44 protein-coding genes (1 of these 44 running past the window's edge) are annotated in these 41,016 nt (G+C 59.4%); 19 read left to right on the top strand and 25 right to left on the bottom strand.

Annotated features, from left to right (window positions below; all coding sequences use genetic code 11):
- Window positions 1–481 precede the first annotated feature (481 nt).
- The 3 genes from ABMA59_RS27965 to ABMA59_RS27955 are packed head-to-tail and all read right to left on the bottom strand — an operon-like array spanning window position 482 to window position 4,124.
- Entirely contained in the window at window positions 482–1,603 is a 1,122-nt protein-coding gene (locus tag ABMA59_RS27965) for a nucleotide kinase domain-containing protein (RefSeq protein ID WP_349008653.1), read from the bottom strand.
- Window positions 1,600–2,544 carry a TylF/MycF/NovP-related O-methyltransferase gene (locus ABMA59_RS27960; RefSeq protein ID WP_349008652.1) on the bottom strand — a complete coding sequence of 315 codons (945 nt, stop codon included), beginning with the start codon at window positions 2,542–2,544 and terminating at the stop codon, window positions 1,600–1,602. The genes ABMA59_RS27965 and ABMA59_RS27960 overlap by 4 nt, the downstream gene beginning before the upstream one ends.
- Complete coding sequence (locus tag ABMA59_RS27955) at window positions 2,541–4,124, bottom strand: thymidylate synthase (protein WP_349008651.1); 1,584 nt, start codon at window positions 4,122–4,124, stop codon at window positions 2,541–2,543. Before ABMA59_RS27955 ends, ABMA59_RS27960 begins: the two co-directional genes overlap by 4 nt.
- 89 nt (window positions 4,125–4,213) lie before the next feature.
- Between ABMA59_RS27955 and ABMA59_RS27950 the strand changes: the two genes are divergently transcribed.
- The 3 genes from ABMA59_RS27950 (at window position 4,214) to ABMA59_RS27940 (ending at window position 7,044) form a co-directional block, all read left to right on the top strand.
- Window positions 4,214–4,645 carry a hypothetical protein gene (locus tag ABMA59_RS27950; RefSeq protein ID WP_349008650.1) on the top strand — a complete coding sequence of 144 codons (432 nt, stop codon included), beginning with the start codon at window positions 4,214–4,216 and terminating at the stop codon, window positions 4,643–4,645.
- Window positions 4,646–4,649: 4 nt separating this feature from the next.
- Window positions 4,650–5,249, top strand: a complete 600-nt coding sequence (locus tag ABMA59_RS27945; protein WP_349008649.1) for an Nmad2 family putative nucleotide modification protein — start codon at window positions 4,650–4,652, stop codon at window positions 5,247–5,249.
- 994 nt (window positions 5,250–6,243) lie between these two features.
- A complete protein-coding gene (locus tag ABMA59_RS27940; RefSeq protein ID WP_349008648.1) occupies window positions 6,244–7,044 on the top strand; it encodes a class I SAM-dependent methyltransferase in 801 nt (266 codons plus the stop codon).
- 232 nt (window positions 7,045–7,276) lie between these two features.
- On the opposite strand, the gene ABMA59_RS27935 is transcribed toward ABMA59_RS27940, so the two are convergent.
- A complete protein-coding gene (locus tag ABMA59_RS27935) occupies window positions 7,277–8,296 on the bottom strand; it encodes an AraC family transcriptional regulator (RefSeq protein WP_349008647.1) in 1,020 nt (339 codons plus the stop codon).
- Window positions 8,297–8,695: 399 nt separating this feature from the next.
- Between ABMA59_RS27935 and ABMA59_RS27930 the strand changes: the two genes are divergently transcribed.
- Both ABMA59_RS27930 and ABMA59_RS27925 read left to right on the top strand, forming a co-directional pair.
- Window positions 8,696–10,960, top strand: coding sequence for a calcium-binding protein (locus tag ABMA59_RS27930; RefSeq protein WP_349008646.1), 2,265 nt, complete (start codon window positions 8,696–8,698; stop codon window positions 10,958–10,960).
- A gap of 238 nt (window positions 10,961–11,198) precedes the next feature.
- Window positions 11,199–11,540: a VOC family protein gene (locus tag ABMA59_RS27925; protein ID WP_349008645.1), complete on the top strand. Its 342-nt coding sequence runs from the start codon at window positions 11,199–11,201 to the stop codon at window positions 11,538–11,540.
- 109 nt (window positions 11,541–11,649) lie between these two features.
- Here the strand turns inward: ABMA59_RS27925 and ABMA59_RS27920 are convergent, their stop codons facing one another.
- Entirely contained in the window at window positions 11,650–12,228 is a 579-nt protein-coding gene (locus ABMA59_RS27920) for a hypothetical protein (protein WP_349008644.1), read from the bottom strand.
- Here ABMA59_RS27920 and ABMA59_RS27915 point away from each other — a divergent pair.
- Window positions 12,227–12,379 (top strand): hypothetical protein, encoded by a 153-nt coding sequence (locus tag ABMA59_RS27915; RefSeq protein WP_349008643.1) that lies wholly within the window; start codon window positions 12,227–12,229, stop codon window positions 12,377–12,379. The two genes, ABMA59_RS27920 and ABMA59_RS27915, sit on opposite strands and share 2 nt — an antisense overlap.
- Before the next feature lie 18 nt (window positions 12,380–12,397).
- On the opposite strand, the gene ABMA59_RS27910 is transcribed toward ABMA59_RS27915, so the two are convergent.
- The 4 genes from ABMA59_RS27910 to ABMA59_RS27895 all read right to left on the bottom strand — a co-directional run bounded on the left by ABMA59_RS27910 (window position 12,398) and on the right by ABMA59_RS27895 (window position 17,748).
- The gene (locus ABMA59_RS27910; protein WP_349008642.1) at window positions 12,398–12,637 is read right to left on the bottom strand and encodes a YodC family protein; all 240 of its coding nucleotides are present in this window, start codon (window positions 12,635–12,637) and stop codon (window positions 12,398–12,400) included.
- Window positions 12,638–13,061: 424 nt separating this feature from the next.
- Window positions 13,062–14,000, bottom strand: coding sequence for an IS1595 family transposase (locus ABMA59_RS27905; RefSeq protein WP_349008641.1), 939 nt, complete (start codon window positions 13,998–14,000; stop codon window positions 13,062–13,064).
- Between the two features lie 367 nt (window positions 14,001–14,367).
- The gene (locus ABMA59_RS27900; RefSeq protein ID WP_349008640.1) at window positions 14,368–16,857 is read right to left on the bottom strand and encodes a calcium-binding protein; all 2,490 of its coding nucleotides are present in this window, start codon (window positions 16,855–16,857) and stop codon (window positions 14,368–14,370) included.
- 297 nt (window positions 16,858–17,154) lie between these two features.
- Complete coding sequence (locus ABMA59_RS27895) at window positions 17,155–17,748, bottom strand: YybH family protein (RefSeq protein ID WP_349008639.1); 594 nt, start codon at window positions 17,746–17,748, stop codon at window positions 17,155–17,157.
- A 100-nt stretch (window positions 17,749–17,848) separates the two neighbouring features.
- On the opposite strand from ABMA59_RS27895, the gene ABMA59_RS27890 reads away from it, so the two are divergent.
- Window positions 17,849–18,811 (top strand): LysR family transcriptional regulator, encoded by a 963-nt coding sequence (locus tag ABMA59_RS27890; protein ID WP_349008638.1) that lies wholly within the window; start codon window positions 17,849–17,851, stop codon window positions 18,809–18,811.
- 51 nt (window positions 18,812–18,862) lie between these two features.
- On the opposite strand, the gene ABMA59_RS27885 is transcribed toward ABMA59_RS27890, so the two are convergent.
- Window positions 18,863–19,855, bottom strand: coding sequence for an AraC family transcriptional regulator (locus ABMA59_RS27885; protein WP_349008637.1), 993 nt, complete (start codon window positions 19,853–19,855; stop codon window positions 18,863–18,865).
- Window positions 19,856–20,089: 234 nt separating this feature from the next.
- On the opposite strand from ABMA59_RS27885, the gene ABMA59_RS27880 reads away from it, so the two are divergent.
- Window positions 20,090–22,318, top strand: a complete 2,229-nt coding sequence (locus ABMA59_RS27880; RefSeq protein ID WP_349008636.1) for a calcium-binding protein — start codon at window positions 20,090–20,092, stop codon at window positions 22,316–22,318.
- Between the two features lie 318 nt (window positions 22,319–22,636).
- Here the strand turns inward: ABMA59_RS27880 and ABMA59_RS27875 are convergent, their stop codons facing one another.
- Both ABMA59_RS27875 and ABMA59_RS27870 read right to left on the bottom strand, forming a co-directional pair.
- A complete protein-coding gene (locus ABMA59_RS27875; protein ID WP_349008657.1) occupies window positions 22,637–23,107 on the bottom strand; it encodes an NmrA family NAD(P)-binding protein in 471 nt (156 codons plus the stop codon).
- Window positions 23,108–23,112: 5 nt separating this feature from the next.
- On the bottom strand, window positions 23,113–23,544 hold the full coding sequence (locus ABMA59_RS27870; RefSeq protein WP_349008635.1) for an NmrA family NAD(P)-binding protein: 432 nt from the start codon (window positions 23,542–23,544) through the stop codon (window positions 23,113–23,115).
- Between the two features lie 116 nt (window positions 23,545–23,660).
- Here ABMA59_RS27870 and ABMA59_RS27865 point away from each other — a divergent pair, with 116 nt between their 5' ends.
- Entirely contained in the window at window positions 23,661–24,278 is a 618-nt protein-coding gene (locus tag ABMA59_RS27865) for a TetR/AcrR family transcriptional regulator (RefSeq protein ID WP_349008634.1), read from the top strand.
- Between the two features lie 748 nt (window positions 24,279–25,026).
- Here ABMA59_RS27865 and ABMA59_RS27860 read toward each other — a convergent pair.
- A complete protein-coding gene (locus ABMA59_RS27860; protein WP_349008633.1) occupies window positions 25,027–25,479 on the bottom strand; it encodes a Ros/MucR family transcriptional regulator in 453 nt (150 codons plus the stop codon).
- Window positions 25,480–25,970: 491 nt separating this feature from the next.
- On the opposite strand from ABMA59_RS27860, the gene ABMA59_RS27855 reads away from it, so the two are divergent.
- Window positions 25,971–26,180: a hypothetical protein gene (locus ABMA59_RS27855; RefSeq protein WP_349008632.1), complete on the top strand. Its 210-nt coding sequence runs from the start codon at window positions 25,971–25,973 to the stop codon at window positions 26,178–26,180.
- A gap of 378 nt (window positions 26,181–26,558) precedes the next feature.
- Here ABMA59_RS27855 and ABMA59_RS27850 read toward each other — a convergent pair whose 3' ends face one another.
- Window positions 26,559–26,864, bottom strand: coding sequence for a DUF1236 domain-containing protein (locus ABMA59_RS27850; RefSeq protein ID WP_349008631.1), 306 nt, complete (start codon window positions 26,862–26,864; stop codon window positions 26,559–26,561).
- 567 nt (window positions 26,865–27,431) lie between these two features.
- Here ABMA59_RS27850 and ABMA59_RS27845 point away from each other — a divergent pair.
- A complete protein-coding gene (locus ABMA59_RS27845; protein WP_349008630.1) occupies window positions 27,432–27,614 on the top strand; it encodes a hypothetical protein in 183 nt (60 codons plus the stop codon).
- Between the two features lie 240 nt (window positions 27,615–27,854).
- Here ABMA59_RS27845 and ABMA59_RS27840 read toward each other — a convergent pair whose 3' ends face one another.
- The 4 genes from ABMA59_RS27840 to ABMA59_RS27825 form a co-directional block, all read right to left on the bottom strand.
- Window positions 27,855–28,100 carry a DUF6894 family protein gene (locus ABMA59_RS27840; RefSeq protein ID WP_349008629.1) on the bottom strand — a complete coding sequence of 82 codons (246 nt, stop codon included), beginning with the start codon at window positions 28,098–28,100 and terminating at the stop codon, window positions 27,855–27,857.
- Window positions 28,101–28,219: 119 nt separating this feature from the next.
- A complete protein-coding gene (locus tag ABMA59_RS27835) occupies window positions 28,220–28,513 on the bottom strand; it encodes a hypothetical protein (protein WP_349008628.1) in 294 nt (97 codons plus the stop codon).
- Window positions 28,510–28,695 carry a DUF3606 domain-containing protein gene (locus ABMA59_RS27830; RefSeq protein ID WP_349008627.1) on the bottom strand — a complete coding sequence of 62 codons (186 nt, stop codon included), beginning with the start codon at window positions 28,693–28,695 and terminating at the stop codon, window positions 28,510–28,512. The genes ABMA59_RS27835 and ABMA59_RS27830 overlap by 4 nt, the downstream gene beginning before the upstream one ends.
- Window positions 28,696–28,711: 16 nt before the next feature.
- Complete coding sequence (locus ABMA59_RS27825; protein WP_349008626.1) at window positions 28,712–28,879, bottom strand: hypothetical protein; 168 nt, start codon at window positions 28,877–28,879, stop codon at window positions 28,712–28,714.
- A gap of 194 nt (window positions 28,880–29,073) precedes the next feature.
- Here ABMA59_RS27825 and ABMA59_RS27820 point away from each other — a divergent pair, with 194 nt between their 5' ends.
- The gene (locus ABMA59_RS27820) at window positions 29,074–29,253 is read left to right on the top strand and encodes a hypothetical protein (protein ID WP_349008625.1); all 180 of its coding nucleotides are present in this window, start codon (window positions 29,074–29,076) and stop codon (window positions 29,251–29,253) included.
- A 122-nt stretch (window positions 29,254–29,375) separates the two neighbouring features.
- On the opposite strand, the gene ABMA59_RS27815 is transcribed toward ABMA59_RS27820, so the two are convergent.
- A complete protein-coding gene (locus ABMA59_RS27815) occupies window positions 29,376–29,651 on the bottom strand; it encodes a DUF6894 family protein (RefSeq protein WP_349008624.1) in 276 nt (91 codons plus the stop codon).
- Between the two features lie 437 nt (window positions 29,652–30,088).
- On the opposite strand from ABMA59_RS27815, the gene ABMA59_RS27810 reads away from it, so the two are divergent.
- Window positions 30,089–30,391: a hypothetical protein gene (locus ABMA59_RS27810; protein WP_349008623.1), complete on the top strand. Its 303-nt coding sequence runs from the start codon at window positions 30,089–30,091 to the stop codon at window positions 30,389–30,391.
- A gap of 381 nt (window positions 30,392–30,772) precedes the next feature.
- Here the strand turns inward: ABMA59_RS27810 and ABMA59_RS27805 are convergent, their stop codons facing one another.
- On the bottom strand, window positions 30,773–32,536 hold the full coding sequence (locus tag ABMA59_RS27805) for a calcium-binding protein (protein ID WP_349008622.1): 1,764 nt from the start codon (window positions 32,534–32,536) through the stop codon (window positions 30,773–30,775).
- Window positions 32,537–32,658: 122 nt separating this feature from the next.
- The gene (locus ABMA59_RS27800; RefSeq protein WP_349008621.1) at window positions 32,659–33,120 is read right to left on the bottom strand and encodes a toxin-activating lysine-acyltransferase; all 462 of its coding nucleotides are present in this window, start codon (window positions 33,118–33,120) and stop codon (window positions 32,659–32,661) included.
- A 479-nt stretch (window positions 33,121–33,599) separates the two neighbouring features.
- Here ABMA59_RS27800 and ABMA59_RS27795 point away from each other — a divergent pair, with 479 nt between their 5' ends.
- The 3 genes from ABMA59_RS27795 to ABMA59_RS27785 all read left to right on the top strand — a co-directional run bounded on the left by ABMA59_RS27795 (window position 33,600) and on the right by ABMA59_RS27785 (window position 35,528).
- Window positions 33,600–34,121 (top strand): hypothetical protein, encoded by a 522-nt coding sequence (locus tag ABMA59_RS27795; RefSeq protein WP_349008620.1) that lies wholly within the window; start codon window positions 33,600–33,602, stop codon window positions 34,119–34,121.
- A gap of 14 nt (window positions 34,122–34,135) precedes the next feature.
- Window positions 34,136–34,888 (top strand): calcium-binding protein, encoded by a 753-nt coding sequence (locus ABMA59_RS27790; RefSeq protein ID WP_349008619.1) that lies wholly within the window; start codon window positions 34,136–34,138, stop codon window positions 34,886–34,888.
- Between the two features lie 421 nt (window positions 34,889–35,309).
- Window positions 35,310–35,528: a hypothetical protein gene (locus tag ABMA59_RS27785; RefSeq protein ID WP_349008618.1), complete on the top strand. Its 219-nt coding sequence runs from the start codon at window positions 35,310–35,312 to the stop codon at window positions 35,526–35,528.
- Between the two features lie 77 nt (window positions 35,529–35,605).
- Here ABMA59_RS27785 and ABMA59_RS27780 read toward each other — a convergent pair whose 3' ends face one another.
- From ABMA59_RS27780 to ABMA59_RS27770, 3 genes are read right to left on the bottom strand one after another with little or no spacing between them, the layout of a single operon-like run.
- A complete protein-coding gene (locus ABMA59_RS27780) occupies window positions 35,606–36,535 on the bottom strand; it encodes a hypothetical protein (RefSeq protein WP_349008617.1) in 930 nt (309 codons plus the stop codon).
- Window positions 36,532–36,927, bottom strand: coding sequence for a phage holin family protein (locus tag ABMA59_RS27775; RefSeq protein WP_349008616.1), 396 nt, complete (start codon window positions 36,925–36,927; stop codon window positions 36,532–36,534). The genes ABMA59_RS27780 and ABMA59_RS27775 overlap by 4 nt, the downstream gene beginning before the upstream one ends.
- Complete coding sequence (locus ABMA59_RS27770; RefSeq protein WP_349008615.1) at window positions 36,924–37,517, bottom strand: hypothetical protein; 594 nt, start codon at window positions 37,515–37,517, stop codon at window positions 36,924–36,926. Before ABMA59_RS27770 ends, ABMA59_RS27775 begins: the two co-directional genes overlap by 4 nt.
- Window positions 37,518–38,448: 931 nt before the next feature.
- Between ABMA59_RS27770 and ABMA59_RS27765 the strand changes: the two genes are divergently transcribed.
- From ABMA59_RS27765 to ABMA59_RS27755, 3 genes are all read left to right on the top strand, one after another.
- Window positions 38,449–38,754 (top strand): DUF1236 domain-containing protein, encoded by a 306-nt coding sequence (locus ABMA59_RS27765; protein ID WP_349008614.1) that lies wholly within the window; start codon window positions 38,449–38,451, stop codon window positions 38,752–38,754.
- 736 nt (window positions 38,755–39,490) lie between these two features.
- Window positions 39,491–40,108, top strand: coding sequence for a BA14K family protein (locus ABMA59_RS27760; protein ID WP_349008613.1), 618 nt, complete (start codon window positions 39,491–39,493; stop codon window positions 40,106–40,108).
- Window positions 40,109–40,204: 96 nt separating this feature from the next.
- Window positions 40,205–40,723, top strand: a complete 519-nt coding sequence (locus ABMA59_RS27755; protein ID WP_349008612.1) for a hypothetical protein — start codon at window positions 40,205–40,207, stop codon at window positions 40,721–40,723.
- Here ABMA59_RS27755 and ABMA59_RS27750 read toward each other — a convergent pair.
- A protein-coding gene (locus ABMA59_RS27750; protein WP_349008611.1) for a LuxR C-terminal-related transcriptional regulator crosses the window boundary here: on the bottom strand, window positions 40,671–41,016 show its 3' end. The gene runs 374 nt beyond the window's last position; only the last 346 of its 720 coding nucleotides appear in the window; the start codon falls outside the window, past its right edge; its stop codon occupies window positions 40,671–40,673. The two genes, ABMA59_RS27755 and ABMA59_RS27750, sit on opposite strands and share 53 nt — an antisense overlap.

Genomic DNA, 41,016 nt, shown 5'->3' with positions numbered 1-41,016 from the left:
TGCTTCTCTTCGAGGGTATAGGACTTGCGCCGGCGTGCGGGCGCTGTCTCGCCCCGAAGATCCCCGCCAATCATTCCGTCCAACGGGATCGTGTCCATTAAGCCCCACTCATGGACACCATCTTCAGCATCCCGAGCCCGATCGTTAGCCGATCCGAACACCACTACGGAAGGCGGTCATGACCGGGCGCTTACCTCTGCCGTGCCATTCGCGCAAGATGTGCGGTGAACCGCCGGAAAGGCAAGCTGTGTTTCGTAAGACGAAACCACCATGGCAGAGGGGTGCCACGCACTCCGTCTGCACTCCCCTGGCCCGACCGGTAACGAGCATTGTCGTAAACGGCACTCTGTGGGAGTCATCCTAACGGCGTCGGAAGCCCTCACGTATCATCGTCGCAATTAACAGCGCTATCGACGCCGTCTCCACGAAATGCAAGGTAGGATCAATCGCAACGTGATCGTCGCGATGGAAGCCCCCGACGCTAGACGGCAAACAGGTCCCTTATCGCTTCAGTCTGTTGCTTCGTTGGACGGCCAGCCATACGCTTTTCGCGCGGCCTCTGAAGAACTGCGTCAAATTCGAGGTCAAGCTGAGCGGCGCGAACGGGCATCGCAGCTGGCATCATACTCACCTGCGGTCTGAGCCGCCACTTGATAGGAAACTGTAGTGCGACAGGCTCGCTTGAAGGTGTGTAGCGCGCCTTGATGCGCGAACGATCGCTTTGAAGTTCCGGCGCGGCTTCGCGACAATACTTATCGAGCTCGCAGAACAATCCCTGGCAATCGATCGCATGCAGAGGGCGGCCAAAGAGGCCGTTGAAAGGAAGGTCAAGACGTGCGAACTCGCGTTCCTGCTGCTCCGTCATCCACAAGATGACGTCCTGGGGCGAGTAGTCGCCAATATCGAGAAACGCCTTTTTGATGCCTCGCAGGGCGCCGGGTCCAGCCTGCGTGTAGTCGTTTTCGCTGAAGCTTAAAAGGTCCGAGTAGTTGAGGTCCACGGCCGTCTGATAGGCCATGAACGGCCCCATCAGCGGGTAGGATTGCAGGAGTTCGACGACTGACCTGAGCGAGGGGGCGTGAAGGAGCCTTTCAGCGAGTTCGTCCTCAACGAACATGCGCTTAAATAGCGCCACGTGATTGCGATGCTTTTCGTCGAATCCAAAGGCCTTATTGGCGCAAAGGATAAACGCGCCGGTATATAGGCCGCCCTGCTCGGCCTTGATCATATCGAGAGCGCGCTCGAACGAGCCGTCGCGCAGGTGCTCGATCCGCGGCGCGCCCAAGGTCTCTCGAAGTCGGCGCCAAGTCGCGATTTTGCTGAACGTACGAAAAGCGACGATGCGAAAAAGCCTATCTGCGTCAGCAGAGCGCTCCCCATCGCATGCCACGCTTGCGATCATGTACTGGGAAACGCGGTCGGCAGCGCGAAAGACGTTACAGAACTTATACGTCTTAAGAATCGGATCGTCGGTCCACGGCTGCGCGCGTCCGGAGAGGCGCGCTTCAAACATCGCGTGGCGCCGCGACGCGAACGTCCAATACAGTTCGTAGATGCCCTCACGCGGCGTGGGAGCGATACGTCGCGTTGTATAATTGGTCATGGCATCCTCAAGAACACGCCGGTATCGTGCAGGTTGAAGTAGCGCTTATCCTCCGCAAGCCGCTTGGCGGCGATGCGTTCCCCAATCGTGAACAAATGACGATCACGACCGGTCCAGTGATCAAAGACGATGGCACCGCCTTCAACGACGCGATCCGCGATCACGGAGACAATGGCGTTGGCCGACGTGAAGTTGTCGGTGTCTACGAATGCCAAAACGATATCCTCGGTTCGCAGCCGATCGACGGTCTCGACGACGTTGCCCACGACCACCTCGACGTTGCGCCCTTCGAAAACCCGTTTGATCATTGCTTCGTCCAGATAGACGCAATCGGGATGATGATACAAATCCAACGCGCTGCGCGGGTCGGGAAATCCACTGAAAGTGTCGAACCCGTAGACTTTCCAGTGGGCGCCCAGCCCTTCGATGAAGCGCGACATCAACATCGTCGTGCCGCCCTTGAACATACCGAACTCGGCCACGACGCCTTGCAGCTTCCGCGAGGCTGCAAACTTCAAGCACTGATAAATGTGAACGAGCGAATGGGGATAACCGTTAGCGAATGACGGGATGAACAAGTCTCGCTTCACCTGGTCGAACAGTTCGTCCCGGAACGCGAAATGGCCACTGCCCGCGATCAAGAGCCGAACCGTGGGTTCGACGACCGCCGCCACCGCCTCAAGCAGCAGCTCTTTACCGTCGTCCGACGCGATGACCACGATATCCGGCTTCGCCGCGGCAAGCGCGCTGATCGGCTTGTCTCGGATGTCATTGGCAAAAATGCCGAGATACGTCACTTCTTGGCCTAGCGAGTTCACAACTGCTTCAAGATCAAACGCAACGGACGTCCGGCCCGAAAGTGCCACACGAGCCCCGCGTGGACGCGCCGCTACCTCCTCTTTGAGAAGTGAGACGAGCTTTGAAAAGTCTTCCGGTTTCATGATGCGGTCTCCTGCCCGATGAAGCGGACGACGAGCGGTGGATGGGTGATGAACAGCGTCGCCAAGAGCGCCTCGGCCTCTTTCAGTAGCGCATCCAGAATCGATATCCGCGGACGTGGCTCGCTGCTGCTTTCGGTTGCCTTCCAAAGCGCCTCAAACAGCTGCGCGATCGAGGCGATCTGCGCTTTCGAATCGCCAGCGTTGTCGAGTTTGAGGCGATCAACGAGTGCGTCGAAGTTTGCGTCAAAGTCACTCAGCGGCGTCGGCGCTCCTGATGCTAGGAGCTTGCCAGGCTCGTCTCGCTCGGCGAGCCACAGCCGGTATTTCAAGGTGTACACGTAAAAGTCGACTGCGGTGTCGAGCGCGCTCTCGTCGGAGAGGCCTTTTACTCCCCTCGCGTACTCCTCCAGCCGATCGACCTTGCGGGCTACATTCGGCAGGATACTGATCCGTTCGCCGCGTTTTTTCCAAGCGCGGCCATATACTCGATCTTTGGTCGCATGGAGCGCCTTGATGGCGGCGCGAAACCGATCGGCGAGACCACCACCCTGCAGGCACGCCGCAAAGAACGCCGCTATCCCCTGTTGCGGGATGCCATCGCGCAGCCCGGGCCGTAGGCGCCCGAAATGCTGATAGGCGGCTGCAGTGTGGTCTTCATCCGGAAGTGCTTCAAGTTCCGCGCGCAGTCGCGCGTCGCTCCAACCGCTCTTAACGCCCCACTTGAGGCGCACAAGGTCAAGCCCGCTGTCGAGGAAGGCATCCCCCACAGACCGGCGCTCCTCCGGGTTTTCGCGCAGTCGTCCCTCCGCCGCAAACCAATCCGAGAGCCGCTGGTCGAACTGTTCAAAGCTCGTGGAGAACGGCGCACTGCGCACATGGTCATATGCCGTGACGCCGTCGAAGCGCTCAACGATCTGCACGGCGGTGTCAAAAAAGGGCTGATATAGATGGAACGAGCTTGCGAGGTAGGTCACCGGGCCGACCGCAGCCCCTACCCAATTCGCGACGCACTCCTGGAGCACGCTCCATTCAAACGCGTTGATTCCCGAGAAGCCCCACAAGGCGTCGTTGCTCCGCACAGCAACGTTCATCGAAAGCACGTCGCCACGCACCATAAGGCTTAGCCAGTTGTTGCAGGGAATGTCCTTGCTCTCAATAAAATCGATCGCCGGATCGAAGAGGCTTATGACGGCACGGCGTGATTGCCGACTCTCAATCAGAAGCCGCCGGGCCTGCCCCAACTGATCAACGCCGCCCGGCCAGTTGCGTAGCCTCGGCCCGTAGCCCGCGCGCCAAACCCGTCCGTCGTCGGAGTACTGGGGCGCCTTAGGGCTGTAGCGTTCGAGCCACTCGACGTCGTTGCGGCCCGCTAGCACCCACATCGTCTCCGCGAACTGCAAGATCGGGCTAACGTCACGCTCCGGTAGGAACAGGTACCGCTCCGCGGGCCGCGACAGCACGGTGACCCGGCTCAAGAGCTCTTTCGTGGGATCGCCGCGGCCATCGACCAGGTCGCCATTTGACAGCAGATCGGAAAAACTCTGCGCGGTAGCAAAACTTATGTTTCGGTATACAGGCATCGCGACGCTCGGAAAGTGTGCGCAGGACTAGACGGCGTGTAGTAGGCGACCAATATCTGGTATATTCGAATCGAATTCGAGGAGCATTCATGCCAACGCAGCCGCCCCGTGTCTACGTCTGTCCGGTACCTGAACATCCCGGCGCCATTGCAACAATAAAAAATGCCGTGCTCGCTGCAAGCGGTGTGCTCGTTGGAGAAACCGACACGGACCTCGGCCCATATAAGGCCCGCGTGGCCGCCTGTGACATCGTGGTTATTTTGATCTGCCCCGAGACTATCGGCAGTGCCGATATCGCGGCGGTGGTGGCGGAGGCCACGCGGCTGGGCAAGCGCATTATCGGCGTGTGGCTGGATGAGACGGTCAAGGGGGAGCCCGACTGGCTGGCGCGCGAAGGTGACGGGGCGGTGCCACTTGATCAGGGCAAGATTGAAACGGTGATCAAGGGGGAGCGGCACTTTGACGACCCCAGAGGCAAGCCCCTCCCGCAGAAACCCACGCCGCGCCACAAAGGCCACTGAGGCCATGACCCTCTATTCCTACGTCGTGCGCTGGGATCACGGCTCCGCGCCGAACCCCTTCTACGGGGTGTGCTCGCTCGCGACGTGCAAGCCCGGCATACGCAAACATGCCAAGCTTGGTGACTGGGTACTTGGGACTGGCTCAGCCGAGCGGAAGATGGCGGACCATGCAGTCTTCCTCATGCGTGTCGAATCAGACACGACCTTTGACGAGTACTGGACGGGCTTCCCGCTTAAGCGGGCCGTGCTCAACGGCGGAATGAAGGTGCGATTTGGCGACAACATCTACCACCGGAACAAGAAGACGGGTGCGTGGATACAGGAAGATTCTCGCCACAGCCAGCACGGTGCCGTGGTCAATGAGACCAATCTAAAGCGGGATACGGGGACGACGGATCGTGTGCTGCTGAGCACTGAATTCGTGTATTGGGGTGATCAAGCACCGAAGATGCCCGCCGGCTTGGCGAAGTTCCATATCGGGCAGCCGTCGTATAAAAAGTTTACCGACGCCGACGCCGCGCCGCTCCTTACGTGGGTCGGAACGTTGAACCAATCGGGACGCGTCGGAGACCCAATCGACTGGATCGACGCGCACAAGTGGTAAGTTGCGAACTCCTGCCACCTGACGACATCATCGACCCAACCACAGCCTGAGCCATCGGCACAATGTCCTGAAAGCGGACGGTTGCGCTTCGTGGCCGAAGCTGTTCGTCGAGTGGCCGGATAGCAAGCTTCAGCGGCATCTGGCCCGCGATCCCGCTGAAATTGCACGTCCCTGTGTGTGAATCGGCACCGAACTTTGACCCCCGTGCGCCGGCCGCATAAGGCTTTGATTTGCCTGTAGGAATCAGGAAACCGGCGGGGTCACGATCGGCGCCGATGGTGACCCCAACGGCAGGACGAATTAAACAGACAAGTCATGTACTTGTTGGCGTTCAGAACGGGGTCAAATTTCGGTGCTGATTCACACTAGGGCAAATTCGTTGGCTCCCGTCCTCGCGACCAGGACTGCCCCGGTTCCCTGAGCCTGCGCCCGGTCTCCCTTCACGATTAGCCACAGTCCGGGCTGCGTCGAGAACTGCCGTTCGACGCCGACGGCGAACGACTGGCGGTTCAGACACCCGGTCGCAGCGTCGAAGTTGAGTAGCGGCAGTCCTTGCCCAGGGTCTCGCGCGAGCCATATCCCGTCAAGCGCTTGGGGGACAAGTGGATGAGCGCTTTCATCGCCACCCCTTGGCGCCCGCCTGCGCCGAATTGGTTAATTTGTCGATTTTCCTTCCGGTGATCTTGCGACAGGTGCGCGCGCGACTTTAGTGCGCTCCGAGATGAGACGTCGCTCCTTTTCGGCCAGTGCCGCAAAGAGGTGCAGCATGAAAGGGTCGGCATAGGCTCGGCGACGAGCAATGCATAGGTCCGGCAATGAAGGCAGCGTCGCGAGACAGTCGATCAAGCTTGGTAACAAATGACCGGACACTTTGTTTGTCGCGCCTCGATATTTTTCGTGGCGGCGTCTTCGGGTTGGGAGCTACTATCTAAGAAACCGCCCTTCCAATAATCTTTGCGTGACCAAGACCCACTCAATACGCTTGGAGGTTTCCTTGACGTCCACATTCAATGTCGGAAAAGCCGGTGGCTATGAGCAGTTGATGGGCCGGTGGAGCAAAAAACTGGCACCGCTATTTATCAATTTCGCCGGATTGTCTGACGGCGAACGGATTCTGGACGTTGGATGTGGGACGGGCAGCCTGACCTTTGCGCTTCCGAAAGCGGCTAACGTTCAAGAAGTTGCTGCAATAGATTTCTCGCCAGTTTTCGTCGACGAGGCTACCCGGCTTAATACCGACCCGCGTATCCACATTCAGCAGGGGGACGCGACCTCGTTATCGTTTCCCGACGCATACTTCGATCGAGCCCTAGCGCTGCTTGTTTTGCATTTCGTTCCCGAAGCAGGTCAGGCGATCGGAGAGATGCGACGGGTCGTCCGGCCAGGGGGCGTTGTGGCTGCAGCAGTGTGGGACCATCTGGGCGGCATGCCGGTTATGCGCATGATGTTGGACACGCTCGCGGTTATCGATGAGAACGCACGGGCACTCCGAAGCCGGTATTGTTTCCAACCCATGATCCAGCCGAATGAAATGAAGCAAAGCTTCATCAGCCAGGGACTCCACGACGTGGAGGAAACCCAGCTTTTGATCCGGATGGATTATTCTTCGTTCGATGACTATTGGGGTCCGATCACTTCGGGGGAGGGGCCGCTAGGGAAGTATGCAGCGGGTCTGGATCCGGCGATGCGAGCCAAAGCAGATGCGGCCGTTCGTGATGCCTACGAAGCAGGTCGCCCCGATGGTCCCCGTTCGTTCGTTTCGGTTGCATGGGCTTGCCGCGGGACCGTCGAGTAAGGCATAGGCTTCATTTTACGGTGCCTGTAGAATAAGCATGCCGCGTCTCGGATGCGGCGCTAGCGAAGCCAACGACCGCCCCGTCCGCTATTACGTGCGAAAGTCGGAAGCTGCACGTCCGCATCTGGCCCCAAATATGACATCGGACGATGAGGTGAGGGCAAGGCGCTGTGGCGCAAACGAAACGTGGCTTGATGACCGCATTCAATGTCCCTTCGCGGTCGTTTGCCAGTCATTGTCGGTGGGGCCGACGCGTACCTGGCGCGTCAGGGGCGGGCCAATCCCTGACAGCGGCCGCTTCGCGAATTTCCGAAGGCACCGCGCCGAAGCGGCGGCGGAACACCTTGTTGAAATAAGACAGATCACCGAAGCCGGCATCGAAAGCCACGGTGCTTATGTTCTGACGAGCCCGCCGCGGGTCGCAGAGCATGCGGTGTGCGCGCGCAAGCTTCTGGCCCAGCACATAATCCGTGAATGTCGTCCCTTCCGCCTCGAACACTATCTGGACCGAGCGCGGAGACACTGCATGGCGTCCAGCGACGGCGGCGATTGATAAGTCGCCATCGAGATTGGCTGCGATGTCCTCCTTGATCACTCGCAGCCTCGCCGCCCGCACGCCACGAACGCGCGCCTGCTCTTCCCCGTCACGTGTCGCGCCGAGTGCCAGCACCGTGAGGTCGGAAAGGTGCGTGACGAGGGTTTGTTGCAGTTCAGGTTGGTCGAGGGAGTGGCGGTCGCGCAGAACATTGCTATAGGCCATGAGCAGTTGCATAGCACCTGTGTCCGTCGGGACACGGCGAAACAGCACAGCGTCAAGATCGGCGACTTTGGAAGCAATCGCCTTATAGGGCACGCGAAAGGCCAATGACCGAGCGCCAGGCGGAATGCTGGTCACTCCTATGTCCTCGGTCGCCATCAGAACTGCATCGCCTGTGCCAAGGGTGACCTCGCGTCCGCGCTGGGATGCGACGCCGCCCTGCGCAAGGCTTACCCAAAGACACAAATCGTCGCTGTCGATGAGAGCGCGCGTGCGCCGATAATGCGCGCCGGAACACGCGACTTCGGCAATGCCGAAGCCGGGCAGAGCGGTTAGTTTGGCTTCCGACCGATAGCCTTCCTTCTGCAGCGGATCGATGTCGAGCTGAAACATGGTGCGGCCGTAGAGCTCGCGCCAATCGTCCAGCCGATTCCGAATGGGGATCGTCTCCGTGGAAAATTGAAGGGATGTGAAGCCGTTGGTTGGTGAAGCCACGCGTGACGTCCGCACCTTGCCGCCTGATTTCCATAGGGCACTTTTACCGCGAAGTCCGCAAAAAAATCCGGATTAGGTTCGCTCCAGCCCTACCTCCTTCGCGATAGCCCAAGAACCGGAGGACAAGATCTGATAAAAAGCAGCGTCCGAATTAGACTGTAAACATATTTACGTATCCCTGATTTATACATAGAAATATTTTACATTTGAAACAATAAATGCTGCATCGCAGCATTGTTTGGAAACACGCCAGTCCTATTCCTCCGCCCCGTCGGACGAGACGGCTCGGGTTTTGAAAACACGGCGCTCACAATCGTCCAACACCCGTTCACCACAAACAACCCAAGCCCGGGTGTCCCACACTCGGCATATGGGCGCTTGCGCCCGATGGAGAGAACTATGCCTGCGATCGTTTCCTTCGACTATGTGACCAACACCCCTGACCTGGACGTCTTCGACGACCAGTTGCTTGTTGCCAACGACGCCTCGTCGGCCACCCTGGCGAACGGCAATTTCATTAGCGTCTACAATGACGGCGACGGCGTTGTCATGGAGGCTCACGTCTTCACCGCCGGCGGCAAGGAAGTTGCCAACGAGACCGTGATCAACCTCGCAATCGCGACCTTCGATCAGTTCCGTTCGTTCGATACCGACGTTGCCGCCCTCAAGAACGGCAACGCGATTGTCACCTATACCGACGCAAGCGGGCCGACATCGGTCATTCGTGGGCAGTTCGTCGATGCGACAGGCAAGCCGGTTGGCGATGGCTTCGTGGTCAACCCTGGCCTTGCCGACACCAGCAGTTCCAAGGTTGCGGTCCTGGCCGACGGCGGCTTCGTCGTGACCTACCAGAACCGCTTCAACGGTTCGGCGACCGACAACGATATTCATTCCACTGTCTACAATGCCAACGGCTCAGTGCGTGTCGCCGACATCAACGTTGCCGGCAGCTTTGCAAACGATCAGGAGCCAGACGTCGTTGCCCTTGCGAAGGGCGGTTTCGTTGCGACCTGGACACGGGTCGGCGCCAACGGGGCAGGCGATACGCTCATGAAGGTCTTCGACGCCAACGGTGTCGCGAAGAGCGGCGAGCTTTCGATCGATGGCGGAACAGGCAACAGCAGAGATATGACGGCGACGGCACTTGCCGACGGCGGCTTTGCGGTTGCCTACACCGACAACGCGTTTGGAAGCGGCACCGACGATATCGGCGTGAAGATCTTTAATGCGGACGGCACAAGCCGCAGTGGCTTTATCCTTGCCAATGCCGGAGATACCAGCGGAACGCAGTCGCAGGCGGCGATCACCCAGCTTTCGAACGGCTTCATCATGGTGTCGTGGACGGACGTGGCTTCTCAGACGAGCCGCTTCACCGTCCTGGACTCGACCGGCAAGGTGATCCTTGCCCCTCAGGACCTTTTCTCAGCGTTTGAGAACATCACCGAGACGACGCTGACGGCGCTAGCCGGCGGCCAGATCGCGACGCTGGGCACCGGCCATGATCAGGACGGCAGCACCTCGATATCGGGACAAGTCGGCTCGGTCATTCGCCAGACCATCGGCGACGGCACGAACGAGACATTGTCCGGCGACGACCTGACCGACATCATGGTCGGCAACGGCGGCAACGATACGCTCAAAGGCCTCGGCGGCAACGATACGCTGAATGGCGGCATCGGCAACGACACGCTCGATGGCGGAAAAGGGCTCGACAAAATGATCGGCGGGACCGGCGACGACACCTACATCGTCGACAACGCCGCGGATAAGACTGTCGAAGCCGACAATGGTGGAACGGATACCGTTCTTGCCTCGGTCAGTTATGTTCTGTCCAATTTCGACAAGGTCGAAAACCTGTCGACCACCAACGCCGCCGGCACAGCCTCCATCAACCTGTTCGGCAACTTCCTCGACAATGTCGTCACCGGCAATGCCGGAAACAATCAGCTCGAGGGTGGATTTGGCAACGATACACTGAAGGGTGAAGCGGGTGCAGACAATCTGATCGGCGATGCTGGCAATGACACGCTGTTCGTCGACAACGCTGGCGATACCATCAATGAGTCCGTAGGTCAGGGTGAGGACATAGTTGCTTCCAGCGTGACCTACGTGCTCACCGCAAGTGCGGAAATTGAGACGCTGCGCACCACCTCCAACGCCGGCACCGCTGCAATCGATCTTACCGGCAACGAGTTTGCCCAGACGGTGCTCGGCAATGCTGGCGCCAACACGCTGCGCGGCCTTGGCGGCAACGACTTCGTCCAGGGGCTTGCCGGCAACGACAAGCTGCTAGGCGGCGATGGAGACGACAAGCTGTCGGGCGGGCTGGGTTTCGACAAGATGGGCGGCGGAGCAGGCAAGGATGTGTTCCTGTTCGCGGCACTCAACGAGTCGGGCATCGGCGCGGCCAAGGCCGATCAGATCACCGACTTTGCCACAGGCGACAAGATCGATATCTCCAAAATCGACGCAATCGTGGGCGGCGGCGACAACGCCTTCAAACTCGATGCCGGCGGCGCGTTTGTCGCCGGTGAGATTCATCAGAGCCTGTCCGGAGGCAATTTGGTGCTCGACTTCAACGTCGACGATGACGCCACAGCCGAAATGTCGATAGTTCTGATCGGCCAGACCACATTGATCTCAGCAAACGATTTCATTCTCTGATCGTTCTCGGGCAAAAACGAAAGGCGCGCGGCATAGTCTGTCGCGCGCCAAACCTTTGGTTCCCCGCGATATTGCTTAGCTAAGCGGGTTCGCGACCCCGGATTGTACCAATGTGGCGATCGCCGTTGCCTACCCTGAGGATGGCTGGCCAAGAGCCGGCCATCCGCTCCTTGAGCCAGGTTGGCCGGAACCATGCCTCGCTCGGTGCGTCATTGTTTCCAAACAGACAGGAGCATCCATGTCGATTAATGCGATCTTCGCCAATCTCAGCTGCTACAACCTAGAGACTAGTTCCGAATGGTATCGCACCTTATTCGATCGCGAGCCTGACGTCCGCCCCATGAAAGGCCTGTGCGAATGGCATCTCGGAGAGACGGCGGGATTCCAGCTGTTCGAAAATCCAGACAAAGCGGGGCGCGGAACACTCACCCTTATTGTTTCTGACCTTCAGCAGGAGCGCAAACGCCTCGCCCACGCCGGGATCGATGTTGGCGATATCGAAGAGGCGGATTATACGGTCATCACCCGCTTGTCAGACCCGGATGGCAACCTTATCGTGCTGGCCCGTCACAAACATTGACCCTTCTGTGGGCGCATATCGGCTTGACGTACCAAACTTTAGAAGGCACTAATGCAATCCGACAGGCCGGCACTTTGCGAAGATGGATTTGAGATCACGGCGGAGATGATCAAGGCGGGCGTCCGTGTTTTGCACGCCTCTGGGCGGCTTCAGTTCGAAGCCGAAGGAGCAGATCAGGAACTGGCCGTGCAGATCCTCCAAGAGGCATTGTGCGCCGTTCCATCTGATCAGTGATCCACCACAGCGTTGTCGCCAGCTCGCGAAATCTGACGCTTCTATCTTTGATTTCTGCTGTTGATATTTTCTCTCGCTCTTTGGTGAGATTGAAGAACGGTTCCAGCACCACTTCCTTTCCATCAACGTTAAGGGCGGTCGCGTGCGCGACTTGGTTTCGAAGCTGAGACATGCTGGTGCAGTAGTTGTAGAGCAGCTTCCAGTCTGTACGGATCGTGTCCGCTTCGTCGGTGTAGCTGTTCACCACGGCCATATGGAGCATTTGAAGCCGGGCTTCGAAGGAGCGAATGGCTCCGAACACTCCATGACTAACGGGCGGGTTGCCGCCGATAAGGGTGTGGAACATCAAGGCGAGGTGGAATTCCACCACGGCCCACTCTAATATGCATTCTCCGACCGCTGTTCTGAGGTTTTGGAACATCTCTTCGATCGGTTCACTCGGAGATTGAGCCATGCCGGAAACTCCCAAATACGAAGACCAGGCCGAATCCGACCGACGGCGCGACGAACTGGCAAGGCGGGTGCTGAAGATGCCGCCAAAGCCCCACGTTAAGCCGAAAGGCAAGGCGGAGTCGAAGCCGAACAAAGAGAAGCCCGCCGAGTAGGCGGGCCTCTGCGTATGATCAAATACGTCCCTTGGCGGAAGCGTATCCAACGTTGGCGAAAGCGGGTGGTGGTGCCTTCGCAGGAACCAGTTTGAGCGCTTCCGGTCGAAACGTGTCGTTGAACTTCTTCATCTTGTCGAACCACACGCACCACACGTGAGGGTCGCCATATCTTTCGCCGACCATTTCCACGGTCATCAACGGGCCGCCGGATTTGAGTTGGACAACCTGTCCTGCGGCGAATGTATCTTGGTCCATTACCATGTTCCTTTTGTTTGAACGTGGCAGAGCCGATGCCGATGAATACCCAATTACCGCTTCGCGACGGCTCACCCGGTTAGGTCGCGGACGGTGGCGGGAGCGAGTTGTGATAGGCTTCGCTCCCGCATCTACGTCTGTAATATCAGGAAGACCGTAAAGAGTCGATGGAGACACCAGATATGGGGAAACCTGTGGAAGATAACAGGAACACCGCTATATTTAGTGCCGCCTCCAAAGTGCAGATTGGGGACCGAGTTATGCTAAATAGCGGCGGTCCTGTCCTGCTTGTCGTGGACTACGAGGCGTTCAAGGTCGTGTGCGCAGAATCAAACGGTACGGAACATAAATTCCGCACCGAATGCGTTCGCCCAGTCACTTCGGTTTTCGACGCCTAAGGCGCGCAAGCTTCCTAGCCTTTTGCTTAAGCGTGACCGGCTTCGTTAGTCCGCCGATAGGTGAGGCGCTTGCCGACCATGCCCTTGATGGCCTTTTCGGCGCGGGCGGTGTCGTCGATGCCAAGGCCGATGCGATTGTTATAGCGGAAATCGAACTCGGCGAGGTAGCGGTGCAGATGCGCCTCGCTGACTTGGTGATACACGCCGTTGATGCCGCGCTTAAGGATGCTGAAAAAGTTCTCGGCGGTGTTGATGTGGATGAAGCCGCCGAGGCGAGCATATTCTTCCGCCGAATGGTTGACGGTGCCGTGGTTGGCGAACTCTTTGCCGATCTTCGGATAGACGGTGGCTTCGTCGGTCATCAACATGCTGGCGCGGCTGGCGTTCTTCACGATGATCGGGCGGAGTTCGGTGGCGGTTACGTTGGCGACATGGAATGAAGCGACGTGTCCGCTGCGCTCGATAAGCGACAGAACGGCTTTCTTCGGAGCGGGCTTACGATAGGCGCGGTTCTTAGCCTTGCCGCCGACGAAGCTTTCGTCCGCCTCGACAACTTTGTTCGCGCCGCCAAGACCGCCTGTCGCCTTGTGGCTATCGTCGCGCATGGCTTCACGAAGGCGGTGGCAAAGGAACCAAGCGCTTTCGTAGGTGATGCCGAGCATACGGTGCATCTGGTGAGCGGACATGCCCTTCTTGCTGGCGGTCATCAAATGCATAGCGGCAAGCCAGACGTTGATCTTGATATGGCTGCGCTCCATCACGGTGCCGACCGTCACAGAGAACGGCTTGCGGCATTCCTTGCACTTGTAAACGCCCGGACGGGTGGACTTGCCCATAAGCTTTGTGATGCGCGTCGGATCGGCATTGCCGCAATGCGGGCAATTAGGACCGAGCGGCCAATGAAGGCTTTCCAGATGCTCGCGAGCCTTGTTTTCGTCGGTGTAGATCGGGTCGGTGAGTTTCATAGGATTGCCTCTGACTTGAAGCCATCCTACGAAATAATCCGTGGTACGTCAAGCCGATAATTGCCCTTCTGTGTCAGGGCCTGGGGCGGCGAACGTTTCGTAAACTTCAACCTTGCATTTCCGCTCGCGGCATTGGCGCATAGGTATTGCCGAGGGGCTGGACACTGACGAATGCGAATCGGCACCGAACACGATTGTTCACAGTTCGCGCTCGTCCTCATTAGCGGACGGCTTGAGACGAACGGTGGCGGATCGATTTGCAGACCTTGAAAGATGGGCGGCGCAAGAAACAATCGTAAGACCGATGTGGTGGAAGCCCGGCATGCGAACTCCCACCCGAACGTCGGATGGGAGTTCGTCATCTATGCTACGCCACCGAGAAATCGGCGTTGGTCAACGCCAGGCCGATGGTCAGTGTGGCGAAGTGGATCCCGGCCGAGCCGCCGAGGCCGTCGGCGTCGTAAAACAGTTTTCCGCTGTGGCGGTCGTAGATGATGTGGTCGGAAGCGTCCTGCGCCAGGCCGGTGTTGTTGGCGCGGAACGCCGCCGCTGACAGCGTGCCGGTGTCGAGCGCGGTGAAGATCGCGTCGGACAGCAGCATGCGGTCGGCCGGCACGCTGAAGTCGAGGATCTTGTCGACATGGGCGGCCCCTAGCGTCGAAGCAAACACGAAGGTATCCGCCCCGCTACCGCCGCGCAGCGTGTCGATCCCGCCCTTGCCTTCGAGGCGGTTGGCGCCGGCATTGCCGGTGATCTGCTGGCCGAATTCGTTGCCGGTGAGATCGATAGCCGAGGTGCCGGTCGAACCGTTAGTTTGCAGCGTCTCGACATGAACGCCCGTGCCAAGCTTGTAGTCCACCGTAGCGATCACCGCGTCATTGCCGTTGCCGGCGGTTTCGACGACGACGTCGCCGGAGTTGAACACGCGGTAGATGTCGTTGCCGCCCAAACCTTTCATGACATCGGCGCCGCCGCCGCCGGTGTGCAGCAAATTGTCACCGGCGTTGCCAAGGATTTCCTGCGTGAGCTTGTTGCCGGTTAGGTTGATGTCGGAAAAGCCCTTCGTGTCGGTCGTCGAAAGGATCTCGATATTGTCGCTATCGCCCAGGGTGAAGCTTTCGGTGGCCGCAGCGCGATCGGCCGTGCCCTCGCCGACGACCTCGCTGATATTGTCGGTGCGCGTCACGATGTAGAGGTCGTTGCCGGAGCCTCCCACCAGAATGTCACTGCCAGCTCCGCCGTCCAGTGTGTCACCGCCACCACCGCCTTTGAGGAGGTCGCCTCCGTCGCCGCCGAGCAGTTTATTTGCGACGACATCGCCCTCGATGTCGTCGCTGAAAGCACTGCCGATCACCTGTTCGATATCATCGAGAACGTCGCCTTCCGCGTCGCCGCCACTGGCGCCCACCGCGCCGGCTGCGTTGGCGCGCAAGGTGGTTGTCGAGTCGGATGATAGCGAGAGAATGATGGCTGCCGACGAGGCTGAATAATCGGCGATGTCGATGCCCTCGCCGCCGTCCAGGCGGTCGGCGCCAGCGCCCCCGATCAGGACGTCGTTGTCGCCGTCGCCGGACAACGCGTCATCGCCAAGGCCGCCCTCCAGCCGATCGTTCCCGCCCAGGCCGCCGAGTTCGTCGCCACCGTTCAGGCCGCGCAGGCGATTGTCGCCGAGGTCGCCGGTGATCGTGTCAGCGAAGTTCGATCCGTCGAGATTTTCGACATCGACAAAGCTGTCCCCAGCCGCATCACCACCTTGGGCGATGGCGAACGCCAGGACGATGTTAACGCCGACCTCGGAGTCGATGTAGGTCGCGGTATCGACGCCGGCGCCGCCATCAATCGCGTCGCCGGATGCGCCGCCGACGAGGATATCGGCTCCTTCGCCGCCGAAGAGGATGTCGGAATCCGCTCCGCCGTCCAGATGATCCGCAGCGCCACCGCCGAAGATCGTGTCTGTGCCGGCGCCTCCGAAAAATTGCTCGCTCGCATCCGTCCCGAGAAAGCCGTCGTCGAAAGCGGAGCCGATGATCTTTTCGATGGAGGTATATGTGTCGCCCTGGGCGTCACCACCTTCTCCTACCGAGTTGGCAAGATCGATGAACACGGACGAACCCGAGGTGGAATAGTCGGCGGCGTCAAATCCTGCGTCGCCATTCAGGATGTCCGCACCGGCACCACCTATCAGGACGTCGTCCTGATCGCCACCGGACAGGGTGTCGATACCCGCGCCGCCATCAATCGTATCTTTGCCGCCCAGACCCGACAGGATGTCGTCGCCATTGCCGCCCTGGAAGCCATTTTCGGTGTTGTCGCCGGTGAGCGTGTCTCCGAAGGACGATCCCCTGAGGCTCTCGAACCCGCTCAGGATGTCGCCATTGGCATTGCCTCCGCCGATAGTCCCGTTCAGCAGGTTGATGATAACCCCGACCGTCGCGTCTTCATAACTTGCGATATCGATGCCTTCTCCGCCGGACATGTTGTCCGCACCGGCGCCGCCAATGAGCACGTCGTTGCCACCATTGCCGAGAAGAAAGTCATCACCGGCACCACCAATGATGGCATTGCCGCCGCTGTCACCCAAGATTCCGTCGTCGAAGCTGGATCCGACGAAGTTCTCAATCGACAATAAGACGTCGCCTTCGGCATCGCCGCCGGTTGCAGTGTTATTGGCCCGGTCGATGAAAACCGCCGCCGTCGAGGCACTGTAGTCGACGAAGTCGAAGCCGCTGCTGCCGTCGAGAAAGTCGCCGCCGCCAAGCCCGTGCAGAACATCGTTCCCGCCAAAGCCATTGATGATGTCGGCGAAGTCCGACCCCTTGAGAACGTTTCCGTTTCCGTCGCCATTTACTACAGTCATGATAGTCATTCCTTTTAAGAAGTTGATCTGCCGCGATGCGCGGCGGGTTGCTGCCGGCATGCGGCAGGGTTCGCCGTCCGGCACTTCGAACGGCGGCAAAATCCAGTTGGACGGGGGTGGCTATAGGTCGTGCGACTTAGGCCCGAAGTCGTGGTCAACGGTGACTAGGGCAAGCGCGCATCGCCGTGGCCTTAATCGTATGTTTGGTGAAACAGTCTCGCGCGTTGCGACCTCTCTTTGTCGCAAGGCCGCATCGGCGACGGATGCACCGTATCCCGCAGCGCTCAGATTGTTTCGTCAAGGACACGAGACGGCTTGTTCACGGCGCGCCAGCGCTGCAGTTCTTTCGAGGCCAATGTTTTTGACCAGCGGGTCCGCATGGCGATGCGCCAGTTGCCATTCCTGTCCGTTGCGGCGGTAGACTTGAGTAACCCGCAACGACCATTCCTGATTTGGCAGACCTCCGACTTCCCCGTATTGCCGTTCGACCATCACCAGCACGATCATGTCGCCGGTCACGTAGGATTGGATCACCTCCAACTCGCCACCGCCGTTGCGGAAGTAGGCAGCAAGCTCGGCGAGGTGCTCTGGGCTGTCGTCGAAGCCGAAGCTGGCCGGCCCACCGAAAGGCTGCATCAGCGTAAAATCATGGGAGAGCTTTATCAGCGCTGCCCACCGCGTCATATCGCCCGCCATGAAGGCCGCCGCCTGCTCCTCGGTGCGCAGAATGATGTCGGCAAGTGTGGCATCGCCTTCCGACGAGGCCTGCACTGCGCCGGCGGAGATAGGAGCGGCAAGCGCCAGCCCTATCACTGCGCGTCGCGAAATGCCGTTTGTTCTTCCTCGTTTCGGTTTGACGGCTGGAGCCGGCGCGCGGCTGATCGTGAACATTGGAAACTCCATCCATGTTAGGTCGTTGCCGACGTGGCGCCGAACTCGGCCTCTCCTCCCACTTCCATCGTCGTGATGCCAGTGATATGATTTCAGCAATATGCTGCACGAAATTGATCTATCGCGAGCCGACCTCAATCTGCTGGTGCTGTTCGACGTCGTCTTCGAGGAGCGCCATGTCGGTCGCGCGGCGGAGCGCCTCAACCTCTCGGCATCGGCGGTCAGCCATGGTCTCGGCCGCCTGCGCCTGCTGCTGGCAGACCCGCTTTTTCTGAAGACCCCGAAGGGTGTCGTCCCGACCCAGCGCGCGGAAGAGCTTGGCGATACGGTTGCGGATATCCTGTCACGTGTCAGAAGTGTCGTCGCCACCGCACAGCCGTTCGAGCCAGCGACCTCGACACGACGCTTCACGATCGGATCGCCTGACGGTGTGTCGGCCGTCTTCCTGCCGCCGCTGATGGAAAAGTTGTCGCGCGCAGCGCCGGGCATCGCCATCGGTATTCGGCAGTTGCTGCCTCGGCAAGGCGAGACATCACCCGTTATCGCCTGGAAGGATGCGTTGGCCGATCTTGAGGCGCGCGTGATGGATGTGGCGATCGTTCCCAATGATGAGTTTCCGGCCCGCTTCGCTCGCCGCCCGCTCTACCAGGAAGATTTCGTCGTGGCTGCTCGCGCCGGGCACCCCTTCGCGACTGATCCCAGCCTGTCCAACTACTGCGCCATGCAGCACCTGGTGGTTTCGCAAACTGGCGACCCGCACGGCTTCGTCGACAACATCCTGTCGGGGCAAGGGCTCTCGCGACGTGTCGCTTTGACGGTTCCGAATTTCATGTTCGCGCTTGCCGTGCTGGCAGGCACCGATTTGATATCGGCACTGCCGAGGCGCTTCGTTGAAATGCACGCCGCCCGCTTCGGCGTGGTGGCGATCGAACCGCCGCTGCCGCTCGGAACGTTTACGCTGAATATCGTCACGCAGCAGGTTGCAATGCGGGATCCGGGCATCGAATGGCTGGTCGGGCTGCTCGCTCCGGCACCCGCCACTGATTCAGATACCCTCGGTTGAAGTTCTCTCTGGGGAGTCTCGCTGTATCCGACGCACCCCCACCAAAAACCTTCAATAAGTTGGTTTCAGCTGCCTGCTACTCAAAACGGCAGTAGCGCGCACCTCCGACGGCGTAGCATCGAAGCGGCGGCGAAACACCCTGTTGAAATAGGACAGGTCGCCGAACCCCGCATCGAAGGCGATTGTGCTGATCTTCTGTCCGTCGCGCAGCGGATCGCACAGCATCCGGCGGGCGCGGGCAAGCCTCTGGCCGAGCACGAAATCGGTGAAGGTCGTCCCCTCCGCCTCGAACGCCAACTGCACCGAGCGTGGCGTGACGTGGTGGCGCCGGGCGATGGCGTCGACCGACACGTCGCCGTCGAGATTGGCGGCAACGTCCGCCATGATTGCCTGGAGCCTTGCCGCTCGCGCGCCGCGTTCACGCGCCTGATCGGCGCCGTCGCGGACCGCACCGAGCGTCAGCGCGGCGAGGTCGTGGACTTGGGTCGCCACGACGCGTTGCAGATTGGGCGTGGCAAGCATCTCTATCTTGTCCAGCGTCCCGAGATAGCCTGAGAGCAATTGCAGCGCCTCGCTCTTACTTGGAATCGGTTGGATCAGGCGGTCACCATAGTCGGGCACCAGCGGCTCGATCGCCTTGACTTCCATCTTCAGCGTCATGAAACGCGAGCCTGGCGCGATGGTCATTTCGACAGCGGCGCCGCCGGCGATGAACATCGCCTCGCCTTCGGATGAGACCGCCTCGCGGCCCTGCTGCGAGACGTGTCTGCTGCCCGCCAGATTGATGTTGAGATATATATGCTCGGGATCGATTTGCGTCTTGGAGCGGCGGACGCGAAGACCGGAGCTGGCGACCGATAGGATGTCGAGCCCTGGCATCGCCCGCGCGGTTGCCGTGAATTCGGCGAGTTCCCCGTCGGCCGGAGCAATATCGCACTCCAGCAGCGCACCCGTATAAACGTCGTGGAGCATCCCCAGCCGGTCCTTTTCGGGCCAGTCGGCGATTGAGAAGCGGTTCACGGGGACTGCGGCGGCGGTCTGCATCGGCTTGCTCCGCCGGCGGTATGCAGCGGCCGCGTTACAGGACGATATCGCGCGTGCGACGATTTCGTTTCAGCACTATTTCATCTCACGGGTAGCGGTCGCCGGCGCCGGACCGGCTTTCGTTCCAGTCCTATCTTTCCTTCGCTTGCGTCCAAGAAGCCGAACGCCGGGGTCTGTATCTCCTGCCGCCATCGAACCGCCGGTTCGCAATCTGATCAACCAGGAGTTACTGAAATGGCAATCCCAAGCTTCTTCGGCCCGGAATTCGTCGTCAACACGACGACCGCGGGCTTCCAGAGCCATTCGAGCGTTGCCGCGCTGGCAAACGGCACGTTCGTTGTCGTCTGGGAAGACGAGACCGATCTAACGGGCAACACGACCGTGCGAGCACAGCACTTTGACGCCACCGGCGCAAGGATTGGCTCGGAGTTCATCATCAACACAAATGAGCTGTCGGATGCGCGTAGTCCGACCGTGACGGCGTTGAGCAATGGCGGCTATGTCGTCGCCTGGGACCATCCCAGTGCCGACGACGGCGGCGACGGTTCGAGCGCTAGCGTGAAGGCCCAGGTTCTCGACACCAACGGCAGCAAGGTCGGCGGCGAATTCTTTCTGAACGAGCAGACTGCCCTCGGTCAGGACGATATGTCGATCAGCGCGCTCGCCGATGGCGGCTTTGTTGCATCCTGGAGCACCGACTCCGGCGGCGGCGACATCGACGTGCATGGACGCATCTTCAACGCCGACGGCTCGGAGCGCGCCAATGAATTTGCCATTGACGGCAGCCTCGGCTTCGAGGGCACGTCCTCGACGGTCGGACTGGCCGGCGGCGGCTTCGTCACAGTGTGGGAAGACGCCGGCACCGGCGGCGACGGCGAGACCGACGGCTCCGTCTCGCATATTCGCGGCCAGATGTTCGACGCCAACGGCGCAGAGGTCGGCGACGAGTTCGTCGTCAACAAGACCACGCTCGACCGGCAGTTCGCACCGACGGTCACGGCGCTCGCCAACGGCGGTTTCGCCGTGGCGTGGACTCACGTCTTCGACGCCAATGACACGGACGTGCGCCTGCGCATCTTCAGCGCCACCGGCGTGCCCCAGTTCAACGACGTGCTCGTCGACGGCGACTCCAACGTGAACGAAGGCAGCGTATCGATAATCGGCCTCGCCGACGGCAACATTGTTGTTGCCTGGCAGGACCAGGGCAGCGCGCTGGAGACCGACGGATCGTTCTCGCACATTCGCGGCAAGGTCATCAGCGGATCGACCGGCGGCGATTTGAGCGGCGAGTTTGTGATCAACACGACGACGCTGCTCGATCAGCGCGCTCCTTCGGTGACGGAGTTGGCCGACGGTAGGGTTATGGTGTCCTGGGAAGACAACAGCGCCGTCGGTCAAAGTGCCAACACCGATATCCGCTCTCAGATCATCGACCCGCGCACTGCGGCGGTGGATCTGGTCGGCACCGCCGCGGCTGACGATTGGGTCGGCACCGGCTTCGCCGACAAGCTGAACGGCAAGGGTGGAGCCGACAGGATGGCGGGCGCCGCCGGCAACGACACCTACTTCGTCGACAACGCCAAGGACGTTATCGTCGAGGCCGCTGGCAAGGGCGTCGATACCGTCGCCACCAATGTCAACTACGTGCTGACGGCCGGGGCGGAAGTCGAGACGCTGCGCACTACATCCAATAGCGGCCTTACGGGATTCGACTTGACCGGCAATAAGTTTGCCCAAACCATTATTGGCAACGCCGGCTCAAATGTGATCAAGGGCGGCGGCGGCGCGGATACGCTCCAGGGGCTTGGCGGCGACGACATCTACTTCGTCGACAACGCCAAGGTCGTAATCGTCGAGGGCGCGGGCCAGGGCACCGACATCGTCGCCGCCTCCGCCAGCTATGCGCTCGATGCCGCCGCGCAGGTCGAGACGCTGCGCACCACCGCCAATGCCGGCACCGTGCCGATCGACCTGACCGGCAACGACTTCGCCCAGACGGTCTTTGGCAATGCCGGGGCCAATACCCTGCGCGGTCTCGGCGCCAACGACGATCTGTTTGGGTTTGCCGGCGACGACAAGCTGATTGGCGGTGACGGCAATGACGATCTCATCGGCGGCCTCGGCTTCGACAAGATGGCCGGCGGCGCGGGCAAGGATGACTTCGTATTCTTGACGCTGGCGGATTCGGGCATCGGTGCTGCCAAGGCGGACCAGATCACCGACTTTGCCGCGGGCGACAGGATCAACGTCAGCCTGATCGACGCCATAGCGGGCGGCGGTGACGATGTTTTCAAGCTCGACGCGGGCGGCGCTTTCGTTGCCGGCGAGATCCACCAGACGGTGTCGGGCGGCAACCTCGTGCTCGACTTCAACGTCGACGCCGACGCAGCGGCGGAGATGTCGATAGTGCTGGTCGGCCACACGGCGCTGCTGTCGGCGGCAGATTTCCTATTCCTCACCTGAGCCCGTCCGGCTGCCCGCTCCAACCCGCGGCCTGACGACAGCAACGCTCGGCGACACCCTCGCCGAGCGTTGCCCGTTTGGGAGATTGCGAAAGGCAACACCAATGATGATCATTCGTCACTGCCAAACATGGCGAGAAAACTTCCGGGCCTGGCGGAGGTATCTGAGAGCGATCGAGCAGATGGATCGCCTGTCCGATCGGGAATTGGCGGAACTTGGTGTGAATCAGCACCGAACTTTGACCCCAGTCTGAAAGGCCACAAGTGCATGACTTTGCTAATGAATTCGTCCTAGCTTTGGGGTCACCATCGGCGCCGATTATGAACCCGACCGTTTTTTTGATTCAGACAGGCAAATCAAAGCTCTATGCGGCCTGCATACGGGGGTCAAAGTTCGGCGCCGATTCCCATTCCAGGTCTCGTGCGTGTACCCGAGCTCACCATGGGGCTGCGCCAGCGCCTCTTCTTTCGTCAACGTGACGGCTGAGACTGTCTTACCGGTGGCCTCGGTGATCTTGGCCGCCAGTCCTGGCAGGGTGACGGTTCCGGCAGCCAGGTCAATCTCGTGACCGTGGAATCGCTTCGGTTCGGCAAAGGCGGCCGCGGCGAAAGCGCCGATGTCTTTGGCCGCAATCCAGTCCATGCCTGTGTCCGCTTCGATTGCGGTCTCGAACCGACCACGTTCCGCAATCGAGGGATACATGTTGGAGACCATCGGCGGAACCAAGTTCTCCATAATCATGGCAGGCTTGAGGATCACCCAATGCGGGAAACCTTGCGTCTTGACCATATCGATCACAGCCGCCTTGTTGTCCCAGTACAGTGGCTCCCAGCGCCCTTCATCCCAACCACGAAGTTCTTCTGATCGCCCGCACGAGCGACGGAGGTGTGGACAACTGTGTCGACGCCCGCCCGACCGGCGGCCTCAATCAACGCCTTGCCGGTGACGATCTCGGTTTCGGGGTCAAACGGGCTGGATCCCATCTGCATCGAGAACAAGCCGCCGGCGCCAGCCAAGGCGGCATCGAGTGCAGCGGAGTCGCTCATGTCGCCTTTGAAAATTTCGACACCTTGGTCAGCCAGGGCCTGTGCTGCAGGTGACTCCGGATTGCGAGTGAGGGCTCGTACGGGGCGACCGGCTTGAAGCAGTGCGCGGATGGTGGCGCCGCCCTGCTTACCGGTGGCACCGGTGACGAGGATAGGACGGGTATCGGTAATGGAAGACATGGTAGACCTCTTGTTGGCGCTACGCGTTCTTGACGCGTGCTGACCTCCAAGTAGAGGCACCGAAAACGGAACGCAAGGGTTTCGATACCATTGAGTTTCGCTCTCTGATGACTTATATGAGCGTCATGATCGATCAAGCCATTCAACATCAGCATCGTTTGCCGACCGCCGAGCGCGGTCGGAACCAGGACAAGAGCCGCGATGATGCCATCATCCGGGCGACGCTCGAGCTGTTGGCGGAAGTCGGCCACGACGCCCTGACCATGACGGAAGTGGCGGCTCGTGCCGGTGCGTCGAAAGCCACCCTGTACCGGCGCTGGACGCAGAAGTCGGACCTCGTAGCCGATGCCGTTGCCACGCTTGATCCCATCGAGCCGCCGAAGTATGACGGCGCGTCGCTACGGGACGACCTGCTCAAGCTACTAGCTATTGCGGGCAACTGTGACGACCTTCCCGAAGCCGTGACCGCTACACGGGAAATGGCGCGCTCTAACCCCGAGCTCTATCAGACTCTCAGCAATCGTTTCGGCATGTTCATCCGCGCCGAACTGGCCGCGATAGCTGGACGATATGCGCTTGCGCCCGGCGTCGATCTCGACCTTATCGGCGACACCATTGCTGCGCTGCTGTCCCACTATGCCGGGCCGTCCGGCGCCTCGGTTTCACGCGAGCGCATGGTCAAGCTGGTCGACCATGTACTGCTAGTTTTGATCAGTAGCCCGCGTGCTGCGTAGTAAAGTATCAGCGAAGGGCACCTTTGGAACTCTGTGCCCGGAAACCAGCAAGTCCGCTTCCCACCCGAGGCTGTGTGAAAACTCAGCCTGGACCTTCCGTACGAGAATGTGGTTCCTGACGGAGCCTAGACTTAGAACATCGATCTAATCCGGGGCTGCCAGAAACAGATTTTGAGAACAGAATTTTACGATCTTAGGCGTGAGAAGCGTTTTCACACAGCCTCCACCCCATAGCCGCCGCTCCACGAGAAGGCGGACAGGCAGGTTCCGGGATTTCGTGAAGGCTGCGGGAAAGTCTGGAATCGGGCGCAAAGCTGTCGTAAGGCGTGTGCGATCTCATGTCGGCGCATGCATCACATGCGGCACCAACTGACATGAAGCGATAAGTTTCGATTTCAGGTGCCCTCGCCACTCCAGAGGTAAATCAAACTGCGGTGCCTCAAGATAATCGCTAAGGCCTTGAATTTCTTACATCGAGAACCTGGGTACTAAATCTGCCAAGTCCCCAGCTTTGGAGAATTTCCGCGAAGAGAGAGCGAAATCCGCGACTACGCGCTATGGCGCAGTTCACAGCTTTGATGAAAAAAGCCGGAATTCTGCGCCGTTTCGGGCGCCCCCTATCGGGGCGGAGAATGTTGTCGTTGAGTCGACTGGCGGAGGGAGAAAACCTGAAATCCAACATTCTCTGGGCTCCTCCGCGCCCCCTCTAACCTCCATTGTCGTCACATCCGATTGGAGAAAGTAGTGATCAAGACGGGGTCCTGGATTTCCGACCGCGCTTGGCTGGTGGCGCAATCTTTGGCGATTTTGGCAGGCGACCCAACCCCGAGTTTTTTGCAAGTTCGGACCGGACAGCCGCATATCCGGGCGCGACCATCGGATAGTCCGCCGGAAGGTTCCATTTCTTGCGGTACAGGTCTGGCGTCAGACCATAGCTCGTCGCCAGGTGACGCTTGAGCGACTTGAACTTGCGGCCATCCTCCAGTGACACAAGATAGTCAGGCGTGATCGATTTCTTGATGGGAACAGCGGGGACTAGTTCAACCGGCTCTGGCGCCGGCGCCGGGCCGCCTAGGCCGCGTATCGATGCGTCGATGTCTGCGATCAGGCGCGGAAGGCTCGCTACTGGAGTCGGATTGTTCCTCACGTAAGCCGAGACAATATCGACCGTGAGTTGCAAAAGCGAATCGTTATCCAGCATCTACGGTAGCTCCCATTGAAAATTAAGAACTATTTCGAAGCACAACGGCTCGCAAGTGCCGTCATCACTGCTCGCCACACGGATGCTCAACATGACCAGTGTTCCGATCACCAATTGCCATCACGGTCGAGCCGCCGCAGATCGTCGCCACGATCCGACTCCCTCGCCTCTATGGCCTGCGGCTTCGGGCGGCGGGGTTCGGGGACCGCGCGTTACAAGCTTCCAGCGCGTGCCGCTCATTCATTTTGACGTGCTGAAAAGGTCCGCGGTCGCGAACCCTTGCATTTCCCACCTCCGCAGTATGATCGCCCCGTCAACTTCGGCCGGCGGGGCTATTCTTTCAGAACCCTAGCTCGACGCGAGCCCGCGCGACGACTAGCTCACTCGAAATATGGCCTTTAGTCCAAGCCCGTCATCGCTGTCACGATGGCGGGCTTGTTATGACGGAACGTCGCGGCTGGATATAGGGTTTCTCGCTGAGGGTTCCTGCGATGAAAGGTCGGAAAGAGGTCGAGGGTTTCAGCCCTTGGGATCTCGACCAACTCCAGCAATGCTTCGACACGGTTCTCGCTGCCCGGCATCTGGCTAAGGGAAGCGAAGAAGCGGAAAACATCGCCTCCGCGCTGATAATTGCGTACCAGCAAGGCGTCCGGGATCGAGACGAACTTGTCCGCCTGGCTGTCTCTGCGGTCGAAAAGTGATGGTCAGCCTCGGCGCTTCAGCCAGTCAGCTTCTCGGCATCCGGTGGATCGGGGGCCCGGCTTCCTGCATAACCACGGAAGAAGCTGCAGCAACCACCAAGCTCAGCGTACATGCGTCCCGGCGTGAGGTCACAAGGACCATGTGAGAACTGCCGCAAATCCAACGAACACCGCGCCCCACATAATTGCGTCGAGCGCTACGCGTGCATTCCGGCCAATATCCGGGTCGATCCGATCAAGGCGTCGAGACGGCATAAAATTCATCGACCAGTCCTCCGATAGCGGCAGTCCCTCCTACGCGGATTCTGCTTCGCCAGAACATCATCGTCGGTCCAGACCCGGACGAACGGCCGGGTCTGGATGAAGGACGATGAAGACTTAGTTCATCACGTGGATGACCTTGCGTGTGCCCGGGTCAACCAGAACCGTCCTGTTGTCGATGACGACATAGTCGTATTTGGCATCCGGCACTTCCAGCTTGTGCAGCTCGACGGTCTCAGGCAGCGCCGTCCCGACGTTGAGTTCGACGCCAGGGAGGTTGATCGAAGCCAACGGCTTCTTCTTCACATACTCCCGGATCACCGTCTCCTGCTCCGGCTTGATGATGACATCCTGGGCCATCGCGGAGCCGGCAAATGCAGTCAGGGCCAGACCGGCGACTGCGCTCGTGAGATAAGCCTTCATAACAATCTCCCTTGTGAGGACTAGAACGCTTCGATCTCTTGTCGAAGCTGCCGTCCAAACGAAGCCCAAAGCGGCACGTTCCCGTGTGGGCCTTCAGGCCCATGACGGCTGGGACTAAAGGCGCAATCGTCGACTGCATTGGTCTCATGGTCGCAGGGTCAGGGAACGTAGCGGCGCCGTATCCCGTTGGCCCGGCACGCTAAAAGGAGGCAGTCATGGACAACAGCGTTCAACAGGCGCGATGGCTCTTCTTCCCGGTCATCGCCGTCGGCTTTGCGTTCCTAAGCCTTGGGATGATTGTCAGTTGAGTACCCAGATTCACAGATGCGCAGGTACCGTCCCTCACTGCGCTGACAGGCCCTTCGGCCACAAGCAAGCTGAAGGGTTGTTACCCGTCGCCGGGCCTCTCTCAATCTCTTCTCGGCGACGGGTGCACCTTGGAGGTTGGCGCATGTGGAGTCGTCGCCAGCAAGACCGCATTCACCACCTGCCCGAGATAGATCCAAAGTACCGTTGTCGCCGGAATGCAACTAGCTACACCTTTGGGTACTTGCTCGGAGGAAGAACATGGCGCCCGATCAAAGGTCAAAAATCGAGAAGGTTCGGTATCTACATGGGCTGCTTCGCGAGATGAAAGATATTGCCGATAGCGAGCGGATGGAATTTCTCTCGCATCTGCTGGAAATGGCTTACGTCGAATCTGGCGACATCCTGCGGGCCGATAACCAAATGAAAGTCGTCCGGACCTGAACCTATAACGGTTCCTTTAGCCGCCATTGCAGAATCATCGGGCGGACATGTAGAGATTACCGCCTCAGGCAACACAGCCCGTCGATCTGGCCATCCGGATCGGCGGGCTTTTTTCGTTTTTTCGAGGAACGTCGGGGGCGATCTAGCGATTTACGCTCATCGCGGCTTCGGAGGCAAACTTAGCTGCGCACGCTGGCTGCACGAGAGCCCGTCGCGTCTCCCTCGGCGCGACGGGCTCTTCTATCCGCGCCGCTTCAGCCAGTCCGCTTTAAATTTTAGGTCGGCCGCGAAGGTGTATTCTCCGTTGCCGTTGCGGACCTTCACCCAAAAGTCGCGCTGCGGGCCATCCGGAAGCTCGTCGTGGGCCATATCTGGCAGGGCTGCGACCGCATGTTCGGCTGCCATGTCCTCGTGATCGAGATCAATGCCGACCTCGTCACGGGAAATGTCCTCTCCATCGAACACGTCGAAAAAGTAGCGCGGCATGCAGCACCTCCGGAACCGGAGAGGAACTGCGGAGAGGTGGGGAGGTTCCGCTGCTCCGACGCCGGCCGGCGAAGCTTTTCGCGTTTGTGTGCATGTCGTCGGTGGCCGCGGGCGCATGCTCAAGGGCAGGTAAGAAGGCGCTGTGACGGGAGGACCGGCGCCTGCTCTCCGCGACGGGTGAAAAACTCGGCGCTATTCCATTGCTGTAGGCGCTCCAGCACATCGTCGTCCGGGAGCATGTCGCGGTAGCTGCCGATGATCGAGAGGATGTCGGATTTGCCGCCGGCTCGCGGGATCGCGTCATACATCGCACGCGGGTCCGTGGTGTTGACGGCCGCGATATCTGCCTCCGTAGCGCCGAGTTGTCTCAAGCCCCGTTGCACCTCGCGGACAATTTCCGCATGCCAGGTCAAGAGCCGAGCCTTCTCGCTTCACGCATCAGAACTTCGCGGTCGTTGCCGAACCGCTCGATCAGCAGATGTACCTGATCAACGCTGATGCCGGCTTCCCCTGCGAAATATTGGACTTCATATTCCTCGTCTGCTGCTACTCGTGAGCGGTCCCGGTTGTCCCGTTTTGATTTGTTGTCGTTCATATCAGATGCTCCAATCCTACTTGTTAGGCACATTTCGGTCGGGCGTTTCGCACGTCGAGCCGGTCGCCGCGCAGTTCGTTGGCCAGATTGAACCCGTCGTCTGCCGATCCATCTGGCAGCCGGCTGCCGACAGGGTTGCCCCTGCAAGAATAATCATCGCTATTTTTCGCATCGTTCCGGTCATGGCTTGCTCCTGGTCGAATGCCTCCGAACCACGAAGCAGCAACATGGTTCCCGATCTGCGATCTACACAAGGGAACAGATCCAAGTCATGTCGATTAAAATGCGAAAGGAGTGCTGCGTATGCCGAGCAAAATGGTCCCCCACCGACCCACGATCGCCCTCTCAATCCTTGGGCACCTGCGGCAACGGCGCGCGATGGCTGCGCTCCTGGAGCGGAGTCGGGTGCAGGCTGCGGCCCGTAAGGCGGGATCTGAGGCGAGGTTCCACCGCGTCACGGTTGACGGGCAGGAATACGACGCGCTGCCGCACGAGATCATCCTTCTGGACGCTGGTCGATCGCCGGACGATCTTGGCTTGAAGCCGGTCGGCAACTAGCCGTCATAGAGGTTCGGCGGCTTGCGCGGCGTTCCTTGGGAGCGACTGGCTTTCCTACCGGAGCAGCCCCAAAGGCTCCCATAAATCGATGGCTGCCAGGGCGCCGATGGCTATGGCTGCCACTAGGCCGGCGATGAGTAGCACAATAACCAAGGGTGATTCATCCATCCTGTGTTCAAATGCCAGCCGTGGTCAAAGTGAGCTTCTCCGCGATAGATAACCACACCGGTTTCGTCTCTCACCGCAATGGAAAGTCGCCCTGCAACCTGGTCGTCTAACAGTGCCGTAAGCCTTCTGACGGCCTCGCGGACCGCTGCATCAACATTGACATATTCCACACCAAGCGGGTCGATGTGCGTAACGCTATCTTCGCTGTGGTCGAAATAGAACCTGGGCACGGCTAGTTCTTCCGCTACGATCTACGGACTCTCCGGTCGACGCGCTCCTCTGGCGCGCGATCCGGAAGTCAGGTATCGCCTTGAACCACGCCGCCTCCACCTTTGTTCCCGCCCCCCGACCTGAATTCTCATATCCGCTCGCCGGAATCGGCCGGTCGGCGCCAGGTCCGTGCGCCGTCAGCCCCCAGTGGTACGGCTCATAAATGCGCCCGACGACATCGCGCTTCATCCGGCTTTCGTGTGCGCCGATTTGCCTTAGCCGCAACACGTCACTTCGAAGGACTCGCCGAAAGGGTGCCGACGCCCATATCAGAGCGACCGCAACTGTGCTATGGAAGTTCCGGCCATGCGAAACCCATGGCGCATCCTCCCCAATCTCATATGCCTTCCCGCCGTCTGTCGTACAGGTCGAGCCTGGATAGCGAAGAAAGCGACCTATGAACGAACTACACGCTAATGCGCGCGATCAATTTTTCGCCGCGATGCGCAGCCTTGCCGCCTCCGCCGACAGCATCCAGACGCGGTTGATCGAGGCGAACACGCACCTTCTGCTTGTAACCATCGATGAGTTTGGGGGTGACCTGGAACTCAAGATCAAGTTCGCAAAACTTCTGGACCTTCTGGCGGTCGATCAGGACGATATGGAGACGACCGCGCTTGAGACGGTTGCTCATATGACGGATTTTGAAGCCATCAAAGTTGCCGACCTGATTTGCGATTTTTACTACGACCTTGGATGAAACACGGAGGTTCAGTTGCCCGTCCCGGGCGCCGGGGCAGTGATGCCCCCAGGGCCATCGGCCGCAGGCAGGTCAATGGTCTCGCCCCAGATCGCAACCGCCCCCCAGACAACCCCCGCGATCAAGAGGGATATGATCAGAACAAATAGCACAGGTCGCCCAGGGCCGCCCTGCCGAGCCTTGTTCGTTAGTATCGTCTTTTCCATGATGCTTCCGGATGTTCGCGCCGCGCCGCATTCCTCGGTCAATGCCCGCTATGCGTCATGGTTCCTTTTCGCCTCCTCGGTCCCGGCCGCCCTTTCCCCGGTGACGGGTATTACGGCAGCCAAATAGGCTCCGCTAAAGGCAGTTATCGGACCCAATACTTTGGCAGGCGTATCGCTAGATGATCTGGAAATCGGCCGCTGTGAGGCTTAGCCCGACAGCAACCGACGCGAACTTCACGGCGGCGGCTCCGCCGAGCCCATCGGCATCGTAGAACAGTGAGCCGGTGTTGGAGTTGTAGATAATGCGGTCGTCGGCATCCCTTGTCGCCAAGATGTTGTCCTTGAATGCGGATGCATCGAGCGCCCCCAGGCCAAGCGCAGTGAAGATTGCGTGGTCGAGTGCGATCTGATCCTCGGCTGTATCGAAGTCGACGATCTTGTCTACGCTGCCGCCAAGTGCTGTCGAGAACACCACCGTGTCGCTGCCGAGGCCCGTCTGGATGGTATCGCTGCCGCCCTTGCCATCGATACGGTTGTCGCCGTCGTTGCCGATGATCTGCTGGCTGAACTCGTTGCCGGTCAGGTTGATGCCGTATGTGGCGTGCTGGCCGGTCGTGCGCAGCGATTCGATCTCGACACCCTGCGCCAATACATAGTCGACACCCGCTGCGAGACGGTCGAAATCGCCCTGTCCTTTCGCCTCGATGACAACGGCCGATGAGTTGTAGACGGTGTAAAAGTCGTTTCCCCCGCGACCCCGCAGCGTATCGGCGGCGCCAAAGCCACCGTCATGCAGCCAATTGTTGCCGTCGTTGCCGACAATGGCCTGGGCAAGTTCGTTGCCCTTCAGGTCGATGTTCCGCACAGCGCCATAGTTGGTGGTGGTCAGCAGTTCGATTTCCTGGCCCGCTCCGAGCGCGTAATCACCTCGCGCTGCGACGCGGTCGCCGCCACCGCCCGCCAGTTCGGTGACAGTGTCGCCGACGCCAACCACATAATAGACATCGTCTCCGGAGCCGCCTGTGAGACTGTCGTCACCTCCGCCGCCATCAAGAATGTCATTTCCCGCATCACCCGAGATATCATCGACGAATTGGCTGCCGACGATCGTGTCGTTACCATCAAGGCCATGAATCACGTTAAATTTCTGAGGATCAGAAGTATTATAATTATCTCGTATTTCTACTTCAATATAATTATCTATAGAATTTCCGCTGTAGTTGCCAAGATTGTTGTGGTCTTTAATTATCAGGTTCTCAACATTGTCGTAGAGAGAGACCGTGCGCGTCTCTGTAAGGCTTTGGTAGAGCTGCGTATCGATACCTTCGTTTTCATTCTCGAAGACTGTTATCGCGTGCCCAGCGCCTTTTCCCTCTCTGAAGACGTAGGTATCGTCTCCAACGCCGCCATAACACAGGTCTTCCACCGTACCGCCTAGGAACGTGTCGTTCCCGGCTCCCCCGATGAGAGTGACTTGGCCCGGCCGGAGAAAATTTTCGCTCAAGACATTGTCAAGGTCATTTCCCGTGGCTGTCGCGACCAATCCGTCGATTTCCGACAGCGAGACAATGGTCAGGTTTTCAACTGCAGGCAGGGAAGCAAGAGAGTAATTCAGGAGCGAGGTTTCGATCGAATCCGTCCCTTCACCCGCTTCCTCGACAACGGTATCCCCAAGGCTGTCGACTTCGTAACTGTCGTCGCCGAGGCCGCCGATAAGCTGATCAGACCCGGCGCCACCGTTTAGAAAGTCATCGCCAGCGCCGCCGTCTAGCGTGTCATCGCCGGCGCCGCTTTCGATAACGTCACCGCCGTCAAGCGCGCGAAAGATGTCGCCATCGGCATCCGTCAGGTCGGCGACCGTTCCGCCAGTAAAACCAAAGAGCGTGCCATCGGTGGCATCCGCGATTTCGCCTGCGTCAGTCCCGACAAACTCAGTCATTACCTGGTCGCCTCGCTTCTGCAGATGGCACGCGTTCAGTTTCAATCTTATGATGTCGCGCTCAGCTTGCACAATTGCAGTTGTCGCGGGTTGGCACACCAGCTCCAAAGGACGTAGTCCAGCTAAAGGGAAAGGCCGAGCATGTTGATGCGCACGGGGCGAGTGCTGCCGTCTTCATAATAACGCTTAAAGAAAAGGGCATCTTTGTCTTGCAGAAGTCGTCGCGCCTCTTTCAACATGTATCGATGAGCCGAGGTGCTGTTTGCGGACCAGGCGTTCATGACGATGCATTCGCCCGCAAGGCAGTCGCTGGATCTTAATCCGCGGCGGCTATTCAGCCAGTCTTCCGCATTGTTGCGGCTGGTAAGCGCCCACCCCGCAAATCCTTGAACGCGATGGGTCTCGTCGACTACAAAAAAATAGTGGTCGCGATTAATAACCCCAGCCAACAGTTGCGACAACTCTCCAAAACGAATTCGCATAAATGACGGCTTCGTCATGAGATGGCTGACCGCAAGCCCCAAAGCCAGCGCTCGCCATTCAGGTCGATACAGGCTTAGGGTGGGTTGTTGTGATGCGTCCATGTCGGTTGCCGGAACTCCTCCCCACACAAGCATCACGACTTACGACGTTGGTAAATGGCCTCCAGCGAGACTAGCTTACCGTGCCCGCCTCGCTGGAAGATGCCATTCGCAATCACAGGCATATCTCCCCCCACACATACTTATATTGCCTCATGCTTATATTGCCTCATGGGATCGGCACTGCAAAGCCTGATCGATGCCGCAATGAACGGTGGTCGCTTATTGCCAGACCGTGCCCTGCGCGACCGGTTCGGACCAGACATGCCGGCTATGCATGACGATCTCGTGCCAAGCTCCGCAGATGCATGGGGCGTGAAGAAAGTAGATCAGACGCTCAGCCTGCATTGGAATGAGAAGCGCCAGACGCAGGTGCCAAGGCCGAAGCGTCGAGACCTCGCACGCAACTGGCGTGCTAAGCTCTTGTCGTGAATTCACGCCGGCACGGTCATTTTCCGGGCGGGCATACACGGAGCGCGATCATGGCATGGCATTTCCCGCAAAGCGGCACGACGTCCCCCACACTGGTCGACGACGACGACGTGTTCATTGCCCAGCAGGTCTTCCTGAACGGCGTGATACATTCGGGTGTCACCGACGGCCACGAGGTCATCGTTGCCGGAACGGTCGCGAGCTATGGTGACGCGATCGTCCTCGGCTTCTATCCCGGAGGAGGGCCAAACAGTGTCACCGTGGAGGCCACCGGCCAGGTTCGTGCATTCGAAGGAAACAGCATACGCCTCTTTGGGGACGGCCAGCAGATCGTCAATCACGGTCTCATCGCACAGGAAGCGTCGGCGATCGTCGAAGCCGTGGCTGCTTCCTTCCGTTCCGACGGCCCCCTTCCGGCCACGAGTTCGAGCTTCATCAACACTGGAATCGTGAACGCCGACGCATCGCTGTCTATCACTTCGCCTCCGAAACGCTCACCGTCAGCAATTCCGGGACGATCGCGAGCGCTCAAAACTCCTTCGTATCCAACGGACCGTCGAAAGACCTCATAACCAACACCGGCAAGATGATCGGCGACGCCTTCCTGGGTGAAGGTGATGATCTTTATGACGGCCGGCTCGGGACCATCGACGGCAACGTGCTGGGCGAAGTCGGCGTCGACAAGCTCTATGCCGGCGCCGGCAACAGTCGCCTATTCGGCGGTGACGGCAACGACACGCTTATGGGCGGCACCGGCGCTGACTATCTGAGCGGAGGCAGCGGATTGGACCGGGCGTCCTATGCCTCGGCGACCAAGGCCGTCACTGTCAGCCTCGCCAACCCGGCGATCAATTCGGGCGACGCCACGGGCGACGCCTTCAACTCGATCGAGAACCTATCGGGGTCGAACTACAACGACAACGTCTTCGGCAACGCCGCGAACAACGCCATCAATGGCGGCGCCGGCAACGACGCCATCAAAGGCTATACCGGCAACGATACACTGACTGGCCACAAGGGAGCCGACATCTTTATCTTCAACACGGCATTGAATGCCGCGACCAATGTCGACACCATCACCGACTTAAACCGCGTTGATGACACGATCCACGTCGACAACGCCCTCTTCATCGGCCTGGTGATCGGGGCGCTACCTGACAGCGCTTTTAAGGACATCGCAATATCGGCCAAGGATGCCAGCGACCGCATCCTGTATAATTCGGACACCGGCAACCTTTACTTCGACAGGGACGGCTCAGGCGGCACTTACGGAGCAATCAAGTTCGCGTCGCTCGCGGGATCGCCCACAATCACCGCAGCCGATTTCGTTGTGATCTAAGCGATAAACCCAACTGCGAAGGGCCGCCGGCGACTTTGCTTCATTTGTTGGTAGGCCCACGTTTTGGGGAGACTGAAACGGAAACACGGCCGAGGTCTGAGTCTTTTGCAAGTGCGGAGCGCCGAACCGAATAGCTCGGCGCCACCAAGTCTCGTCTTCGCCCGCAGTCACTGCGACCTCCATTCGATCACCGGTGTGATCTCTATCTTTGCCCGATCGATACTTTCGAAGGCCTGATGACCTGAACGAAGCATCGACAATCGACCGGTGCCATCTTGCGGCTACCGCCGCCTTCGAAGCAATCTCGCTTCACGGACAAGGGATGTCCAGTTCGGGCCGAGCAGACCTACAAGTTAGGCAGCCTAGGCCCTGGCGATCCCAGTTTCTTTGGCGAGGCGAGTTGCGGTGGTAGCGCTTCGGCATGCTTTTGTTCATCGGCATCGGACGACATGAGGAAGTTCCTTGTTCCCTCGATGCCGCAACGACAAAGTCCGATCTGGGCCAATGCTCGAGCGCCAACCGTTTGGTTCATCGCTGGATGGTTAAGGACGGACTTTGCCTGTTCGAAGAGGCCCACCAAGTTTTGGCCCGGCTGCCCTTTGCAGCCGAGCGGATCGCGGTGGCCGAGTTCAAATCATGACCAAATCGGCGGCGGCGAGCGTCGGTGAAGCCGTTAGAACTGCGAACTTAGTCGCCCGATAAGTATCACCCCACGGTTCAATCAAGCTCCAAAGATCGCGCGGGGTGAGGCGGAACGATCTTCTCACGTATCGCATCCTCGGTCTTTGCAGATGTGGATTTGACGACTTCGGTCACTTTGCCGACGAGCGATGTGTCGCCAGTTTGACTCATCCCAACCCGGTCCGCTTCGTCTTTGACAGTCTGGTAAGCGTCAGCTGCAACTTCCTTTGCTCCTTCCACTCCCTTCTCCATCAAATCTTTCGCGGCTCCGCGGACTTTATCCGAATGCGCGCCGAGATTTTGATCCTCGAGTGTGGTCCGAGGCAGCATCGCACCGATGGCGGTTCCGACTGCCAAACCTAACGCCGCGATGATCAGCGGCTCATTTTCAAACAAGTCAGTTGCGGATTGGCGAGCTTTCGCTGCGATATCCCCAACACTGTTAGTCGCTCCGCCGGCGATGTCTTCAACCCATCGTTTGCCCTCCGAAAGATTGTCTCGAACTGCCTCCGATGTATCCGCCGCTATCGACTTCGCGGATCGGGCCGCATCCGACACCATATCCTCCAATGCGCTCGCCGACTCGCTAGCGGCTGTTTTGATGCTCGCGCTCGGTCCCCCGCTGCGCGAGGCAGCGTCGCCAACGCTCGAATTGCCGAAGTCAGGTCTGGCCGCTGGCCCATTTAGACCACTGCCCTGAGACGGTGCATGCGATGTGGGTCCATTTCCCAGCATGAGCCAAGCAAGACCCGTCCCGATCAACGTAAGCGGTAAGGGATTGTCTCGCACTTGAGCCTTCAAGTTGCCGAGTGCGGTCGCCCCGTCGCCGCCTGAGAAAAGGCCGGAGAACTCGTCTATCATCTGGCCGGGCGTCATTCGATTGCGGATCGACTCCGCAGTATCGGCCACACGGGCGCGCGCCGCTTCGGCATCACGTTCCAATTCGGCAGTGGTTCTCTCGCTCATTTGAGCTGCTCCTTCACCACGCGCACATCGCGCTTCAATTGTTCTTGTGTCCGTTCCGGCGCCAAATCCTCCGGCTTCATCGTGGCAGCTCCTGAACGCAGAAGCACCACACCCACAACCGCCACAGCTATTCCAACGAGCAGTGACGACCAGCCTGGTCCGAGACCGGCGTTGGCTAACGCGATGACCAGGGCTTGCAAGAGCACCATCAGGGCCGCGAGCAGGCAAATCGCGCCACCCAACACCTCGACAGCCCCGGTCCCAATCTTGCTTAGTTTGTCGGACATTTCCGACCGAAGAAGTTTGCCCTCAGTCTGGAGTAAAGTGGTCACCTGTTGAGCCAGATCGCCGATCAGCGTCACCAGACCGCGCCCGTCCGAAGAGTCGTTCATGGACCTGTCCCCACGCTCGGATTGATCCCGCTTTCATTTGGATCGTCGCTGAGGGGAGACTCTCCGCCCTCGGCCCAGTCTGACGCCGCGTCGTCTCGACCCTTGGACCCGGCCTGTGGCGATTGGGCGGGGACCGCGGAACTCTTGATGAAGCGGCCAAGCGCAAGGCCCGCGAGGACCGAGCCGGCGATAAGTGCTCCAGAATTTTCCCGTCCGAAGGTCCGAATTTCACCAAGGACTTCCTCGAACGGTTTGTCCTTGAGGGAGGAAGACAGCCGCTCTAACCCTCCTGCAGCGTCAAGAACGAATTTCGAAGCTGTTCGCTGGTCCGCATTTGCCAGATGCTCGCTTGCAGCCCGCAACGCCCCTCCGAATGCCTTCAAGTTGGAGCTGACGTCGCGCTGAGTGCCCTCGGCTTGCTCAAAAAGAGTTGCCTTTGCTTCCTCGGCGTATTCGCCAGCCTTCCTTGTCACTTCGTCTTTGGCCTCATGAAATGCCTCCGACGCCGTGCGCTTTCCTTCCTCGATTTTGGCGGTAACTTCAGCCTTCGCCGATTCGAAATCGGACTGTGATCCGGGTTGCCCTTGCATAGCGCTCTCCTAGTGAAGGCCGAGGAGGGAAAGTACTGCAAGGACCACTACAACCAGTCCGATCAAATAAATCACACCGTTCATTGCCTTGCTTCCTCCGTGTTCATCACAACATTCTGTGGTCCCGCATGTTCCGCCATTGTGAATATTTAGCTGTGACCGTGGACCGGCTCGCTCTGACGTCAACTCCAAATGGCCACCCTGCCGGATGCTGGCTGAGGTGTCGGCGGTATGGTCGGCGGTATGAACGTCCGGGAACAGCCCACCTAATCTTCTCGAGCCCTCAGACGTTGGCGAGCCGGATAAGTTCGTCCCGATCTCTGACCCCACGCTGGAACGCAAGAATGAGTGCGCTTGCAATTTCCTCCCACCTCTCCGATCGCGATTCAAGAAAGTGCTTTGCGACGATCACGTCGCAGCACTCCTGCAAGAGCCTGACACCATCGGGTCGGTTTCCTGAGCCTCGCGGCGACTCCACATGCGCCAACCTCCAAGGTGCACCCGTCGCCGGCAAGAGATTGAGAGAGACCCGGCGGCGGGTAACAACCCTTCGACCTGCTTCTGGCCGAAGGGCCTGTCAGCGCAGTGAGGGACAGGACCTGCGCATCTGTGAAACTTTGCACTCAACTGACGATCATCCTCAGGCTCAGGAACGCAACGCCGGCAACAATGACCGGGTAGAAAAGCCATCGCGCCTCGCGAACGCTGTTGTTCATGATCGCCTCTTTTTAGCGTGCCGGGCCAACGCACTGCGGCGCCGCTACGTTCCCGAACCATGCGACCATGAGACCAATGAATGGGACGATTGGGCCTTTGGTCCCAACCGTAATGGGCCTGAAGGCCCACAGGGGAACATGCCTGTTTGCGCCTCGTTTTGACGCAAGCTTCGACAAGAGATCGAAGCGTTTTAGTCCTTACAAGGGAGATTGTTATGAAGACTTATCTCACGAGCGCAGTCGCCGGCTTGGCACTGGCAACATTTGCCGGTTCCGCGATGGCGCAAGACGTCATCATCAAGCCGGAACAGGAAACGGTCATCCGTGAATACGTGAAGAAGAAGCCGTTGGCTTCGATCAACCTGCCTGGCGTTGAACTCAACGTCGGGACAGCGCTGCCTGAAACCGTCGAGGTGCACAAGCTCGAAGTGCCCGATGCCAAGTACGACTACGTCGTCATCGACAACAAGACGGTTCTGGTTGACCCGGGCACGCGCAAGGTCGTGCACGTGATGAACTGACCTTTTCCATCCCTCATCCAGAGCCGGGCACTGAACTGGCTCTGGACTGGCGTCGAGAAGCATTTTCCGCCTCGCGGCGTCGCAGACGTGTGCAGGCATTTTCATTTGCGCCATCTAGCGGTCGGTCCGATGACCCCAAAACTAATTAGACATCCAATTGAGACTGACCCGGATTTCGGCAGGAATGCGCGCGTGGCGCTTGATACAATATTGTGGGGCTCTGTGTTCGTTGGGTTTGCGGCAGTTCTCACATGGTGTTTGTGACCGCACGCCGGGATGCAGGCCCGCTATTTTTCCCGCCCGTTTCGATGGGAGGTAACGCGGCAACCAGATTTACCGAGCGTCTCCGCGCCGCCGGCGTGCCGGTCCAGACGCTTCTCGTCTTCGAAGCATACAATCCTACGCCAGTGCCCTGCAACGTGCGCCGGGCGATCGACATGTATGGTTCGGACGGGCTGTTTACCCTCTCGTCACGTTTGCAGCCCGGAAAGTCCTTCACCGGCCGGCTGGAAACCGTGGACTGGTCAAAGTTGCATAAGGACGGACGGCACGACCACCTCGGCGTGTCGAAGGAGCCGGCCGCACTGGAATACGTCAAGCACGCTCTAATCAGCGGGAGCCGGGTGCGCACGCAGCCTCCGTCTCCGGGCGAGGCCGTATGTCCGGCCGGTGCACCGAGTTCCGGGACCGAACCTGCGTCTCCTCCCCGAACCAAACATACTTCAGGGAGCACGACATGAGCATGTTTCTAACCGGGCTGAGCGGTTTCGCCGCAACGCTCGCGATTGCCGCCGGGGCCATCTACGTCACCGAGGCCAAGCCTCGAGCTGAATGGAGGGGTGGCAGCGGATCCTCCTGGACCGGCGAAGCTTCGGCAGCATCCGCCCAGCCACTCAAGCGTGTAGCTGCGAAACCTTCGTTCAAACCCTCCACAGTCGTGAAACACCCAGAGGTTTCGCCTGTCGACAGGATCACAACCGGCGCGCTTCCAGATCAAAACTCCGAAACTGCGCCCGAGCCCGACGTAGCAACAACGATGGCGCACGTACAATGGTGCTCGGAGCGCTATCGATCGTACCGGCTGGAGAACAACAGCTATAGGTCCTACAGCGGCAGCCAGCGGGAATGCGTCTCTCCCTTCACGAGCGGGTCCAGCACTCGCGAAGAGGAGGAGGTGGACCATGCGGATATCGGGATAGATCGACCGCATGGGCGATACGCAGTCGAGGAAGGCCCTGCGAACTTCCTCACGCCACGGCATATCGCCTCATGCTTTGCGCGCTACCGCTCTTACAATCCGGACGACAATTCCTACCAGCCTTACGGAGGCGGGTCGCGCCGGCAATGCGGCTAGCCGGCGTGAACTATATGCTCGCGAACGCCCTCGGCGCGCCGAATAGACGTAAGGGAACCGAGGGATGCTTCAAATCTTCAATGAACGAGGTAGATAATGCTCTCGCGACGATGTTTTTTTTCGAAGGCCTTTTCAACGCTGGTCCTCGCTGCGGCGACCGCCTGTCCCTATGTGCTGCAACTTTCCAATGGCGATGCCAACCTGTTGCCTGCTAGCGCCCAAGCCCAAAGCAATGGCAATGGCGGCGGCAATGGCAACGGTGGTGGGAACGGCAATGGCAACGGTGGCGGGAACGGCAATGGCAACGGTGGCGGGAACGGCAATGGCAACGGTGGCGGGAACGGCAATGGCAACGGTGGCGGGAACGGCAATGGCAACGGTGGCGGGAACGGCAACGGCAACGGCAACGCAAAAGGTGGGGGTAATGCTGCTGCCGACACACCCGGCACGGACGTGTCGAATAGTACCCCCGCTAAGGCCGACATCACGCACCGCAACGGCATGCGCGAGACAATCCGCAATGGCCGCTATGAAATGCGAGACGCGCAGGGCCGCACAATCATCAACCGGAACGCGACACAAAAGGATTACCGGCGTTTTCGCTTAGCCCGCTAGGCGAGGCGGGCGCACTGGCATCAGTGTCGAGCGAATTGCGAAGAAACATTGCAGCTTGGGTGCGGTTTTTTGCGTTTAGCTTCGATAATATTCTGGACATGTGATGCTTGATTGTCTTTTCGGTGAGATTGAGCTGCAATCCGACGGTCTTATTGCTCAGTCCCGAGCCTACTAACCTCAACACCTCGCGCTCGCGATCGCTCAATGTCACGATGGGATCAGTCACATTACCTGATCGGCTCGTACCTGCGAGTGCAGAGAGGAGATGCGCCGACATGCTTGGAGACACGTAA

The sequence above is a fragment of the Mesorhizobium yinganensis genome (genome assembly GCF_040081985.1).
Classification (GTDB): domain Bacteria; phylum Pseudomonadota; class Alphaproteobacteria; order Rhizobiales; family Rhizobiaceae; genus Kumtagia; species Kumtagia yinganensis.
This window is presented reverse-complemented; position numbering and strand designations above follow the sequence as displayed.

Coding starts and splice junctions, on each gene's coding strand:
- ABMA59_RS27965 (WP_349008653.1), bottom strand. CDS start 1,603: ATGACCAATTATACAACGCGACGTATCGCTCCCACGCCGCGTGAGGGC.
- ABMA59_RS27960 (WP_349008652.1), bottom strand. CDS start 2,544: ATGAAACCGGAAGACTTTTCAAAGCTCGTCTCACTTCTCAAAGAGGAG.
- ABMA59_RS27955 (WP_349008651.1), bottom strand. CDS start 4,124: ATGCCTGTATACCGAAACATAAGTTTTGCTACCGCGCAGAGTTTTTCC.
- ABMA59_RS27950 (WP_349008650.1), top strand. CDS start 4,214: ATGCCAACGCAGCCGCCCCGTGTCTACGTCTGTCCGGTACCTGAACAT.
- ABMA59_RS27945 (WP_349008649.1), top strand. CDS start 4,650: ATGACCCTCTATTCCTACGTCGTGCGCTGGGATCACGGCTCCGCGCCG.
- ABMA59_RS27930 (WP_349008646.1), top strand. CDS start 8,696: ATGCCTGCGATCGTTTCCTTCGACTATGTGACCAACACCCCTGACCTG.
- ABMA59_RS27925 (WP_349008645.1), top strand. CDS start 11,199: ATGTCGATTAATGCGATCTTCGCCAATCTCAGCTGCTACAACCTAGAG.
- ABMA59_RS27915 (WP_349008643.1), top strand. CDS start 12,227: ATGCCGGAAACTCCCAAATACGAAGACCAGGCCGAATCCGACCGACGG.
- ABMA59_RS27920 (WP_349008644.1), bottom strand. CDS start 12,228: ATGGCTCAATCTCCGAGTGAACCGATCGAAGAGATGTTCCAAAACCTC.
- ABMA59_RS27910 (WP_349008642.1), bottom strand. CDS start 12,637: ATGGACCAAGATACATTCGCCGCAGGACAGGTTGTCCAACTCAAATCC.
- ABMA59_RS27905 (WP_349008641.1), bottom strand. CDS start 14,000: ATGAAACTCACCGACCCGATCTACACCGACGAAAACAAGGCTCGCGAG.
- ABMA59_RS27900 (WP_349008640.1), bottom strand. CDS start 16,857: ATGACTGTAGTAAATGGCGACGGAAACGGAAACGTTCTCAAGGGGTCG.
- ABMA59_RS27895 (WP_349008639.1), bottom strand. CDS start 17,748: ATGTTCACGATCAGCCGCGCGCCGGCTCCAGCCGTCAAACCGAAACGA.
- ABMA59_RS27890 (WP_349008638.1), top strand. CDS start 17,849: ATGCTGCACGAAATTGATCTATCGCGAGCCGACCTCAATCTGCTGGTG.
- ABMA59_RS27885 (WP_349008637.1), bottom strand. CDS start 19,855: ATGCAGACCGCCGCCGCAGTCCCCGTGAACCGCTTCTCAATCGCCGAC.
- ABMA59_RS27880 (WP_349008636.1), top strand. CDS start 20,090: ATGGCAATCCCAAGCTTCTTCGGCCCGGAATTCGTCGTCAACACGACG.
- ABMA59_RS27875 (WP_349008657.1), bottom strand. CDS start 23,107: ATGGTCAAGACGCAAGGTTTCCCGCATTGGGTGATCCTCAAGCCTGCC.
- ABMA59_RS27870 (WP_349008635.1), bottom strand. CDS start 23,544: ATGTCTTCCATTACCGATACCCGTCCTATCCTCGTCACCGGTGCCACC.
- ABMA59_RS27865 (WP_349008634.1), top strand. CDS start 23,661: ATGAGCGTCATGATCGATCAAGCCATTCAACATCAGCATCGTTTGCCG.
- ABMA59_RS27860 (WP_349008633.1), bottom strand. CDS start 25,479: ATGCTGGATAACGATTCGCTTTTGCAACTCACGGTCGATATTGTCTCG.
- ABMA59_RS27855 (WP_349008632.1), top strand. CDS start 25,971: ATGAAAGGTCGGAAAGAGGTCGAGGGTTTCAGCCCTTGGGATCTCGAC.
- ABMA59_RS27850 (WP_349008631.1), bottom strand. CDS start 26,864: ATGAAGGCTTATCTCACGAGCGCAGTCGCCGGTCTGGCCCTGACTGCA.
- ABMA59_RS27845 (WP_349008630.1), top strand. CDS start 27,432: ATGGCGCCCGATCAAAGGTCAAAAATCGAGAAGGTTCGGTATCTACAT.
- ABMA59_RS27840 (WP_349008629.1), bottom strand. CDS start 28,100: ATGCCGCGCTACTTTTTCGACGTGTTCGATGGAGAGGACATTTCCCGT.
- ABMA59_RS27830 (WP_349008627.1), bottom strand. CDS start 28,695: ATGAACGACAACAAATCAAAACGGGACAACCGGGACCGCTCACGAGTA.
- ABMA59_RS27825 (WP_349008626.1), bottom strand. CDS start 28,879: ATGACCGGAACGATGCGAAAAATAGCGATGATTATTCTTGCAGGGGCA.
- ABMA59_RS27820 (WP_349008625.1), top strand. CDS start 29,074: ATGGCTGCGCTCCTGGAGCGGAGTCGGGTGCAGGCTGCGGCCCGTAAG.
- ABMA59_RS27810 (WP_349008623.1), top strand. CDS start 30,089: ATGAACGAACTACACGCTAATGCGCGCGATCAATTTTTCGCCGCGATG.
- ABMA59_RS27805 (WP_349008622.1), bottom strand. CDS start 32,536: ATGACTGAGTTTGTCGGGACTGACGCAGGCGAAATCGCGGATGCCACC.
- ABMA59_RS27800 (WP_349008621.1), bottom strand. CDS start 33,120: ATGGACGCATCACAACAACCCACCCTAAGCCTGTATCGACCTGAATGG.
- ABMA59_RS27795 (WP_349008620.1), top strand. CDS start 33,600: ATGGCATGGCATTTCCCGCAAAGCGGCACGACGTCCCCCACACTGGTC.
- ABMA59_RS27790 (WP_349008619.1), top strand. CDS start 34,136: ATGATCGGCGACGCCTTCCTGGGTGAAGGTGATGATCTTTATGACGGC.
- ABMA59_RS27785 (WP_349008618.1), top strand. CDS start 35,310: ATGCTTTTGTTCATCGGCATCGGACGACATGAGGAAGTTCCTTGTTCC.
- ABMA59_RS27780 (WP_349008617.1), bottom strand. CDS start 36,535: ATGAGCGAGAGAACCACTGCCGAATTGGAACGTGATGCCGAAGCGGCG.
- ABMA59_RS27775 (WP_349008616.1), bottom strand. CDS start 36,927: ATGAACGACTCTTCGGACGGGCGCGGTCTGGTGACGCTGATCGGCGAT.
- ABMA59_RS27770 (WP_349008615.1), bottom strand. CDS start 37,517: ATGCAAGGGCAACCCGGATCACAGTCCGATTTCGAATCGGCGAAGGCT.
- ABMA59_RS27765 (WP_349008614.1), top strand. CDS start 38,449: ATGAAGACTTATCTCACGAGCGCAGTCGCCGGCTTGGCACTGGCAACA.
- ABMA59_RS27760 (WP_349008613.1), top strand. CDS start 39,491: ATGAGCATGTTTCTAACCGGGCTGAGCGGTTTCGCCGCAACGCTCGCG.
- ABMA59_RS27755 (WP_349008612.1), top strand. CDS start 40,205: ATGCTCTCGCGACGATGTTTTTTTTCGAAGGCCTTTTCAACGCTGGTC.